This is a genomic window from Actinomycetota bacterium (genome assembly GCA_040754375.1).
Lineage (GTDB): Bacteria > Actinomycetota > Acidimicrobiia > Acidimicrobiales > AC-14 > JBFMCT01.
In genome coordinates this window covers 1-56,753 of the sequence record JBFMCT010000011.1, presented here as the reverse complement: position 1 = coordinate 56,753, position 56,753 = coordinate 1, and the positions used below count along the sequence as shown (strand labels likewise).

At 72.9% G+C, this 56,753-nt stretch carries 55 protein-coding genes and 2 tRNA genes (1 of these 57 running past the window's edge); 34 read left to right on the top strand and 23 right to left on the bottom strand.

Annotated features, from left to right (window positions below; genetic code table 11):
* Positions 1–1,074, bottom strand: the 5' portion of a protein-coding gene (gene leuC, locus AB1673_07040) for a 3-isopropylmalate dehydratase large subunit (protein MEW6153728.1). The gene continues 351 nt to the left of window position 1, outside the view; 1,074 of the gene's 1,425 nt are visible here — the first part of the coding sequence; it begins with the start codon at positions 1,072–1,074; its stop codon lies beyond the left edge, outside the window.
* Positions 1,075–1,103: 29 nt separating this feature from the next.
* On the opposite strand from leuC, the gene AB1673_07035 reads away from it, so the two are divergent.
* A complete protein-coding gene (locus tag AB1673_07035; GenBank protein ID MEW6153727.1) occupies positions 1,104–1,739 on the top strand; it encodes an IclR family transcriptional regulator in 636 nt (211 codons plus the stop codon).
* A gap of 127 nt (positions 1,740–1,866) precedes the next feature.
* On the top strand, positions 1,867–2,841 hold the full coding sequence (locus tag AB1673_07030; GenBank protein MEW6153726.1) for a galactose oxidase: 975 nt from the start codon (positions 1,867–1,869) through the stop codon (positions 2,839–2,841).
* Between the two features lie 90 nt (positions 2,842–2,931).
* Here AB1673_07030 and greA read toward each other — a convergent pair whose 3' ends face one another.
* Positions 2,932–3,408 (bottom strand): transcription elongation factor GreA, encoded by a 477-nt coding sequence (gene greA / locus AB1673_07025; GenBank protein ID MEW6153725.1) that lies wholly within the window; start codon positions 3,406–3,408, stop codon positions 2,932–2,934.
* Between the two features lie 187 nt (positions 3,409–3,595).
* Here greA and AB1673_07020 point away from each other — a divergent pair, with 187 nt between their 5' ends.
* Genes AB1673_07020 through AB1673_07010 form a run of 3 tightly spaced genes read left to right on the top strand, consistent with a single transcriptional unit; the run spans position 3,596 to position 6,094 of the window.
* On the top strand, positions 3,596–4,597 hold the full coding sequence (locus AB1673_07020) for a 3-isopropylmalate dehydrogenase (protein MEW6153724.1): 1,002 nt from the start codon (positions 3,596–3,598) through the stop codon (positions 4,595–4,597).
* A 3-nt stretch (positions 4,598–4,600) separates the two neighbouring features.
* Positions 4,601–5,521: a branched-chain amino acid transaminase gene (locus AB1673_07015; protein ID MEW6153723.1), complete on the top strand. Its 921-nt coding sequence runs from the start codon at positions 4,601–4,603 to the stop codon at positions 5,519–5,521.
* A 51-nt stretch (positions 5,522–5,572) separates the two neighbouring features.
* The gene (locus AB1673_07010) at positions 5,573–6,094 is read left to right on the top strand and encodes a hypothetical protein (protein MEW6153722.1); all 522 of its coding nucleotides are present in this window, start codon (positions 5,573–5,575) and stop codon (positions 6,092–6,094) included.
* On the opposite strand, the gene AB1673_07005 is transcribed toward AB1673_07010, so the two are convergent.
* The gene (locus AB1673_07005) at positions 6,030–6,644 is read right to left on the bottom strand and encodes a DUF5317 family protein (GenBank protein MEW6153721.1); all 615 of its coding nucleotides are present in this window, start codon (positions 6,642–6,644) and stop codon (positions 6,030–6,032) included. The genes AB1673_07010 and AB1673_07005 overlap by 65 nt on opposite strands.
* Before the next feature lie 330 nt (positions 6,645–6,974).
* Between AB1673_07005 and AB1673_07000 the strand changes: the two genes are divergently transcribed.
* The 3 genes from AB1673_07000 to AB1673_06990 all read left to right on the top strand — a co-directional run bounded on the left by AB1673_07000 (position 6,975) and on the right by AB1673_06990 (position 10,904).
* Positions 6,975–7,580: a sigma-70 family RNA polymerase sigma factor gene (locus AB1673_07000; GenBank protein ID MEW6153720.1), complete on the top strand. Its 606-nt coding sequence runs from the start codon at positions 6,975–6,977 to the stop codon at positions 7,578–7,580.
* Complete coding sequence (locus AB1673_06995; protein ID MEW6153719.1) at positions 7,577–8,038, top strand: hypothetical protein; 462 nt, start codon at positions 7,577–7,579, stop codon at positions 8,036–8,038. Before AB1673_07000 ends, AB1673_06995 begins: the two co-directional genes overlap by 4 nt.
* 169 nt (positions 8,039–8,207) lie before the next feature.
* On the top strand, positions 8,208–10,904 hold the full coding sequence (locus tag AB1673_06990) for a CHAT domain-containing protein (protein MEW6153718.1): 2,697 nt from the start codon (positions 8,208–8,210) through the stop codon (positions 10,902–10,904).
* A 33-nt stretch (positions 10,905–10,937) separates the two neighbouring features.
* Here the strand turns inward: AB1673_06990 and proS are convergent, their stop codons facing one another.
* Complete coding sequence (gene proS / locus AB1673_06985) at positions 10,938–12,344, bottom strand: proline--tRNA ligase (GenBank protein ID MEW6153717.1); 1,407 nt, start codon at positions 12,342–12,344, stop codon at positions 10,938–10,940.
* A 21-nt stretch (positions 12,345–12,365) separates the two neighbouring features.
* On the opposite strand from proS, the gene gltX reads away from it, so the two are divergent.
* Together gltX and AB1673_06975 are read left to right on the top strand one after the other, a co-directional pair.
* On the top strand, positions 12,366–13,778 hold the full coding sequence (gene gltX, locus AB1673_06980; GenBank protein ID MEW6153716.1) for a glutamate--tRNA ligase: 1,413 nt from the start codon (positions 12,366–12,368) through the stop codon (positions 13,776–13,778).
* The gene (locus tag AB1673_06975; protein MEW6153715.1) at positions 13,775–14,416 is read left to right on the top strand and encodes a YdcF family protein; all 642 of its coding nucleotides are present in this window, start codon (positions 13,775–13,777) and stop codon (positions 14,414–14,416) included. The genes gltX and AB1673_06975 overlap by 4 nt, the downstream gene beginning before the upstream one ends.
* A 31-nt stretch (positions 14,417–14,447) precedes the next feature.
* On the opposite strand, the gene AB1673_06970 is transcribed toward AB1673_06975, so the two are convergent.
* On the bottom strand, positions 14,448–15,896 hold the full coding sequence (locus AB1673_06970; GenBank protein ID MEW6153714.1) for an NADH-ubiquinone oxidoreductase-F iron-sulfur binding region domain-containing protein: 1,449 nt from the start codon (positions 15,894–15,896) through the stop codon (positions 14,448–14,450).
* Positions 15,897–15,964: 68 nt separating this feature from the next.
* Between AB1673_06970 and AB1673_06965 the strand changes: the two genes are divergently transcribed.
* The 3 genes from AB1673_06965 to AB1673_06955 all read left to right on the top strand — a co-directional run bounded on the left by AB1673_06965 (position 15,965) and on the right by AB1673_06955 (position 19,494).
* Positions 15,965–16,039, top strand: a tRNA-Gln gene (locus tag AB1673_06965).
* Positions 16,040–16,063: 24 nt separating this feature from the next.
* A tRNA-Glu gene (locus tag AB1673_06960) sits at positions 16,064–16,139 on the top strand.
* A 166-nt stretch (positions 16,140–16,305) separates the two neighbouring features.
* Positions 16,306–19,494, top strand: coding sequence for an AAA family ATPase (locus AB1673_06955; GenBank protein MEW6153713.1), 3,189 nt, complete (start codon positions 16,306–16,308; stop codon positions 19,492–19,494).
* Here AB1673_06955 and AB1673_06950 read toward each other — a convergent pair.
* Together AB1673_06950 and AB1673_06945 are read right to left on the bottom strand one after the other, a co-directional pair.
* On the bottom strand, positions 19,474–20,442 hold the full coding sequence (locus AB1673_06950; protein ID MEW6153712.1) for an LnmK family bifunctional acyltransferase/decarboxylase: 969 nt from the start codon (positions 20,440–20,442) through the stop codon (positions 19,474–19,476). The genes AB1673_06955 and AB1673_06950 overlap by 21 nt on opposite strands.
* A gap of 3 nt (positions 20,443–20,445) precedes the next feature.
* Entirely contained in the window at positions 20,446–21,090 is a 645-nt protein-coding gene (locus AB1673_06945; GenBank protein ID MEW6153711.1) for a cupin domain-containing protein, read from the bottom strand.
* Positions 21,091–21,175: 85 nt separating this feature from the next.
* On the opposite strand from AB1673_06945, the gene AB1673_06940 reads away from it, so the two are divergent.
* The 7 genes from AB1673_06940 to AB1673_06910 all read left to right on the top strand — a co-directional run bounded on the left by AB1673_06940 (position 21,176) and on the right by AB1673_06910 (position 25,475).
* A complete protein-coding gene (locus AB1673_06940) occupies positions 21,176–22,513 on the top strand; it encodes an FAD-dependent oxidoreductase (GenBank protein ID MEW6153710.1) in 1,338 nt (445 codons plus the stop codon).
* A gap of 2 nt (positions 22,514–22,515) precedes the next feature.
* The gene (locus AB1673_06935) at positions 22,516–22,830 is read left to right on the top strand and encodes a hypothetical protein (protein ID MEW6153709.1); all 315 of its coding nucleotides are present in this window, start codon (positions 22,516–22,518) and stop codon (positions 22,828–22,830) included.
* Positions 22,831–23,319 carry an MSMEG_0572/Sll0783 family nitrogen starvation response protein gene (locus AB1673_06930; protein MEW6153708.1) on the top strand — a complete coding sequence of 163 codons (489 nt, stop codon included), beginning with the start codon at positions 22,831–22,833 and terminating at the stop codon, positions 23,317–23,319. It begins immediately after the preceding gene.
* 84 nt (positions 23,320–23,403) lie between these two features.
* Positions 23,404–24,069, top strand: a complete 666-nt coding sequence (gene nthB / locus AB1673_06925; protein MEW6153707.1) for a nitrile hydratase subunit beta — start codon at positions 23,404–23,406, stop codon at positions 24,067–24,069.
* Complete coding sequence (gene nthA / locus AB1673_06920) at positions 24,066–24,665, top strand: nitrile hydratase subunit alpha (protein ID MEW6153706.1); 600 nt, start codon at positions 24,066–24,068, stop codon at positions 24,663–24,665. The genes nthB and nthA overlap by 4 nt, the downstream gene beginning before the upstream one ends.
* Positions 24,662–25,066, top strand: a complete 405-nt coding sequence (locus AB1673_06915; GenBank protein ID MEW6153705.1) for a nitrile hydratase accessory protein — start codon at positions 24,662–24,664, stop codon at positions 25,064–25,066. The genes nthA and AB1673_06915 overlap by 4 nt, the downstream gene beginning before the upstream one ends.
* Positions 25,029–25,475, top strand: a complete 447-nt coding sequence (locus AB1673_06910) for an OsmC family protein (GenBank protein MEW6153704.1) — start codon at positions 25,029–25,031, stop codon at positions 25,473–25,475. The genes AB1673_06915 and AB1673_06910 overlap by 38 nt, the downstream gene beginning before the upstream one ends.
* Here the strand turns inward: AB1673_06910 and AB1673_06905 are convergent.
* The 8 genes from AB1673_06905 to AB1673_06870 are packed head-to-tail and all read right to left on the bottom strand — an operon-like array spanning position 25,459 to position 33,373.
* A complete protein-coding gene (locus tag AB1673_06905) occupies positions 25,459–25,656 on the bottom strand; it encodes a hypothetical protein (GenBank protein ID MEW6153703.1) in 198 nt (65 codons plus the stop codon). The two genes, AB1673_06910 and AB1673_06905, sit on opposite strands and share 17 nt — an antisense overlap.
* Positions 25,653–26,465: a DUF2877 domain-containing protein gene (locus AB1673_06900; protein ID MEW6153702.1), complete on the bottom strand. Its 813-nt coding sequence runs from the start codon at positions 26,463–26,465 to the stop codon at positions 25,653–25,655. Before AB1673_06900 ends, AB1673_06905 begins: the two co-directional genes overlap by 4 nt.
* A gap of 10 nt (positions 26,466–26,475) precedes the next feature.
* Complete coding sequence (locus AB1673_06895; protein MEW6153701.1) at positions 26,476–27,879, bottom strand: DUF1116 domain-containing protein; 1,404 nt, start codon at positions 27,877–27,879, stop codon at positions 26,476–26,478.
* Positions 27,876–29,378: an argininosuccinate lyase gene (locus tag AB1673_06890; protein MEW6153700.1), complete on the bottom strand. Its 1,503-nt coding sequence runs from the start codon at positions 29,376–29,378 to the stop codon at positions 27,876–27,878. Before AB1673_06890 ends, AB1673_06895 begins: the two co-directional genes overlap by 4 nt.
* Positions 29,375–30,370: a pyridoxal-phosphate dependent enzyme gene (locus tag AB1673_06885; GenBank protein ID MEW6153699.1), complete on the bottom strand. Its 996-nt coding sequence runs from the start codon at positions 30,368–30,370 to the stop codon at positions 29,375–29,377. The genes AB1673_06890 and AB1673_06885 overlap by 4 nt, the downstream gene beginning before the upstream one ends.
* On the bottom strand, positions 30,367–31,716 hold the full coding sequence (locus AB1673_06880) for an adenylosuccinate lyase family protein (protein MEW6153698.1): 1,350 nt from the start codon (positions 31,714–31,716) through the stop codon (positions 30,367–30,369). Before AB1673_06880 ends, AB1673_06885 begins: the two co-directional genes overlap by 4 nt.
* On the bottom strand, positions 31,701–32,591 hold the full coding sequence (locus AB1673_06875) for a hypothetical protein (GenBank protein ID MEW6153697.1): 891 nt from the start codon (positions 32,589–32,591) through the stop codon (positions 31,701–31,703). The genes AB1673_06880 and AB1673_06875 overlap by 16 nt, the downstream gene beginning before the upstream one ends.
* On the bottom strand, positions 32,588–33,373 hold the full coding sequence (locus AB1673_06870; protein MEW6153696.1) for a phosphosulfolactate synthase: 786 nt from the start codon (positions 33,371–33,373) through the stop codon (positions 32,588–32,590). Before AB1673_06870 ends, AB1673_06875 begins: the two co-directional genes overlap by 4 nt.
* A gap of 47 nt (positions 33,374–33,420) precedes the next feature.
* On the opposite strand from AB1673_06870, the gene AB1673_06865 reads away from it, so the two are divergent.
* Entirely contained in the window at positions 33,421–34,395 is a 975-nt protein-coding gene (locus AB1673_06865; GenBank protein MEW6153695.1) for an AIR synthase related protein, read from the top strand.
* Here the strand turns inward: AB1673_06865 and AB1673_06860 are convergent.
* The 3 genes from AB1673_06860 to AB1673_06850 are packed head-to-tail and all read right to left on the bottom strand — an operon-like array spanning position 34,379 to position 36,306.
* Positions 34,379–34,858 carry an MSMEG_0567/Sll0786 family nitrogen starvation N-acetyltransferase gene (locus AB1673_06860; protein ID MEW6153694.1) on the bottom strand — a complete coding sequence of 160 codons (480 nt, stop codon included), beginning with the start codon at positions 34,856–34,858 and terminating at the stop codon, positions 34,379–34,381. The genes AB1673_06865 and AB1673_06860 overlap by 17 nt on opposite strands.
* On the bottom strand, positions 34,855–35,949 hold the full coding sequence (locus AB1673_06855; GenBank protein MEW6153693.1) for an MSMEG_0568 family radical SAM protein: 1,095 nt from the start codon (positions 35,947–35,949) through the stop codon (positions 34,855–34,857). The genes AB1673_06860 and AB1673_06855 overlap by 4 nt, the downstream gene beginning before the upstream one ends.
* A 3-nt stretch (positions 35,950–35,952) precedes the next feature.
* Entirely contained in the window at positions 35,953–36,306 is a 354-nt protein-coding gene (locus AB1673_06850) for a hypothetical protein (protein ID MEW6153692.1), read from the bottom strand.
* Positions 36,307–36,382: 76 nt separating this feature from the next.
* Here AB1673_06850 and AB1673_06845 point away from each other — a divergent pair, with 76 nt between their 5' ends.
* The 3 genes from AB1673_06845 to AB1673_06835 are packed head-to-tail and all read left to right on the top strand — an operon-like array spanning position 36,383 to position 40,076.
* The gene (locus AB1673_06845; GenBank protein ID MEW6153691.1) at positions 36,383–37,363 is read left to right on the top strand and encodes a carbamate kinase; all 981 of its coding nucleotides are present in this window, start codon (positions 36,383–36,385) and stop codon (positions 37,361–37,363) included.
* Positions 37,360–38,907, top strand: a complete 1,548-nt coding sequence (locus tag AB1673_06840; protein MEW6153690.1) for a protein FdrA — start codon at positions 37,360–37,362, stop codon at positions 38,905–38,907. Before AB1673_06845 ends, AB1673_06840 begins: the two co-directional genes overlap by 4 nt.
* On the top strand, positions 38,904–40,076 hold the full coding sequence (locus tag AB1673_06835; GenBank protein MEW6153689.1) for an MSMEG_0565 family glycosyltransferase: 1,173 nt from the start codon (positions 38,904–38,906) through the stop codon (positions 40,074–40,076). The genes AB1673_06840 and AB1673_06835 overlap by 4 nt, the downstream gene beginning before the upstream one ends.
* A 32-nt stretch (positions 40,077–40,108) precedes the next feature.
* Here AB1673_06835 and AB1673_06830 read toward each other — a convergent pair whose 3' ends face one another.
* Together AB1673_06830 and AB1673_06825 are read right to left on the bottom strand one after the other, a co-directional pair.
* Positions 40,109–41,707: a sialidase family protein gene (locus AB1673_06830; GenBank protein MEW6153688.1), complete on the bottom strand. Its 1,599-nt coding sequence runs from the start codon at positions 41,705–41,707 to the stop codon at positions 40,109–40,111.
* 90 nt (positions 41,708–41,797) lie between these two features.
* Positions 41,798–42,526, bottom strand: a complete 729-nt coding sequence (locus AB1673_06825; GenBank protein MEW6153687.1) for a class I SAM-dependent methyltransferase — start codon at positions 42,524–42,526, stop codon at positions 41,798–41,800.
* A gap of 90 nt (positions 42,527–42,616) precedes the next feature.
* On the opposite strand from AB1673_06825, the gene AB1673_06820 reads away from it, so the two are divergent.
* Together AB1673_06820 and AB1673_06815 are read left to right on the top strand one after the other, a co-directional pair.
* Positions 42,617–42,781 carry a hypothetical protein gene (locus tag AB1673_06820; protein MEW6153686.1) on the top strand — a complete coding sequence of 55 codons (165 nt, stop codon included), beginning with the start codon at positions 42,617–42,619 and terminating at the stop codon, positions 42,779–42,781.
* Between the two features lie 54 nt (positions 42,782–42,835).
* The gene (locus AB1673_06815) at positions 42,836–43,033 is read left to right on the top strand and encodes a hypothetical protein (GenBank protein ID MEW6153685.1); all 198 of its coding nucleotides are present in this window, start codon (positions 42,836–42,838) and stop codon (positions 43,031–43,033) included.
* A 20-nt stretch (positions 43,034–43,053) separates the two neighbouring features.
* Here AB1673_06815 and AB1673_06810 read toward each other — a convergent pair whose 3' ends face one another.
* Positions 43,054–43,323: a hypothetical protein gene (locus AB1673_06810; protein ID MEW6153684.1), complete on the bottom strand. Its 270-nt coding sequence runs from the start codon at positions 43,321–43,323 to the stop codon at positions 43,054–43,056.
* Positions 43,324–43,421: 98 nt separating this feature from the next.
* On the opposite strand from AB1673_06810, the gene AB1673_06805 reads away from it, so the two are divergent.
* The 6 genes from AB1673_06805 to ugpC all read left to right on the top strand — a co-directional run bounded on the left by AB1673_06805 (position 43,422) and on the right by ugpC (position 50,781).
* On the top strand, positions 43,422–45,524 hold the full coding sequence (locus AB1673_06805; GenBank protein MEW6153683.1) for an ATP-dependent DNA helicase: 2,103 nt from the start codon (positions 43,422–43,424) through the stop codon (positions 45,522–45,524).
* Positions 45,525–45,707: 183 nt separating this feature from the next.
* On the top strand, positions 45,708–46,292 hold the full coding sequence (locus AB1673_06800) for a hypothetical protein (protein MEW6153682.1): 585 nt from the start codon (positions 45,708–45,710) through the stop codon (positions 46,290–46,292).
* 273 nt (positions 46,293–46,565) lie between these two features.
* On the top strand, positions 46,566–47,783 hold the full coding sequence (locus tag AB1673_06795) for an ABC transporter substrate-binding protein (GenBank protein ID MEW6153681.1): 1,218 nt from the start codon (positions 46,566–46,568) through the stop codon (positions 47,781–47,783).
* Positions 47,784–47,925: 142 nt separating this feature from the next.
* Positions 47,926–48,765, top strand: coding sequence for a sugar ABC transporter permease (locus AB1673_06790; GenBank protein MEW6153680.1), 840 nt, complete (start codon positions 47,926–47,928; stop codon positions 48,763–48,765).
* Complete coding sequence (locus AB1673_06785; protein ID MEW6153679.1) at positions 48,762–49,592, top strand: carbohydrate ABC transporter permease; 831 nt, start codon at positions 48,762–48,764, stop codon at positions 49,590–49,592. Before AB1673_06790 ends, AB1673_06785 begins: the two co-directional genes overlap by 4 nt.
* 19 nt (positions 49,593–49,611) lie before the next feature.
* Complete coding sequence (ugpC, locus tag AB1673_06780; GenBank protein ID MEW6153678.1) at positions 49,612–50,781, top strand: sn-glycerol-3-phosphate ABC transporter ATP-binding protein UgpC; 1,170 nt, start codon at positions 49,612–49,614, stop codon at positions 50,779–50,781.
* 27 nt (positions 50,782–50,808) lie between these two features.
* Here ugpC and AB1673_06775 read toward each other — a convergent pair whose 3' ends face one another.
* Complete coding sequence (locus AB1673_06775; GenBank protein ID MEW6153677.1) at positions 50,809–51,657, bottom strand: chromosome partitioning protein ParB; 849 nt, start codon at positions 51,655–51,657, stop codon at positions 50,809–50,811.
* Positions 51,658–51,715: 58 nt separating this feature from the next.
* A complete protein-coding gene (locus tag AB1673_06770; protein MEW6153676.1) occupies positions 51,716–52,522 on the bottom strand; it encodes a hypothetical protein in 807 nt (268 codons plus the stop codon).
* 342 nt (positions 52,523–52,864) lie between these two features.
* Between AB1673_06770 and AB1673_06765 the strand changes: the two genes are divergently transcribed.
* Entirely contained in the window at positions 52,865–56,164 is a 3,300-nt protein-coding gene (locus tag AB1673_06765; protein ID MEW6153675.1) for a hypothetical protein, read from the top strand.
* Positions 56,164–56,753, top strand: a 590-nt coding sequence (locus AB1673_06760) for a hypothetical protein (protein MEW6153674.1), incomplete at its 3' end; no start/stop codon positions are given. The genes AB1673_06765 and AB1673_06760, both read left to right, overlap by 1 nt.

Here is a 56,753-nt window from a genome sequence, read left to right as displayed (position 1 = left end):
GGAGTTGGTGCACGAGCCGATGAACACCGTGTCGACGGCTATGTCGCGAACGGGGGTGCCGGCCGTCAGGCCCATGTAGGCCAGGGCCCGCCGGGCCGACTCGGCCTCGGCCGGGTCGGCGAGGGCGTCGGGGTCGGGCACGGTGGCATCGATGGGCACGACCTGGGCCGGGTTGGTGCCCCATGACACGTGCGGGCTCAGGGTGGTGGCGTCGATCGTGACCTGGCGGTCGAAGCGGGCGCCGGCGTCGGTGGCCAGGGACCGCCAGTCGTCGAGGGCCCGCTCCCAGGCCGCCCCCCGGGGCGCGTGGGGGCGGCCCTCGAGGTAGGCGAAGGTGGTGTCGTCGGGCTCGACCATGCCGGCCCGGGCGCCGCCCTCGATCGACATGTTGCAGATCGTCATCCGTCCTTCCATCGACAGGGCGCGGATGGCCGCCCCCCGGTACTCGATGACGTGGCCGATGCCGCCTCCGGTGCCGATCCGCCCGATGATGGCCAACACGACGTCCTTGGCCGTGACCCCGGCGGGCAGGTCGCCCTCGAGGTCGACCGCCATGGTCGCGGGCCGGGGCTGGGGCAGGGTCTGGGTGGCGAGCACGTGCTCGACCTCGCTGGTGCCGATGCCGAAGGCCAGCGCCCCGAAGGCCCCGTGGGTCGACGTGTGGCTGTCGCCGCACACGATGGTCATGCCCGGCTGGGTCAGGCCCAGGTCGGGGCCGATGACGTGGACGATGCCCTGGCGGGAGTGGCCCATGGGGTAGAGGCGGACCCCGAACTCCTCGCAGTTGCGGGCCAGGGCCTCGATCTGGCGAGCCGAGACAGGGTCGGTGACCGGGCCGACCAGGCCGCCCGCGCCCGTGGTGGTGGGCACGTTGTGGTCCATGGTGGCCACCGTCAGGTCGGGGCGGCGCACCGTCCGCCCGGCCAGACGCAGCCCGTCGAAGGCCTGGGGTGAGGTGACCTCGTGGACGAGGTGGAGGTCGACGTAGAGCAGGTCGGGCTCGCCCGGGGCCGACCTCACCACGTGGCGGTCCCAAACCTTCTCGCTCAAGGTCCGGGGCGGGGTAGGGGTCATCTCATTATCCGAGACGCTAGTCTTGCCATGTGAGAACTGTAAGCGGTGTGGGCGTGCTCGACAAGGCCGTTTGGGTGCTCGACGCCCTCGACGGCGGGCCCATGTCCCTCGCCGAACTGGTGAACGCCACCGGCCTGAGCCGCCCCACGGCCCACCGCCTGGCCCAGGCCCTCGAGGTCCACGGGTTCGTGGGCCGGGACGGCGGGGGCCGCTTCTGCCTCGGGCCTCGGCTGGCCACCGCCGGACTGGCCGCCCTGGCCCGGCCGGCCATGGAGCGCCTCCGGGAGGCCACCGGGGAGAGCGTGCAGCTCTACGTCCGCCGCGGCGAGCACCGGGTGTGCGTGGCCGCCCTTGAATCTCCCCACGGGCTCCGTACCATCGTGGAGGTGGGCGCCTCGTTACCGTTGGACCGCGGTTCGGCCGGCCGGGCCCTCGCCGCCGGTCCTCGCCGGCCCGGTCATCCCGGTTGGGCCGAGAGCGTCGAGGAACGCCAGCGGGGTGTGGCTTCGGTCAGCGCGCCGGTCACCGACGCCCAGGGCCGCACCGTGGCCGCCGTGTCCGTCTCCGGCCCCCTCGAACGCACCACCCGCCGGCCCGGGGCGCGCTACGGGGCCGCGGTGGTGGAGGCTGCGGGTGCCATCTCGGAGGCCCTGGCCCGTGGTTGAGCGCCGTCCTCGGTCGCTGTTGGTGCGGGCCGGCTCGGGTGGCCGATGGCCATGGGGCAGGCCCGTCGCCTCCCTGTGCCCCACCCGACGCGAGCCACAGTCACCGCGGGCGTGGGCCGCGGCTGCGATGGCCGTGGTGGTCCTGGCCGGGCCGGCCTGCTCGTCGTCGACGGAGACGCCGGGCCCGGGGACGGGCGCCAGTAGCCCCGAGCCGGCGGGCACCCCGACGACGGCCGTGGTCGGGGAGCTGGCCCCCTTGCCCCTGGCCCGCACCGAGGTGGCCGGAGCCTTCTGGGACGGCAAGGTCGTGGTCGCCGGGGGGCTCACCCTCGATGGCGGGGCCAGCGACCGGGTCGACCTGTACCTGCCCGGGGCCGACCGCTGGGAGCCGGGCGTGGCCCTGCCCGTGGCCCTCCACCACCTGGGGCTGGCCGTGCTGGGCGAGCGGCTCTATGCGGTAGGCGGTTACACCAACCCACCGGGGCGGGACTGGCAGGTCCGGGCCGACGTCTGGAGCCTGGGCCCGGGCGAGCGGGCCTGGCGGGCCGAGGTGGCCATGAGCAGGCCCCGGGGCGCCCAGGGGACGGCGGTGGCTGGTGGTCGCCTGGTGGTGGCCGGGGGAGTCACCGGCGGCCTGACCGGGACCAGCGAGTCGTGGGCCCCGGGGGAACCGGCGTGGCGCCCCGGGCCCGACCTGGCCCAGGCCCGCGAGCACCTGGGCATGGCCTCTCTCGGGGGCCGGGCCTACGCCATCGGCGGCCGCCTGGGCGGTTTCGACTCCAACCTGCGCACCGTCGAGTCATGGGCGCCCGGGGAGGCCGCCTGGCGGGCCGAGCCCATGCTGGCCGACACCCGGGGCGGGACGGCGGCCACCGAGGTCGCCGGCCGGCTGTGCGTGGCCGGCGGTGAGGAGACCCAGGGCACGATCGCCTCGGTGGAGTGCCTGGTCCCGGCCCAGGGCCGGTGGGAACGCCTGGCGCCGCTGGCCCAGCCCCGCCACGGGTTGGCCGTCGTGGGCGTGGGCCCCAACGTCCACTTCATCGGTGGCGGCCCCCAGCCCGGCCTGTTCGTCAGCACGGCCCACGAGGTCCAGGCCGGCTGAACCCCCGCGACCCCCCGCGACCGGCAAACCCGCGCGGGAATCGTGGGCGAAACGCCCACGATTCCCGCGCGGGTTTCGTGGGGTTGGGCCTCAGCCGATGGCGACGATGTCCACACGCATGGTGCCGCTGGGGGCCTCGTAGGCGACGGTGGTGCCCGTCGACTTGCCGAGCAGGGCTTGGCCGAGGGGCGATGCCGGGGAGATGACCCCCACGTCGTCGCGGCGCTCCTCGATGGAGCCGATGAGGTAGCGCTCAGTCTCGTCGTCACCCTCGTAGCGCAGGGTCACCACCGCCCCCGGGACGACCGTGCTGGCGTCGGCCGCGGCCTCGTCGTCGAGGACTACGGCCTTGTCCAAGATGGACTGGAGCTGGCGGATGCGGGCCTCCATGCGGCCCTGGTCCTCCTTGGCCGCGTGGTAGTCGGCGTTCTCGGACAGGTCGCCGAGCTCGCGGGCGCGCTCGATGATGCGGGCGATGTCGACCCGGCCCCGGGTCTCGAGGTCGGTCAGCTCGGTGCGCAGCCGGTCGTAGGCCGTGCGGGAAAGGCTGGTCTGTTGATTGGCCATGGGTGAACGCTTCCCCCATCTGGTGGCAAGTGGGTTGACGGAGCAGGGGCCGGTCACGGACACTGGAGGTCGCTGTGAGGCCTTTCGGCACCATCGTAATTCCGTAGCGCACCCGCCGGCACCCGCCGGGCGAGTGCGTCCACGACCGTCCACCGATGGTGGGCGGTTTCGCATTTGAGAGGACGTGTTGGGGCACAGGATCGGGGTCATCGGGGGCGACGGGATCGGCCCCGAGGTCGTGGCCGAGGCGCTCAAGGTCGTGCGCGCCGCTGGAGTAGACCTCGTCATGGAGGACTACGACCTGGGCGGGGCCCGCTACCTGCGCACCGGGGACATCCTGCCCGACGCCGTGCTCGACGAGCTACGGGGCCTCGATGCCATCCTGCTGGGGGCGGTGGGGACGCCCGAGGTAGCGCCCGGCGTCATCGAGCGGGGCCTGCTGCTGAGGCTGCGGTTCGAGCTCGACCTCTACGTCAACCTGCGCCCGTTCCACGGCGGCGGCCTCGACTTCACCGTCGTGCGGGAGAACACCGAGGGGAGCTACGCGGGCGAAGGCGGCGTCCTGCGCCGGGGCACCCCGCACGAGGTGGCCACCCAGGGCTCGGTGAACACCCGGATGGGCGTCGAGCGGTGCATGCGGTTCGCCTTCGAGCTGGCCGGGTCGCGGCCCCGGCGCCACCTCACGCTGGTCCACAAGACCAACGTGCTGGCCTTCGCCGGGGACCTGTGGCAGCGCACGTTCGACGAGGTGGCGGCCGAGCACCCCGAGGTCACCACCGCCTACAACCACGTCGACGCCGCCTGCGTCCATCTCGTGGAAGACCCAGCCCGCTACGACGTGATCGTGACCGACAACCTGTTCGGCGACATCCTCACCGACTTGGCCGGGGCCGTGACCGGAGGGATCGGCCAGGCGGCGTCGGCCAACCTCAACCCTCGCCGGACGGGCCCGTCGATGTTCGAGCCCGTCCACGGGTCGGCCCCCGATATCGTGGGCACGGGCAAGGCCAACCCCGTCGCCGCCGTACGTTCGGCGGCGATGATGCTGGACTTCCTGGGTGAGACGGGCGCAGCCGCCCGGGTCGCCGCTGCTTGTTCGGAGGCGCTGCCGTCGCCCGGCGCCACCACCACCGAGATCGGCGATGCCCTCGCAGAGCGCGTCGCAGACATGAACACGAAGGAGCCCTAGGCCATGCCGATCCAGACCGTCGACAAGATCTGGATGGACGGGGAGATGGTGCCGTGGGAGGAGGCCCGCGTCCACATCCTCACCCACTCGCTCCACTACGGCAGCGGCGTGTTCGAGGGCATCCGGGCCTACGCCACCAGCCAGGGCCCGGCCGTGTTCCGCCTCACCGACCACGTCAACCGGCTGTTCAACAGCGCCAAGGTCTACCTGATCGACATCCCGTTCACGCCCGAGCGGATCATCGAGGGCGTCAAAGAGACCGTGCGGGTCAACGGGCTCGACGCCTGTTACATCCGCCCGATCGTCTACTTGGGCTACGGCGAGATGGGCCTCAACCCCATGCCCTGCCCCGTCAATGTGTCGATCGCGGTGTGGCCGTGGGGTACCTACCTGGGCGAGGAGGGCATCCGCCGGGGCGTGCGCACCAAGATCTCCACCTGGACCCGCCACGACCCCAACGCCATGCCGGTGGCGGCCAAGGGCACGGGTATGTACGTGAACTCGTCCATGGCCAAGGTCGAGGCCCTCAAGGGGGGCTACGACGAGGCCATCCTGCTGTCGCCCCAGGGGTACGTGAGCGAGTGCACCGGCGAGAACCTTCTCATCGTGAAGAACGGGAGGCTGGTGAAGACGCCCTCGGCCGCGGGCGCCCTCGAGGGCATCACCCAGGCCTCGGTGGTCACGATCGCCCAGGACCTGGGCTACGAGGTCGTGGAGGCCAACCTGCTGCGGACCGACCTCTATCTCGCCGAGGAGGCCTTCCTCACCGGGACGGCGGCCGAGGTGGTGCCCATCCGGTCGGTCGACGACCGCGAGATCGGCGACCCCGGCCCCATCACCCGGGCCATCCAGGAGGTCTACTTCTCCACCGTGCGGGGCGAGGTCGACCGCTACAAGGACTGGCTGGAGCTCGTCCGGGCCTGACGCCGGTCGGCGGCCCTGGCGCCCGGCCGTCCCAGGGGCTACAAAGAGGCGATGTCGGCGCCTGACTACGTCCCGCCCACCACGGCCGACAAGCCGCGCTCGTCGCTGGCCCTGCCGCCCCCCGGGCGGTGGACGGCCAGCCGCCCCGCCGACCTGGTGGGGGGCCAGCCCACCGGTCAGCGTCTGGGCCGGCCCGGGCCCGATCAGGGTTACGTGCTCGTGCTGGTGTCGCAGTTCGAGGACAGGCTGCGCCTGGCCCCCGGGGAGCACCGGTCCGACGTGGTGGACGGGGTGATGGCCGTGGCCCTGCGGCGGGCCTCGATGTTCGGGCGGGCACCGGTGAACCACGACCTCGAGCTGGCCTTCGGCATGTTCGGCTTCCTCGACGACCCCGACAGCCTGCCCCCCGACCTGGTGGACTGGCGGGCCAAGGCCTTCCGGGGGGCGTCCCACGACTACTGGGAGCGGCGGGCCATCGCCGACCGGGTGCCGGCCGGCACCCTGCGGGTCACCCCGGCCGAGGCGCGTGCCCGGCTGGGGGACTGGCGCTCGTTGGTGGGTGCCGGCCAGTAGGGCCCGGGTGGCCCACCGGCGGGCGCCGGCCCATGGCCCCGGCGATCACGGTGGCGATCCCCGCGGCCAGCACGATGTCGCCACTGCTGATCACGGCCCGCAACGGGGGGACGGGGACCGAGTCGCCGAGGGCCCGAGCGAGGACGTCGCCGTCGTCGGCCACTACATGCTTGTAGAGGTGACCGCCGGTCACGTCATGGTCAGCGTCGAAGCCCGCGGCCCTCAGCGCCGACACCGACACAGGCATGCCCCCATAAGGGGCCATGGCGGCCAGGTTCATGGCCCAGCCGAGGGCGACGAGCCCCAGTCCGGCCCTCACGGCCGCCGACCGTCCCCGCACGTTGAGGCCGACCCACAGGCCGACCGCCGCGTAGGTGCCGAGCACGACCGGCCAGCGCCACGTCGCCGGAAGGCGGCCCAGCGCCAGCTGGGCACCCACGGCCGCGAACACGAGCAAGGGGGCCCGCAACCTGAGCGACCCGAGACCGCCGAGCCGGCCCCGGCGCGCCCAGCCGATGACCACCCCCAGGAGTACCGGCGCGACTATCATCACTGGAATGGGGGAGGGCGGCCAGGCATGCGACCAGGGGTGGGACCTGGGGTGGGAGTCGTAGTCGACGTGGCCGCGATGATACGGCCGGTCTTACCGCCGCCCGCGGCCCGCCTACCCGTGCCTACCGGAGTGTCAGAAGCCCTGGTAGATGGGGGCTCCCGCTGCCACCCACACACCCGCGAGCACACCGATGCTCGTCACCATACCAATGGCCCGCCGGCGGATCTTCCGAAGAGGCTGCATGTGCTCCGTTCCTTCATCTGAGGCCCAGCCCGGTTGTACTAGTCCGACATCAGAGACCGGAGCCCGTTCCCTGATACGTGCCAGTTGCTCGACCAACGGGGCCACATCGTGACCGTCACGGCCCTCGTCAAGGCGGCCGCCGATGGGGACACCGCGGCATGGGACGAGCTGGTGGAGAAATACGCCCGGCTCATCTGGGCCATCGCCCGCAGCCATGGGCTGTCGGTGGCTGACGCCGACGACGTCATGCAGACGACGTGGCTGCGCCTGGCCGAGCACCTGGTGAAGCTCCGTGACCCCGAGCGCATCGGGGCGTGGTTGGCGGTCACGGCCCGCAACGAGTCGCTGCGCCTGGCCCGCCGGGCCCGCCGTGACGTTCCCTTCGACCCCATGGTCGACATCCGGCGCCCGTCCGAGGGCGGCGAGGTGGACCGGGCCCTGCTCACCGAGGAGCGTGATCAGGCCCTGTGGCAGGCGTTCCAGTCGCTGCCCTACAACTGCCGGGTCCTCCTGCTGATGCTCACGACCGAACCCGGGTTCAGCTACGAGCAGATCGGCGAGAGCCTCGGGGTACCGATCGGCAGCATCGGGCCGACGAGGGGGCGCTGCCTGGATAAGCTGCGGGCCGAACCGGTGCTGAAGCGGTACCTGGAAGATCGGGCTGGGTCTATGAGAGGGGCGAGCTCGTGAACCTGGCTGCTGACGACCAGTGGATGCCCGACAACCTGGTGCGGGTCGTCACGGCGGCTGACCCGGTGCCCTATGACGTGCTCCAGTCGCTGCGGTCCTGCCTCGGGCGGCGCACCTTCGACGCCGAGCTGGCCGAGCTGGTCTACGACTCGGTGCTCGACGAGCAGGTCGGCGTGCGCAGTGCCCAGGGCGCCCGTCACCTGAGCTTCGAGGGTGGGAGCGTGGCCGTCGAGATGGCCGTCGTGGACGACCTCACGAACCGCCGGGTGGTGGGCCAGCTCGTGCCGCCCGTGCCCGGATCGGTCGAGGTCCGCCACCGCGACGGGTCGTTCCGGTTGGACGTCGACGCGCACGGCCGCTTCTTCGCCGAATCCGTCCCGCGCGGCCCGGTGAGCCTCCGGTGCCGCCCGCTCGGCAGCGACGAGGTCCTGGCCGTCACCGACTGGGTAGCCCTGTAGCGGCCCAATGCTTATGCCCTGCCTGGCGGTCGTCCGCCCGCGGGTACGGGCCCCGCACTGATGTCGCCTCTCCTCGGGCGAACCGAGCCCCGGGGCGCGGCCGGCACCATAGGCCGCGCCGGCCGGGCCGGGGATCGGGCCACGGGTGAGCTCGCCACCTGAACCGGGCGTGAGCGAAGAGGCGGGCACTACCGGTGGAGCCAGCCACCGCCGGCGTCCGCCCGGCCCTCATGGCACAGGTCTGCGCGGGGAGGCCGAACGGGCCCTGTCACGGGCCGCGACCGAGCCGGCATCAGTTCTGTCGCTGGTGTGCCCCCTGCGTGAGGAACCGTGGGCGCCCCTCGAAGGGGACGCCGAGACGGCCGTGATCGCCCACCTGGCCGTGGGGCGGGCGTCGGTCGAAGGCCAGGACCTGGTGGCCGCCGAACGGTGGCTACGGGAGGCGCGTGAGCTGGCCAGTACCGCCGATCTGGCCGCTCGGGCGGGCGACGTCACCATCGACTTGGCCCTCGTCCTGGCCCGCTCGGGCCGCCTCGAGGAGGCATTGGCCGAGCTCGAGCGGGTCGAGACGGCGTCCTCGGGCACGCGCCTGGCCCGGGCCGAGTGCCAGCGGGCGCTGGTCCTGCAGCGCCTGGGCCGGGCGGACGATGCCCTCGATGCTTACCGGCGGGGCCTGGCCGCCATGCGGCGCGACGGCAACCGCCCGGGGGAGGCCCGGGTGCTCAACAACCGAGGGCTGCTGCACGCCTACGCCCGGCGGTTCGAGGCGGCCACCACCGACCTCACGCAGGCGGCCCGCTTGTGGCGCGAGCTGGGCGAGCCTGTCCAGGCGGCCGAGGTGGACCACAACCTCGGCTTCGTGGCCGCCCGCCAGGGCGACATCCCGGCCGCACTGAGGGCCTTCGAGGGCGCGTCCCGATCGCTGGCCCGCCAGGGGGTCTCCCACCCCGGGGCGCTGCGCGACTACTGCGAGACCTTGTTGCGGGCCCATCTGATCGTCGAGGCCCGCCAGGTGGGCCGCCAGGCCATGGCCCAGCTCGAGGTGGCGGGCATGGAGACCGACCTGGCCGAGGTCCGCCTGTTGCTGGCCGAGGTGGAGATCGCGGCGGGCGACCTCGACCAGGCGGAAGCGCTGGCCGAGATGGCTCGGGCCGCCTTCGCCCACCAGAACCGTCCAGCCTGGGAGGTCCTGGCCCGGTACGCCTGGTTGCGGGTGCGATGGGCCAAGAGCGACTGCACCGAGGCCACCATGGTGGCCGCCCAGTCCATCGCCGCCGACCTGAGGCGGGCGCGGTGGACGGCAGCGGCCTCGCACGCTCGGGTCCTGGCCGCCCGTACCGCGCTGGAGCGGGGCGATCTCCCGGTAGCGGAGTGCCAGTTGCGGGAGGAGGCCCGCCACCGGCGCCGGGCTCCCGCCGAGGTGCGGGCGCAGGCGTGGCACGCCGAAGCTCTGCTGCGCTGGGGCAAGGGTGACGGGCCGGGCGCCGAGAGCGCCCTGCGGGCCGGGCTGCGGGCTGTCGACGCCTACCGGGCCACCCTCGGGGCCACCGAGCTGCGGGTGAACGCCGGGGCCATGGCGTCGGACCTGGCGGGGCTGGGCGTGAGGATCGCTCTGGCCGGGCATGAGGCCACCCGAGTCCTGGCCTGGGCCGAACGGGGGCGGGCGGCCACCGTGCAACTGACCCCCGTGCGGCCACCGGCGGACGTGGAACTGGCGTCCCGACTGGCCGAGCTGCGGGCCATCAACGCCAACGTCGAGAAGTCGCTGTTCGACGGGGAGGGACCGGGCGACCTGCTGCACGAGAAGGCGGCTCTCGAAACGGCCGTGCGCCGCTCGACGTGGCAAACGGGTGGCTTCCAGGCCCCCGGTCCGCGCCTGGTGCCGGCCGGCCGGCTGGCGGCCGCTCTGGGCCCGGCCGTCCTGGTGGAGTACGTCGAGGGCGACGGCCTCCTGCACGCCGTCACAGTCCGCGACGGTGCCTGCCGCCTGTGGTCCGTGGGGCCGGTGACCTTGATCGGCCGGGAGGTGGATTCCCTGCGGTTCAGCCTCGACCGGCTGGTGTCGGCTCGGGGCGCCAGGGGCTCGGGGGCAGTCATGGAGCAGGCGTTCTCCCGGAGCGCGGCCCAGCTCGACGACATCCTGCTCGGGCCGGTGCGGGCCGTCATCGGCGACCGCGCCCTGGTGGTGGTGCCGACCGGCCCCCTCCACCTGCTGCCCTGGCGGGCGCTGCCGTCCTGCCGGGACCGGCCGGTGTCCGTGGCCCCGTCGGCTGCCGTCTGGCTGCGGGCGGCCACCTCCCCGTACCGCACCGGGGGCACGACGGTCGTCGTGGCCGGTCCCAACGTGGCCCATGCCGGCGAGGAGATCGAGGAGCTCAACCGGGTCTACCCAGGCGCCACTGTTCTGTCGGGCCCCCGGGCCACCGCTCGGGCCGTGGCCTCGGCCCTCGACGGCGCCGAGCTGGCCCACGTGATCGCCCACGGGTCCTTCCGCGACGACAACCCGCTCTTCTCGTCGCTCCGCCTGGCCGACGGCCCGCTGACGGTGTACGAGCTGGAGCGGTTGGAGGCCGCGCCCCGCCGGGTCGTCCTCTCGTCGTGCAACGCGGGCATGGCCGCCGTACGGCCCGGCAACGAGCTCCTGGGCCTGTCGTCGGCCCTGTTCGCCCTGGGCACGTCCACCGTGGTGGCCAGCGTCCTGCTGGTCGGCGACGACGAGACCCGCCGTCTCATGGTCGACTTCCACCGGCTGCTGGCCTCGGGCATGGCCCCTGCCGAGGCGCTGGCCCAGGCCCAGTCGCTCACCGATCCCTCCGACATCAGGGCCAGGGCGTCGGCGTCGTCGTTCGTCTGCTACGGCGCCTGAACCATCGTGGGCCGGCGGGCGGTGCCGGCTGGTTCAGTAGGCCTTGGCCACGGTGGCCACCAAGCCGTCCTCGGCCGACGAACCGGGCAGGCTCCCGTCGGGCCGTTGCAGGCAGCGGACCGACACGGCGGCCGCATTGAGCTCGCCTTCGGCGGCCCGGGCGGTGTCCCACGGCAGGCGGGCGAACCCGCTCTGGGAGGCCTCCACGGCTTCGGCCACGGTGGCCACGTCGGCCGTGGCGGCCTGGCGCCGGGCCAGGGCCTGGTCGTGGAGGGCGGCCTGCACCTCGCCGAGGGTGGACGAGACCAGCGCGGCCAGCCCGTCGAGGCCGACCTGCTGCTTGGACTGGCTGTCGCGACGGACCACGGTCACGTGGCCGGTGGCCAGGTCTCGGGGGCCGACCTCGACGCGCACGGGGACGCCCTTCAGCTCCCAGTCGACGGCCCGCCGCCCGAACGAGGTGCCCAGCCGGTCGTCGAGCTCGACCCGCAGGCCGGCGGCCGACAGTTCGGCGGCCAGGGCGGCCGCCTTCTCGCCCGCCCCGTCCTCGCCCCGCACCAGCAGGACGACGACCTGGACGGGGGCCAGCCGGGGGGGTAGGCGCAGGCCGGCGTCGTCGCCGTGGGCCATGATCAGCGCCCCCACCAGCCGGGTGGAGACCCCCCACGAGGTCTGCCAGGCGAACTCGCTGTGGCCGCTCTCGTCCTGGAAGTCGATGCCGAAGGCCCGGGAGAAGTTCTGCCCCAGCTCGTGGCTCGTGCCCATCTGCAGGGCCTTGCCGTCGCCCATCATGCCCTCGATGGTGTACGTGGCGTCGGCCCCCGCGAACCGCTCCTGCTCGGTCTTGCGGCCCACGACCACGGGGATGCCGAGCACGTTGACCGCGAAGTCCTCGTAGACCTCCCCCAGGATGCGCACCGCGTAGCGGCGGGCGTCGTCCTGGGTGGCGTGGGCCGTGTGGCCCTCCTGCCACAGGAACTCGGTGGTGCGCAGGAAGACCCGGGGCCGCAGCTCCCAGCGCACCACGTTGGCCCACTGGTTGATCAGCAGGGGCAGGTCGCGGTGGCTCTGGACCCACTTGGCGAAGAACACGTTGATGATCGTCTCGCTGGTGGGCCGGACCACGACGGGCTCCTCCAGCTCCCGGCCCCCCCCGTGGGTGACCACGGCCAGCTCGGGGCTGAACCCCTCGACGTGCTGGGCCTCCTTGCGCAGGTAGGACTCGGGGATGAACAGCGGGAAGTAGGCGTTGCGGGCGCCTGCGGCCTTGATGCGGTCGTCGAGCTCGCGCTGCATGCGCTCCCAGATGGCGTAGCCGTAGGGCCGGATGACCATCGTGCCGCGCACCGGCCCGTTGTCGGCCAGCTCGGCCTTGGCCACGACATCCTGGTACCACTGGGGGAAGCTCTCGGACTGGGGGGTCAAAACGCTCTGGGGCATGGGCCCCCGAGGCTACCGTCGCTGGCAGTGAGCGCCCCTCGAGTCCGTTACGCCCCGGCCCCGTCCGGGTACCTCCATGTCGGGACGGCCCGACTGGCCTTGTACAACTGGATGTACGCCCGCCACACGGGGGGGACGCTGCTGCTGCGCATCGAGGACACCGACGCGTCACGTTCGACCGAGGAGTCGGTGCGGGCCATCGAGGCCGGCCTGCACTGGCTGGGGATCGACTGGGACGAGGGGCCTGTGCACCAGTCCCACCGCCTCGACCGCTACCGGGAGGTGGCCGCCACCCTGGTGGCCGAGGGCCGGGCCTACTACTGCGGGTGCACGGCCGACGACGTACGCGCCCGCTCGGGGGCGACCTCGGGCCCGGCCGGCTACGACGGCTTCTGCCGCGAGTTGGGCCTGGGGGCCGGGCCGGGCCGGGCGCTGCGCTTGCGCACGCCCGACGAGGGCGAGACGGTGGTCGACGACGTCGTGCGGGGCCAGGTCCGCTTCGCCCACTCCACGATCGAGGACTTCGTGATCGTGCGCTCCGACGGTTCGCCCTCGTTCTACCTGCCAAACGCCGTGGACGACCTCGACATGGGCATCACCCACGTCATTCGGGGGGAGGACCTGCTGTCGTCGACCCCCCGCGTGCTCATGCTGCGCCGGGCGTTGACCACCGCGCCCGAGCCCGTCTACGCCCACCTGCCGCTGATCGTCGACGCCCAGCGGCGCAAGCTGTCCAAGCGCCAGCACGCGGTGGCCGTCGAGGAGTACCGCGAGCGGGGGTACCTGCCCGAGGCCATGCGCAACTACCTGGCCCTGCTGGGGTGGGCTCCCCGCCAGGGGGGCGAGATCGCTCCCATCGAGGACATGGTGGCCCAGTTCCGCCTGGAGGACGTGACCCCTTCGCCCGCCTTCTTCGACACCCAGAAGCTCGACCACATGAACGCCGCTTACATACGGGCCTTGCCGGTCGAGGTCTTCGTGTCCGAGTCGCTCCCGTGGCTGGAGACCGACACGCCGTGGCCGCCCGAGCGCTTCGACCTGTCCAAGTTCGTGGCCATGGCGCCCCTCGTGCAGGAACGGGTGCGTACCCTCGGTGAGGTGGCGGCCACCGTCGACTTCCTGTTCCTCGAAGAGCCCGCCGTGGACCAGGCCGCCTGGGACAAGGTGATGGGCGCGCCGGTGGCGGCCGCCGTGCTCGACGGGGTGCTCGAGGCCTACGCCGGGGCGGAGTGGACGGCCGCCGCCCTGCACGCAGCCACGGCCGAGGTGGGGGAGCGCCACGGCCTCAAGCTGGGCAAGGCCCAGGCCCCCGTCCGGGTGGCGGTGACCGGCCGTCCGGTCGGCCCGCCCCTGTTCGAGTCCCTGGAGGTCCTGGGCCGCGACGAGGTGCTGGCCCGGGTGAGGCGGGCGAGGGAGCTTCTCGAGGGCTCGTGATCCGGCTCCTCAAGCTCGCGATCGTGGCGGGGCTGGTGGTGGCCGGCTACCTCGTGTTCACGTTCGCCCAGGTCTGGTGGGCGTCGCGCCAGGACCGGGCCCGGCCCGCCCAGGCCATCGTCGTGCTGGGCGCGGCCCAGTTCAACGGGGTGCCCTCGTCCATCCTCCAGGCCCGCCTTGACCACGCCTTCGACCTATACCAGCGCGACCTGGCCCCGGTGATCGTGGTGACCGGGGGAAAGCAGCCGGGGGACGAGTTCACCGAGGCGGCCGCCTCGGCCGACTACCTGATGGGCCGGGGCGTGCCCGACGAGGACATCCTGCGGGAGGTCAGCGGCACCAACTCGTGGGAGTCGCTGGCCGCCGCCTCTGTGTTCCTGCAAGAGCGCGACATCCACTCCGTGCTGCTGGTCTCGGACGGCTTCCACTCCTACCGGGTCACGGCCATCGCCGGCGAGCTGGGACTCGAGGCCCACGCCTCGCCCACCCGCACCAGCCCTATCACCGGGGCCAGCGCCACCCGCCACATGTTCCGCGAGACGGCGGCGGTGGCCGTGGGCCGCATCATCGGCTACCGCCGCGAGGCCGGCATCCAACGCCGCATCGCCGCCCCACCGGTGGTGTTACTGGGGCGCTGAGCCCGGCGCCGGGCCCGGCGGGCGGCCGGGGTCAGCTGCGGTGCTCGGCATGGCGGTCGGCGGGGGCCTGGCCCGAGTCGGTGCGGCCGTGGTCCCAGTCGGGCTGCTTGTGGCGGAAGTCCTCGTCGATGGCGGCGTGGCCGTCGCCCAGGTCGACCAGTTCGGCCACCAGGGCGCGGTCGGTGGGGGGCGCTTCGTGGGTGGCGTGGGCCTCGACATGGTCTGGGAACCGGTCGAGCAGGCTGGTCACTACGGCCTGGTGCTGGAGGGCGAGGTAACACCGGGCGCGGTCGCCGACGGTGGCCGCCCTGGTCTTCAGGACGTCGACGTCGCCCGGCTCGGGCTCGCCCCGGCACAGGCGTTCGAGGATGGTGGCCAGGGTGAGGCCGTCCTGCTTGCAGGGCACGCACTGCCCGCACGACTCCACGGCCAGGAACCGCGACGCCCCAGCGGTGACCGCCACAACGTCGTCACCGTCGTCGAGGGCCCGGAAGCTGGCCGAGCCCAGGCCGCTCCCGTTGGCGGCCATGGCCTCGTAGGTCAGGGGGGTGGCCAGCAGGTCGGCGGGCACGTACCCGTTGGCCACCCCGGGCAGCACGGCGACCAGGCGACGCCCGTCGAGCGGTCCGCCGGCGATGGCGGCGATGGCCTCGGCCAGGGGCGTGCCCATGGGGACCTCGCCCACGCCCGGGCGGCGCACCGAACCGGTGACGGTGCATACGATCGTCCCCGGCGACTCGTCGGTGCCGTACCGGCGGAACCAAGCAGCGCCCTCGCTTACCGTCCGGGGCACGTTGGCCAGGGTCTCGACGTTGTCGACCAGGGTAGGCGGGGCCACGTCGCCGTCGCTGGGCCCGGCCATGTCGACCGGGGCGGCCAGCCCGCTCTCGTCGTCGGCGTCGAGCTCGACCACCTCGGTGACCCCCCGGCGGAACGGCGGGGCGATGCGGGGGAAAGGCGGGCGCCCGGCGATCGACTCCAGCAGGGCCGTCTCCTCGCCGTAGAGGTACTCGCTCGGGCCCTCGTGCAGGCTCAGCTCGAAGTCCTCCGCCAGCCAACCCGCCCGCCGAACCTCGGCCATCGCCCTTCGCAGCCGGGCCACCTCCGGGCTGAACGTGGCCTTGGTGGCCACCACCACGATGGCCGCGCCGACGGCGTGGGCCGCCACCAGGGCGCCCTCGAGCACGGAGTACGGGTCGAGGCGCATGATCGTGCGGTCCTTGAACGTCCCCGGTTCACCCTCGGCCGCGTTGACCACCACCGACGTGGGCAGCAGGTCCGAACGGTGGTCGCGCACGGTCCGCCACTTGGTGCCCGTCGGGAACCCGGCCCCGCCCCGGCCCCGCAGCCCCGACGCCTCGATCTCGGCGATCACCACCTCGGGGGCCACGGCCCGGGCCGCCTCCAGGCCTCGCCCGCCGCCCGCGGCCACGTAGTCGTCCAGGGTCTCGTATGCTCGTTCGGGCAGCACCCGGTTCACTGTCGGCATGCTGTGGGTTTTCCCCCGGCAGGGCATGCGTTAGGCACTGCTAGGCTGGTCGAGCCCGATCGGGGGTGGTGTAATCGGCAACACGACAGGTTCTGGCCCTGTTATTGGGGGTTCGAGTCCTCCCCCCCGAGCCAGCCGTCGCGCGCGGCGGCGACACTGGTCCCATCGTCTAGTGGCCTAGGACACAACCCTCTCAAGGTTGAGACACGGGTTCGAACCCCGTTGGGACTGCCAGCCAGCCAGCCAGAGCTAGCCAGCCAGGTGAAGGCGCCGGGTGCTTCGCGGTCCGCCCGCCGCTCCTAGGGCTGGATGGTAGGAGCGGGGCCTTCGTACGCCGGTAAGGCGCGACGAAGGGTAGTTTGAGGGTCGTCCCGGTAGGCCGGGGAAGGGGGCGCACCCGATGCCGGAGGTTGAGCTCCGGGTCCGACTGATGGGGCGGTTCGAGGTCTTCGGCGTGCCCGGCGGGCCGTTGGCTTTGCCCGGAGGGAAGGCGACCTCGCTGGCCCGGCTGCTGGTGGTCCGGCGCGGGGCATACGTGCCGACCGATGCGATCGTGGACGCGCTGTGGGGGGACCGGGCCCCGCCGGGTACGGCGCAGAACGTCGCGTCCCTGGTCAGCCGGCTGCGGCGGGTGGTGGGGGCGGAACGGATCAGCGGTGGGCGGGGTGGTTACCGGTGGGAGCTGGCCGGTTGCTGGGTGGACGAAGACGAGGCCCAGCAGCTGGTGGCCGAGGCCGAGAACCAGCTCCGCGACGGGCGGGTGGCGCTGGCCGCAGCGGCGGCCGTGCAGGCCCGCCACCTGCTCGAGCGGGGGACGTTCCTGGTCGACGAGCCCTATGCGCCATGGGCCGAGCCCGCCCGCCGCCAGGCCGAGAGGCTCGTGCGCCGGGCCCGCCACGCGGCGTGGGCGGCCGCGCTGGGGCTGGGCGAGCCGATCGCCGCCCTCGACGCCGCCACCGCGGCCATCGAAGCCGATCCCGTGGACGAGGAAGCCCACCGGGCCTGTATGCAGGCGTTCTACCTGGCCGGCGACGCCGCGGCCGCCCTCACCGCCTACCGGGAGTTGCGGGAGACGCTGGCGACCGAACTGGGCGCGGGCCCGGGTGCCGAGACCGAGAGGCTCTACCTCGCCATCGTCCGTTCGGAACCGGTCCCGGCCGCCGATCCGACGGCCCTCGACCGAAACCATGCGGGCTCGGGCGCCTCATCGTCTTTGGTCGGTCGGGAGGCCGAGCTGGCCGCTCTCCTCGAGCGCTGGTCGGCGGCCGTGCGGGGCCGGGCCGGCGTCCAGCTCGTCTCGGGTTCGGTCGGGTCGGGCAAGACCCGGCTCGCCTCCGAACTGGCGTCGGAGGCCCGGGCCACGGGCGCGCTCGTGATGTGGGCGACGTGTTACGAGGCCGAACGTTCGCTGTTCCTCCAGCCACTACTCGAAGCTCTGGCCGGCTGCCTCTCGTCGCTCGAGCCCCAGAAGGTCCAGCGCCTGGCCGGGCGGTGGGCCGGCACCCTGGCCGAGCTGATGCCCCAGCTCCGGCCCCTGCTCGGTGAGTCGCCCTACGAGCGCTCGACCCCCGAGATCGAGCGCCGGCATTCCCTGAGCGCGGTGACGAGCGTGCTCGAGGGGCTGTCCCGGGAGCAGCCCGTGCTCATCGTGTTGGACGATCTGCACCACGCCGGGCGCTCGACCGTCGAAGCGGCCTTCCTCCTCGCCGGGCGCCTCGAAACCAGGGCGATCCTGATCGTGGGCACCGTCGCCTCCGACGAGATGGACGGCATCCTGCCCCTTGCGGGCCACGCCGCCGAGGTCCTGGCGCTCGAGGAGTTGTCCCCCGCAGCCGTCGAACAGCTCCGCCAGCGCCTGGGCGCCACCTCGGTCGACTCGCTCGAACTGCACGAGCGCACCGGTGGTCACGCCCAGTTCGTCGTCGAGGCCCTGCGCCTGGCCGCGGCCGATCAGGGGGGACGCCAGCCGCCGTCGCTGCGGACGGCGGTGCTCGATCGGGTGGCCCGGGCCGGCAAGGACGTCGAGGAGCTCCTGCGGGGAGCGGCGATCGTCGGCGGTGGTTTCGAGCTGGACTTCGTGGCCGAGCTCATGGGCCTGGCCACCGAGGAAGCGGCCCAGCGGGCGGGGCACGCCCTACAGGCCGGGCTGCTGACCACCGACGGCAGCCGCTTCCTCTTCGCCGGCAGCATCATCCGCGACGTTCTCTACGACAGCACGCCGGCACCCATCCGGGCCAGCCGCCACCGCAGGGCCGCGGCCAAGCTGGCGGGCAAACCGGAGATGGCCGCCGTCCACCATGGCGCGGCCGGCGACTGGGCCCAGGCCCACGCCGCGTGGTCGGGGGCCGCGGAGCGGGCGGTCCGGTCGTTCGCTCTCCGAGACGCCGAGCGCCTCCTCACCGAGGCCATCGCCGCGGCCGGGCAGGCGGGCGACGACGGGGCCCGAGCCCGGGCGCTCATCCGTCGCGGGCAGATGCGCGAAGAGCTGGCCGACTACGCAGGAGCCAACGAGGACCACATGGCGGCGCTGGCGATCGCCCGCGGCATCGGGGACGAGGGCATCGAGGCCCAGGCCCTCGAGCGCCTGGGCTGGACGGCGTACTACGGCCGGGACCCGGCGGTCGCCTCCGAACTGGCGGCCCGGGCCGCCGAGCTGGCCGAGTCGGCAGCCGCCGCTCCCGCCGCGCTGCCCAGCGCGCTGGTCCTGGTGGGGCGCATCCGGCACTGGGCAGGCGACATCGACGGCGCCGCCTCAGCCTACGAAGAGGCCCTGTCGCGAGAGCCCGACGCGCCTACCACGGCGTCGGCGTTGAGCTGCCTGGGCGCCTTGCTGGAGCACGGTGACCGCTTCGCCGAGGCCCGTCGCACCCTCGACCAGGCGGCGGCCGAGTCGACGCGCAGCGGCTCCTTCCGACCGCTGCTGCGTGCCCTGTTCTTTGCCGCCCTGGCCCGGGCCAACCTCGGCGACTTCGGCGGTGCCCTGCGGGCGCTCGACCGCAAGCGGCGCCTGCTGGAGGAGTACGACGTCCACTTCTACCGCGCCCGCACCGACACATTGTTGTCGTGGGTGTGGCGGGAGGTCGGCCAGCAGGGCCGGGCCCGTGACCTGGCCGAGCGGGCGGTCGACGAGGCCCGCGACGTTGGCGCCGGGAGCCTTCAGATCGAGCAGGAGCTGCACGGGATCCTGGCCCGGGCGGAATGCGCGCTGCTGGCGGGCGACGACGGCACAGCCGGGCAACTGGTAGAGGAGGCGGGGCCGCTGTTGTCCAACTGGCTCCCGTTCCACTGGCGGGCCGAGCTCCGCTACCGGGAGCTGCGTTGCCGCTTGGCCGCCGACGAAGCCGACGGCCTCCTCGACACGGCCCGCCAGCGCCGCTCCCGCAAGTACGAGGCGCTGGCCTTGCACCACCTCGGCCGGTGCGAGGAGGCCGCGGCCGTGGCCGCTTCCACCGGCTCGGACCTGCTGCTGGCCGAGGTGGCACCTCCCGGCCAGGCCCGGGAGGCGTTCGACCGCCTCGCCGCCCTGCTCCCCGCCGAGTTGCGGGACGGCTTCGTGGCCCGGGGCCGGTTAGCGAGGGTTCGCCAGTAGCCGCAGGGTGCAAACGGCCAGTAGCCGCCCGTCGGCACGGTCTCGTAGCACCACGTCGACGACCTCGTGGCCGCGGTCACCGGTCACCGCTTCCCGCCGCTGGACGCTCACCCTCACAGCACTGTCGGCATCAGCGTTCCCGAGATAGCAGAGTTGCTGGTCCACCACCACTCGTTCGAGGAACGAGCGGCTATTGCGGCCCAGGCCCCGCCAGAGCTGGAGCAGGCCCCAGTCGACGATCGAGAAGTAGGCCGCGAAGTACAGCAGGCCCACGCCATTGAGGTCCCGGCTGGGGTCGACGCGGTACTCGAGCTCCACGGGCGGGCCAGCGGGCTCCAGCCGGTCGAGATCGTCGCCGTCGAGGAACGTCAGCCGGGTGCGAGCGCGGTGGCAGGCGTGGCGGGGCGAGTAGGCCTCGGGCAGCGGGGGCAGGTGGTGGTGGCGGAAGTCCGGCGGCGAGGCCGGGACCAGACGGCGGTTGGACCCGTCGTCGGGCCGGGAGATCCACCGGTTGAGGTTCTCGACATAGAGGCAGTCCTTGTCGGTGCCCGAGTAGAACTCGTCGGGCCCGAAGCCACCTACGCCGGCCAGGAGGCTGATGCGGTGCAGGGTCAGCACGGACTCGCTGCCGAAGTCGAAGAGCTGCGAGGTCACGTGCAGGCGGTCGCCGAACGTCGGCGTCCGCAGGTGGAACGACGGGCTGCTACGCACCCGGTAGTAATAGAACGACAGGTAGGCGGGCTCGCCGGTGCGGCTGGCGGCCCGCAGTACGTCGGTGCCGCACACCTGGGCGACGGCGTCCCAGGTCCAGTCGCCGATCTGGCCGACCAGCAACGAGTTGTGCCCGCACATGGCGGGACGCACGACTTCGGTACGCCGCACCGAGGTGTGGTCGAAGGGCTGGAACCCCTCGATCCACGGGGCGACCGGCACGGTCGTCAGCGCCATGGCCTACCTCACCGCCCCCGATCCGAACGGGCAGCCGTCGAACGGCTTGAGGGTGGTCCAGGCCGCCTGGGCCGGGCCGTCTCCCGGGTTCACCCAACGATGCGGGCCGTCGGTCCGCAGGTGCAGGGCGTCCCCTGGCTCGAGCAGGTACTCCCGGCCGTCGACCTCGAAGCGGAGAGTGCCCTCGAGCACCAGTACGAGCTCCTCCCGCTGGTCGACGGCGCGTGACGGGCCGCTGCCGGCACCGGGCTGGACGGTGACCACCGTCGAGGCCAGGAAGAACTTCGGGTACGAGCCGGAGATGGCGCGGACCTCGACGCCCGGGCGGGAGTTGAACACGGTCGGCCGCTCGTCGGCCGGGATGAACGCCACCGGCCCGGCCTCGGCCTTCTCGTCGTCGAGGAAGTAGGCCACCGGGCGGTCGAACGCGTCGGCCAGCTTCAGCAGCGTGGTGATCGTGGGGACCATGCCGTTGCGCTCGATCTTGTGGATGGCGGCGGCCGACACGCCCGCCCGTTCGGCCAACTGCTGGAGCGAGAGGCTGTGGTGGAGGCGCAACTCCCGCAGGCGCAACCCGATGCCGCTCACGATGCCGTCCACACCCGCCCGCCCGTCGGTACGGGGCGCCGGATCGCCGAGATCAGTCATAGGCCTCCTTGACGCCATTACCAACGACGTCCAGTATAGTAAACGTCAGAGCCGGATCGTCCATGCGGTAGGAGACGGGGGGCAGGTGGCCAGGATCGTCGTGATCGGTGGTGGGGCAGCGGGGATCGGTGCCGCGGGCGCCGCCAAGCAGACGGACCGTAGCGCCGAAGTCGTGGTGTACACCGAGTACGAGGACGCCGCGTACAGCCCGTGCGGCATCCCCTATGTCCACGGCAAGGAGATCCCCGACTTCGACCGGCTGTTCCTGGCCACCAAGCAGTCCTACCAGGAGGCGGGCATCGACATCCACTATGAGACGCGTGTCTCGTCGTTCGACGTCGACGCCCGGACCGTCACCATCGAGGGTGAGGGCACCCAGCAATGGGACCGGCTGATCCTCGGTACCGGCTTCGACTACGCCGACCCGGGTGTCCCCGGCACCGAGCTGGGGGGCCTCTACTACGTAAAGAACATCCGCAGCGCCATGGAGTGGGACAAGGTGCTCGACACCGTCAAGGTGGCGGTGGTGGTGGAGGCGTCGCCCCTCGGCTTGGAGATGGTCACGGCCCTGGCCCACCGCGGCATCGAGACCCACGTGATCGACCCTCACCCCTGGGCCCTGGCCGAGGCCGCCGACCCCGACATCGCCGCTCCGGTGGAGGAGTCCTGGGCGGAGATGGGCGTGAAGATGCACTGGAACACGGCCCTGCGCGAGTTCGTGGGCGACGGACAAGGGCACGTGCGGGCGGTGCGCACCGACGCCGGGGAACTGCCGGCCGACGTGGTCGTCGTGTGCACCAAGAAGCAGCCCAATGCCCGCATGGCGGCGGGAGCGGGCATCAAGGTCGGTTCCACCGGCGGGATCATCGTGGACGAGCGCATGACCACCTCGGCGCCCGACGTGTACGCGGCCGGCGATTGTGTCGAGCTGCCCCACGGCGTGAGCGACGTCCCCATCCAGGGCCTGTCCGGCAGCCACGCCTACGCCCAGGGCAAGGTGGCGGGCACCAACGCGGCCGGGGGCAAGCGGGCGTACCAGCCCGTGTACGTCCCCTGGGGGATGGTGGCCGGCAAGTGGATGATCGGTGGCGTGTCGTTCGGCGAGACGCTGGCTACGGCCCTGGGGATCCCGTTCGTCATGGGCGTGGCCCAGGGCATCTCCCGGGCCCGCTACTACCCGGACATGAAGAAGATCAAAGTCAAGCTGCTGGCCGAGCCGGGGACGCTCCGCCTCATCGGCGCCCAGCTCGTCGGGGGCGAGGGCATCAAGGAGCGGGCCGACTTCCTGGCCATGGCCGTCCGTACGGGGATCACCCTCGACGACCTCGCCACCATGGAGAACGTCTACTCCCCACCCATCGGGGCTCTCAACGAGCCCATCGCGCTGGCCGCCCAGAACGGCCTGGCCTCGCTGGGCAGGTAGCGGTGGCCTTCGCCCACTGGCTCCGCCAGAACTCCGAGCACTACCTGCTCGTCGACGCCCAACGGCGGATGGCCGACAAGTACGGGCGGGCCGGCCCGCCCCGGCCCAAGGGCGTGCGGGAGAAGTTCTGGCTACAGGTCTTCGCGCCCGTCTACCGCCGGCTGCCCTGGGGACTGCGGCACTTCACGATCCGGGCGATGCCGGGCAGCCATCGTCAGAACTGGGCGCATCCCCCGCTACGAGGAACCCCGGCCGTCAGCGCCGACGGCCGAGTCACCACCCCACCGCAGACCCTTACCGAGACACGAGGAGAGTAGATGCCGAAGACAGTCAACCAGGAACGCCCCGCCGACGGCGAGGTCCTTTTCGACACGGACGAGAAGCTGTTCGAAGACATCAAGGCCAACCCCGGCGAGCGGGCCTTCGTCTTCATACACACCGTCCCCTACGAGGGTTCGGTCGCGCTGGTGAACCTGCTGACCTCGACCCGGCTGGTGCGCAAGGGGTTCGAGGTCAACATCATCCTCTACGGGCCGGGCGTCCTGCTGGCGTCAGGCACCCGGGGCTTCCCGGCTGTCGGCCAGGAGGCCTTCCCCGGGCACATGGCCATCAACAACCAGATCAAGACCCTCCTCAAGGAGGGAGCGAACGTCTACGCCTGCCGCTTCGCCATGGGCGCGCTCTACGGCTTCCGGGAGGACGACCTCATCGATGGCGTGAAGGCCTTCCACCCGCTGGACGTGCTCGACTCGGCGCTGACCGCCTGGCGGGCCGGGGCGTTCCAGATCAACACCTGGACCGTCTGACCACTCGTCGCCGATCACCGGGAGCGCCCCCCGGCCGCCACGGTCGGGGGGCGTCTCTCCCTTTCGTTTGAAGGAGGTGCGACGTTGGACACCGTCGCCGACATGGGCGGGCTGCAGGGTTTCGGCCGCGTCAGCCTCGACCCGCCCGACGACCCGCCTTTCCATGAGGAGTGGGAGAAGCGGGCGTTCGCCATGGCGCTGCTGTCGATGCGGATCTCGGGCACCAACCTCGACACGTTCCGCCACGGCCTGAACCGCCAGCACCCCATCGACTACCTGGCCTACGGCTACTACGGCCGCTGGCTCAAGATGACCGAGAACCTGCTGGTGGGATCGTCGATCATCGCCCCCGGGGCGGTCGACGCCCGGGCCCGCAAGCTGCGGGGCGAGGACGTGGAGGAGCCGCCCGTCCCCGAGCCCGACAAGCCCGACTACCAGCCCACGGCGGCCGGGTCGATCCGCCAGATCGACGACCCGCCCAAGTTCGCGGTGGGGGACCGGGTGCGGGCGCGCGACATCCACCCGACGGGCCACACCCGGCTGGCCCGCTACGTGCGCGGGCGGGCGGGTGTCGTGCGCCTCGTCCTGCCCGCCCAGGTGCTGCCCGACACCAACGCCCACTTCCTGGGGGAGAACCCCCAGCACGTCTACAACGTCGAGTTCGGCTCGACTGAGCTGTGGGGCGAGGACGCCGAGAAGTTCACCCTGAGGTTCGACCTGTACGAGTCCTATCTGGAGGCCGCGCCGTGACCACGTCGGACACCACCGCCGAACGCCTGCCCATCGAGCTGCGGACGGAGGCTCTCGAATCGATCCTGGTGGAGCGGGGGATCGTCGACCCCTCCCTCATGGACAAGTTCATCAAGATGTACGAGCAGGACGTCGGCCCCATGAACGGCGCCAAGGTCGTGGCCCACGCCTGGGCCGACCCTGACTACAAGGCCCGCCTGCTGGAGGACGGCACGGGTTCGATCGCCGAACTGGGCTTCAAGGGCCCCCAGGGCGAGCACATCGTCGTACTGGAGAACACGCCGTCGGTGCACAACGTCGTCGTCTGCACGCTGTGCTCCTGTTACCCGTGGCCGGTGCTGGGCCTGCCCCCGGGCTGGTACAAGGACCCCGCCTACCGGTCGCGGATGGTGCGCGACCCCCGGGCCCTGCTGGCCGAGATGGGGCTGGAGTTGGGCGACGACATCGAGCTGCGGGTATGGGACAGCAGTTCGGAGGTGCGCTACATGGTGCTGCCCGAACGGCCGGCGGGCACCGAGGGGATGAGCGAGGAAGACCTGGCCTCGCTGGTGACGCGCGACGCCATGGTCGGGGTGGCCAAGGTGGCGGCTCCATGACTGTCCCGTCGCCGGGCGCGGTGCTGGACATCGAGGGGCCGGGGGCGCCCCCCCGGAGCAACGGCGAGCTGGTCTTCGCGGCCCCGTGGGAGAGCCGGGCGTTCGGGCTGGCCATGGCCCTCCACGACGCCGGGACCATCGACTGGGAGGACTTCCGTCGTGAGCTCATCGCCGCCGTCGGCGGTTGGGAGCGCGAGGGCGACGAGTGCTGGAGCTACTACCGCTGCTGGCTCACCGCCCTGGAGCGGGTGTTGGCCGGCAGGGGCGTCGTGGGCGCCGGTGAGCTGGAGGCCCGGGCCGGTGAGCTGGCCGAGCGCCCGGCCGGTCACGATCATGCCGGCGGGCACGGTCACGATCATGCCAGTGGGCACGAGCACGGGCACGGCCACGAGCACGGCTGAGCGTCCGCCCTCGAGCTCGCGCTCGGTATACGCCGTATGGGAGGGCGGCTACCGCTGCCGGGTCACGGCCGGTGAGTTCGAGGTACGGGTGGACGAGCCGGAGCACGCCGGAGGGGAGGGCACCGGGCCGCAGCCGACCGACCTCTTCCTGGCCTCGCTGGGGTCGTGCTTCGCCCTCGCCGTGGCCCACGTCGGGCGCAAGCGCGGCATCGAGCTGGCCGACCTGGCCGTGCTGGTCGTGGGCGCCTACGACGGCCCCAAGTTCTCCCATCTCCGGGTCGAGGTCACCTCCAGCCACGAGCGGGAGGAGCTGGACCGCCTGGTTGAGCGGGCCAAGGCCGTGTGTTACGTGTCCAACACCCTTCGTACGCTGAACGAGGTCGAGGTCGTCGTCAACCCGCCCGCCTGAGGGCGATCTCGGCGGCCGCGCTGAAGAGCCGTTCGGCCACGTCGGGGTCTTCCCACTCGTGCTCGGCCGCGAACTCCAGCCAGCGCCGGGGCGGGATGACGTCCTCGTGGCTGTAGTCGAGCTCGGCCCAGGTGACGGCCATCTCCACCAGGTCCAGGGTCGCGGTCAGGTCGGTCGTCACCCGGACCAGCCGGTCGTGGTGGGCTGGGGCGGCGGTGGCGAACCAGCACGGGCAGACAGTGGTGGGGCGGAGAGTGAGAATCGTCCGGGCCACGCGGGACCTCCTCGGGGTTCGGCTGGTACCCCGCAGCCTGCGACGTCCTGTTGCACGGGCCTTGCAAAAGCGTGCAATGCGTACATGAGGCCGTCAGCCAAGGCCGCTCCGGAGGTGTGCCCCATGGCCCGCACGGTGCCCAGGTGGTGGGGGTCGCCGGTCAGGAGGAACTGGTGGACGGGCTCGGTGCTCTGGCCCCGGGCCGCCCAAACGAGGAAGGCCCGGGAGATGTCGTTGGTGGGGACGGCGGCCGCGATCCCCACGAGGCCCTCCTCGGCCGGCTGACCACCGTGGAGCCGGGCCACGAGGAGGACCCCGGCCAGGGCGTCGTCACCCGCGGGTGTGAGCCCGGGACCGGCCCCGCCCAGGCGGCGGGCCAGGCCCGGGACGTCGACTCCGCGGCCGGCGGTGCCGGCGTGGCCCGGGGGGCCGACCTGGGGGAGGCGGCCCCGCCAGACGGTGGCCGCCCGGAGGTCGAACAGGAGCGGCCCGGCCTGGAGCAGCCTCGGCGTGACCACAACCCGGTCGCCCACGCCGAGGCGCGCGACGGGCAGGTCGGTGCGGGCGTGCAGGGGACCGGAGGCCACGTCGCGTGTGGTGAGGGCGAACAGCCCGCCCGGCACCCGGACGTAGGCGGCCTTGGTGTAGGCCCCGATCACGGTGCCCGTGCCGGGCACCGAGAGCGCCTCTCGGGCGCCCAGGCCCAGTTCGAGCACTAGCGCCTCATCAGGACGAGGACAGGCGGCGGTCGAGGTCCAGCAACGCCTCGCGGAAGCAGGCGATGGGGGCCTCGGCCACACCCGCGCCGACCTGTCCGGAGCCGTCGTGGGCGTGGAGGATGCCGGTGTTGACCTTGGGTGTGATGCCCAGTTCGACCACCTTGCGGACGTCGACGGCCACCGGTGAGCCGCGGAAGTCGAGCAACGGCAGCTTGAACCGGGTGCTGCGGGCCACGCACACGTGGTCCATGGCCTCGGTCGAGGCGATGGCGTCGGCCATGGTGCCGCCGACGAAGGCGGCCACCGCGGGCGAGGCGGCGGCCGCCGAACCGCCCAGGCCGACCAGCTCCAGCACGGCGCTGTCGCCGATGTCGGGGGCGCCGTGCTCGGGACCGTAACCGGGGTAGTAGAGGGCCTGGCCGATGGGCGGCGAGGCGGTGACGAACCAACGCTGCGAGCCTGGCAGGCGGACCCCGTAGGTCGTGCCGTTGCGGGCCATGGTGGTGACCACGCTCGATCCCTGTACCTGTTCGGCCCACAGGGTGAGCGACTTGGCCCCGGCCATGGCCACGTTCAGGAAGAACAGGTGGTCGGTGGAGAGGAAGCGGCCCAGGTCGGCCCGTCGCCGGTCTTCGAGCCCCATCAGGTGGGGCAGCAGGGCCCGCACGAACAGGTTGGTCGTGGCCTGGGTGCGCATGTGCAGGTCGTCGCCCATCTGCAGTCCCTGGGCCGCCAGGGTGAACACGTCGAGCGGCCCCGAGTGGCGCAGGCACTCGGCCAGCAGCGGACCGGCCACCTCCCGTAGGAAGACCAGCCGGTCCACGGCCGCGGGAGTCTCCCGCCCGAACCAGGCCACTTCACCCGGGCCCTGGTTGAGGGCCGAGAAGGCGCGGGTACCGCCGGCCTCGTTCTCCACGACGAGCATCGGCGCGGTAGGGCCGATGGCGCTGGCCATGGGCACGACGGCCCCGTGGTGGTTGGCCGGCTCCAGCCGTACCCCGTGGCGCGCCATCAGCCCGTCCACCTCGGCGGGCGTCGCCGCCCACCCCTCGGCCATTACCGCGGCCCGGACCGACCGGCGCAGGGGGTCGCACATGTCGGTCCAGCCGATGGCCGGGCCGCAGTGGATGACCGTTCGGTCGTCGACACCGGGCAGGACGTCGAGTGCCCGCTCGAGGCCCACCAACTTGGGCGAACCCTGGTCCAACCGCCGGGCGACCTCCGCATTGGCCTCGTCGATGGCCGCCCCGTGACGGCCGTAGAGCCGGCTCAGGGCGGCCACCAGTTCGAGGTCCCCGCCCGCGGGGATGCGCCAGTCGACCTGCACCACCGGCCGGCCCTGCTGGCGGACGGCGTCGGCGAACAGCGGGAGGCCGACGTTCACAACCTCGATGTCGGTGGGCAGCTTCACTGGGCAACCTCCTGCCGGCCGTGCGCCTCGGCCACGGCCCGTTCCACGAGCAGCTCCTCGGCGTGGTCGAAGTCCCCCTGGCGCCTCATGGCCTCGGCCAGGACCTCGGCCGCCTCGGCCCGGCACGTGCCCACCATGGCCTCGACGGCCGACGGCGCGGCCCCGCCCGGGGCGGACCGGGTGGCGACGATCTGGCGGGGGTCGAGCACGTCGGTGAGGTCGGCGCCCGCCAGCCCCAGCGGCTGGCCCCGCAGGTCCGTGGCCGCCCGGTCGAGCATCTCGCCCGTGATGTCCACCCCCCGCAGCCCGGCCGCGCTGGCCACCCGCACGGCCTGGCCCACGACCAGGTAGGCCGTGCGGTAGTCGATGCCGGTGGTCGTGACGATGTGTTCGGCCAGGTCGGTGGCCTGGGTGAACCCGTCGCGCAGGGCATCGGCCATGCGGTCGGTGTTGACCGCCAAGGTGCGGACGACCCCGCCCATCAGGCGGGTGACGCGGGCGGCCAGATCGAGGGACCGGGGGACCTCGCCGTAGGCGAAGATCAAGTTGTCGCTGCGGGCCGAGGGGCTCTTGACCACGGCCAGGAAGCCGGACAGCCGCCCGATGAGGATGCCGTGGGCACCCCGCACGATCGACAGCGAGTACGGGTTGCGCTTCTGGGGCATGAGCACGCTGGCCCGGGTGAAGCCAGGGTCGAGGTCCACGTAGTCGAACTCGCTGCTCGACCAGATCTCCAGGTCCTCGGCCAACTTGCTCTGGTTGGAGAGCATGCTGGCCGTGGTGCCCATGATGTGGATGAGCCCGTCGACCTGCCACATGGCGTCGCGGGTGTGTTCGATCACGCCGTCGAACCCGAGCAGGTCGGCCAGCAGTTCCCGGTCGGCCAACAGCCGGCTGCCGTTGACACACCCGGCCCCGCCCGGGCTGGCGTTCACCCAGGACACGGCGTCGAGCAGGCGCCGGCTGTCGCGCAGGGTCGGGTAGGCGAACGAGAGGATGTAATGGCCGAACGTGGACGGCTGGGCCTGCTGGAGGTAGGTCTGGTCGGGCATCACCGAGCCCACGTGGGCGGCCGCCTGATCGGCCATGCTGTCGGCCAGCCGGGCGGCGTCGGCGAGCACCTCGACCAACTGGCGGCGCAGCAGTAGCCGCAGGGCGATCCGGGTGGCCTCCCGCCGGGGCCGGCCGGCGTGCAGCCAGCCAGCCGTGTCGCCCAGACGGGAGACGAAGTACCGTTCCCGGGAGTTGTACGCCTCCCCGAACGACGGGTCGTAGGGGAACTCCTCGGCCGGCATCTCGTGGACCTCGAGGAGCAGCCCGAGGAGCTGGCGGGCGGCGTCGTCGGGGATGACTTGCTGGCTGCGCAGGTCCAGGACGTGGGCCATGTCGGCCAGGTTGAGGCCACGATGGAGAAGGGGGGCGTCGGCGTTCTCGAGGGCGAAACCCGACTCGACCAGTTCGGGGGCGGGACCCGACGTGGCCGGGCCAAAGGTCCTCATGCACCGGCTCCCACGGCGGCCGTACGCGCCAGGTGGTCGGCGGCCGAGAGCAGCCCGCCCGTGTGCCAGAAGACCAGCGGTCCCGGGCTCGGGTGGCCGTCATCGGCCTCGGCCAGCCGGAGCAGGAGGGCGAACGCCTTAGCCGTGTACGTCGGGTCGAGCAGCAGCCCCTCGGTGTGGAGGGCGACGGTGGCGGCCGCCTCGCCCTCGTCGGAGGCGACGCCGAAGCCCGGCCCCCGCACGTCGAACAGCTCCGGCGGGGTGGGCGCCGGGAGGCCGAGCAGGGACGCCGAGGCCTGGGCCAGCCGCCCGACCTGGGCGGCGGCCTCGTCGAGGGGACGGCTGACCGAGGCGCCGACGACCGGGAAGCGCCCGGCCGCGGCCAGCCCGGCGCAGGCCCCGCCCGACCCGGTGGCCACCACGACGGCCGTGGCCTCGAGGTCGCCGAGCTGGACGGCTAGTTCGTAGGCCGCCGCGACCATGCCCACGGCCCCGAGGGGGCTGGCACCACCCCGGGGCACGGCGAACGGGCGCCGGCCGGCAGCCCGCAGGTCGTCGGCGGCCGCCACGATGGCCGCCTCCAAGTTGTCGCGGTCGGGATCGCCCGTGAACCGGACCTCGGCCCCGCTGGCCAGCGAGGCGGCCAGGTTGGGATGGGTGCGCTCGGGCCGGGTGCCGAACGAGACCAGCTGGCATTCGAGGCCGGCCACCCGGGCCGCCACGGCGGCTGCCGGGCACCAGTTCGAGCTCGGCCCCCCGCCCGTGACCAGGACGTCGCACCCCTCGGCCAGCGCCGCGCCCACCAGGTACTCGAGCTGGCGGGCCTTGTGGCCGGCGGCCGCGAAGCCGCTGAGGTCGTCGCGCTTGACGAGGACGATCGGGCCCCGCCGGCCGCGGGCGACCCGGGCCTCCAGATGCCGGGCCCGCACCAGGGGGGTAGGGAGCGCGGCCAGGGGGAACCGGGGCAACCGACCCCAGGGAGGTCCGTTCACGCCCATATCTCAGGCTCGCCCCGGCGGGCGGCCCGGGCGCGCGCCACCACCTCGTCCACCATCGCCCGCGCGCCGTCAAGGGCGGGGGCGGCCAGGGATCCCAGTTCGTCGTCGGTCAGGAGCCCGGCCTGGGCCAGGTCGGGCGGGTGGAGGGCACCCGGTTGCAGCGCCTGGTGAAGGGCGTCCTGGGCCTCGTTTCGCCCCAGCCGCCGGGTGAGGATGGACAGGGCCCGTTCCGAACCGGCCCGCGACTCCGCAGCCGACGCCCGGGTGGCCATGGCCTCGGCGTCCACCTCCAGCCCCGACAGCAGCCCGATGGCGACCGCGAGGGCCGAGCCGGTGAGCAGGCAAACCTCCGGAAAGGCCACCCACTCGGCCTTCCACGCCCGTCCGTCTCGCTCGTGGGCGCCGACCATGCCGTCGAGCAGCACGCCGGCGTTGGCCCGCACCAGTCGGGAGAGGGTGTCGAGGTGCTCGCTGGCCTCGGGGTTGCGCTTGTGGGGCATGGTGATGCTGCCCACCGCCGAGGCTGTCGTGGGCTCGCGCAGCTCGCCGATCTCGGGCCGCTGGAGCTCGTAGACCTCGGTGCCGATGCGGGCCAGGGTCGAGCTCACCATCGCCAGCACAGTGCCGAACTCGGCTACCCGGTCGCGGGCGGTCAACCACGAGATGGCCGGTTCACCGAGGCCGAGCTCGGCGCAGAAGGCGGCCCGCAGCGCCGGCCCGTCGGCCCCGAAGAACCCGAGGGCGCCCACTGCGCCGCCGAGCTGGCCCACCAGCCACCGGGGCCTGGCGTCGGCCAGGCGGGCCAGGTGGCGGCGGACCTCGTCGGCCCATGAGGCCGCCTTGAAGCCGAAGGTGATGGGCGCCCCGGGCTGGCCGTGCGTGCGCCCCACCATCAGGGTGCCCCGGTGGGCCACCGCCAGGTCGATGAGCAGGTCCTCGATGGCCCGCAGGTCCCGCCACACGGTCTGTCCTACGGCCGCCATCGTCAGCGCCGTCCACGTATCGGTGACGTCCTGCACGGTCGTGCCGACGTAGACGTGGTCGCGGGCGGGCGAGGGCAGCACCCGCTGGAGGCCGTGGATGAGCCCCAGGGTGGAGTGCGAGGTGCGGCGGGTCTCCTCGGCCACGAGGTCCAGGTCGAGGCGCTCCACCCTGGCCGAGCGGGTGATCTCCTCGGCCGACGCCGCGGGGATGATCCCGAGCTTGGCCTGGGCCCGGGCCAGGGCGGCGACGATGTCGAGCCAGCGCTGGAGCCGGGCCTCCTCGTCGAACAGCCCTCGCAGCTCGTCGGTGCCCCACAGGTGGCTGTACAGGCGGGAGTCGCTCAGGCGGGCGCCCACGCCGGCTCCCCGGTCCTAGACAGGTCGGTGACGGCCTGGCGCACCAGGTCGAGCGAGGCGCCCCAGGGCACCACCACGGTGTCGCCGTCGGTGCAGTTCTCGTTCTCCAGCAGGCAGCACTTGGTCAGCAGGGGGCCGGGACCGGTGAAGAGCTTGCGGGGGCAGGTCTCGATGGGACCGGCGGGCAGGTCGCCGTAGAACCACTGATGGATGGAACGGGACCGTTCACAGCCGATGAGCGTCCAGTCGGCCCGGGGCGGCCGCTCGTCGAGGAACGAGACCTGGGCGCCGTCGAGCTCGAACCCCGAGGCCCGGCACGGCAGCAGGTAGTGGTCGGCCCGGCCCTGACCGCCGGCCCGGGCCAGGTCGGCCATGTCCACCACCTCGGGCACCAGCTCCACAGGGGCCAGGTCCTCGGCCAGGTCGAGGACCCGCCGGGCCTGGTCGACCAGCTTGGCCGGCATCGGCGGCACGACGTCGCCCACCCGCACCCGCACCGGGGCGGGGTCGAGGATGAAGCTCACGTGGTCGTAGCGGCCCTCGACCACTACGCAGCGAGCGCCGTTGCCCTGGTCGCGGGCCACCGCCGCCAGCGCACTGGGGACGCCGGTGTCGGCGTCGGGGGCGACCACGTACACGCAGTCGGCGGGCAGAGCCCGCACGGTCACCGACGTCACCGGAGAGAACAGGTCGCCGCGGGCCGGCTTGTCCACCTCGACCAGCGCGGTCGCGCCGTGGCCGTCGCGCACCACGACGAACCGGGTGTGGCGGTACACCTCCCGTCCCAGGAAGTGGCCGGTGAGGCCGTCCACGGTGAGGGCAACGTCGACCCGGGCGACCGAGACCTTCCGGTACTGGCCGGGGACGGTGTTCATCGCCGGCGCACCGCCGGGGGCCGCGACAGCCCGATGGTGTCCGCCCGCAGGCCCAGGCGCAGGGTCTCCAGGCCGAGGATCTCGGCAGGGGCGACGTTGGCCAGGTTGACGTCCGAGCCGAAGCAGCGGATGAACCACGCCTGCTGGTCCTTGGCGGGCGCCTCGAACACGACCCTTCCCACCCCGCCCGCGTCCACCACGGCGTCGACGACGTCCTCTCGTACCCGCCCGGCGTGGTCGTAGATGCCGACCGTCCCGCTCTCGCGCCCCTCGGCCAGGACCCAGGTGGCCCCGGCGTCGAGGTCGCGCTCCACCTCCTTGCCCCACTGGTCGGGCAAAGGCTGGGAGGAGGCGCTCTTGCTGCCCACCTCCGACAGGACGACGAACCCGGCTTCGACCGCGGAGCGGATCAGCCGGTCCTTGTCGTCCTCGCCCATAGGCACGGCCCCGCGGGAGACCTCCACGCTCGGGACGCCCAACTCCCGGGCCCAGGCCAGGTACTCGTCGGCCCGCCCTTGTGCCCAGGCCACCTCCAAGAGCGTGCCCCCCAGGCAGCCGAGGACGTCGTGGGCCCGCAGGAGGGCGAGCTTGCCGGCGAGCAGCGGGTCGACGTAGGCCGTGCCCCAGCCGAACTTCCACACGTCCACGAACGCCCCGCACGACTCCAGGACGCCGGCCAGCTGGGTCGCCGGCATACCCTTGTCGAGCACGTGGGTGAGCCCCGTCCGGCGGGGTCGGGGCGCTCGTGGAGGCAGGTCCAGGCGGAACGGCGGTGGGCCCATTCTCCTCTTATGGTAGAGAGACGTTTACTTTAGTGCAAGGATGAGGGATGCCCGGTCGATGGGACGTGGAGGCGGTGGCCGCCCGCCTGCGGGCCCATCCGGGCCTGCGGGACAAGGCCGGCATCGGCCTCGTCACCGAGGTCCTGGGTGCCACCGACTGGGCCCACGGGCCGGGCGACGACGGCGCGGTGGTGGAGGTCGGCGGCCTGGTCCTCACCGTGGGCGGCGAGGCCATGGCGCCTGCATTCGTGGCGCGCGACCCGTTCGGCGCGGGCGCCGCCGCCGTGCTGGCCAACGTCAACGACCTGGCGGCCATGGGCGCCGTCCCGCTGGCCATCGTGGACACGGTGGTGGCCCCCGAGCCCGTGGCCCGCTCCGTGCTGGAGGGCATGCGCCACGCCTCGGTGCTCTACGACGTCCCCGTGGTGGGCGGGCACCTCACGGTCCGCGACGGGCCGGCCTCCGTGTCGGCTTTCGGGTTGGGCCGGGTACGGGAGGCCAACCGCGTCCTCTCGGTCCGCAACGCGGCCGCCGGCCAACGCCTGATGCTGGCGTGCGTTACCGAGGGCCGCATGCGCGAAGACTTCCCCTTCTTCGCCTCCTTCGCCGAGCGGGGCGACCGGCTGGCGGCCGACGTCCGGCTCCTGGCCGACGTGGCCGACCGAGGGGCGTGCGTGGCCGCCAAGGACGTGAGCATGGCCGGCATCGTCGGCTCCACGGCCATGCTGGTCGAGTGCCAGGGCCTGGGAGTCACCATCGACCTCGAGGCCGTCCCGCGGCCGCCCGGGGCCGACCTGGTCACATGGCTCCTGGCGTTCCCCTGCTACGGCTTCCTGCTGTGCGTCCCACCCGGGCGGGAGGAGGAATGCGCCCGGCCGTTCCGCGACCGGGCCATAGAGGTGGCCGTCATCGGGACGCTCGACGACACGGGCGTGGTGGCTGTGACCGCGGCCGGGGCCCGTCCGGCCGTCGTGGTCGACCTCGCGGCCGAGCCGGTGACGGGCCTCAGCGGTACGGGCTGAGGTCGATGGCCATGGGCTGGTGCTCGACCCCGACGTAGGTCTCGACCGCGCCGTAGGTGTGCCAGCCGATGCGCTCGAAGAAGGCGACGTTCGGTAGCTGGACGTGGGCCACCATCTCCCGCCCACCCCGGGCCGCGGCGGTGGCCACCGCGAACTTGACCAGGGGCATCCCCAGGTTGCGGACCCGGTACCTGGCCAGCACGGCCAGGCGGTCGCCCTGCCACAAGTCGGTGGACGGGTCGAGAGGGAACAGGCGCACGGCGCCGACGGGCTCGTCGTCCCACAGGCCGAGGACGTGGACGGCGCCCGCCACCGCGTCCCAACTGTCGATGTCGGAGCCGTCGAACAGGCCCTGTTCTTCCACGAACACGCGGTGGCGGATCCCGTAGTGGACGGCCAGTTCGTCGGGCCGGGTGGCGATCCGGCACGAACGGCGGCTGCGGACGTCGGCGGCGGTGCTCAAGACCGCGACGGGCTGATCGTGAGGAGCTTCTCGACGGTGGCCATGGCCGAGCACGCCTGGCAGCGGGCGCACCCGGCAGCCACGCCTTTGGTGTCCAGGCCCCGCTCCCGCAGGTAGGGCACCACCCGCCGGTAGATGCTCTCGGTGTACTCGGCCGAGGGGGGCATGAAGTCCCCCATCAGGCTGCCGGCGATGGGCCGCAACGGGACCACGAAGGGGTAGACGCCCGCGTCGATGGCCCGCCGGCACCCCTCCACGGTGAGCTGGGCGTCCTCCCCCATGCCGAGGATCACATAGGTCGACACCTGGCCCTCGCCGAACAGGCTGACCGCCCGCTCCCAGGCCGCGAAGTACCCCTCGATGCCGGTGCGGGCCTTGGCCGGGGCCACCCGGGCCAGCACCACGGGGTCGAACGACTCGACGTGGATGCCCACCGAGTCGATCCCCAGGTCGTGGACGCGGTCGATCACGTCGAGGTCGTCGGGCGGCTCGAACTGCACCTCGACCGGTAGCCCGGCCGCCTCCTTGACGGCCGCGCCGCAGGTGGCCACGTACAGCGCTCCCTTGTCGGCCCCCGCGGTGCTGCCGGTGGTCAGGGTGGCGTCGACCGCGCCGTCGAGCTCCTTGGCCGCCACCGCCACCTCGGCCAGCTGCTCGGGGCGCTTCTTGGCGATGGTGCGCCGGCCGTCCAACGACAGGCCGATACCGCAGAACTGGCACTGGTCGGAGTTCCCCCAGTAGGCGCAGGTCTGCAAGACGGTGCTGGCCAGCGAGTCGAGGTGAAGCAGGGCGATCTTCCAGTACGGGGTCCCGTCGGCCGTCGAGAGGTCGTAGTAGCGGGGCCGGGGCGTGGCCGTGGCGGCGGCCAGCCGTTCACCGTCGCGGTAGATGCCGTAGCCCTCGTCCTCGGGGCGCAGGACATAAGGCGAGGCGTGGGCGAGGGCGTTGTCGGTCGGGACGGTCACGGCCACGCCTTCGATCCACAGCATCCCCGAGTCGCTGGGCCCGGCGCCGCCGTGACGGGCCTCCATCTGCGCCTCCACACGGAGGCCCCGGCTCTGCAGGTCGGTGATGAGGTGGCCCAGGTCCACGGTTCAGCCCCGGCGCTGAGCGGCCAGCTCCCGGTAGCGGATCGAGCATGCCGCGCCGGCCACCAGGGACAGGTCGAGGTCCTCGGCCATGGCCGGGTCGTGGGAGGCGAGCCGTTGCGCTGCGTCCCGGGCCTCGGCATCGGCCGTGACGAGGCTGGGGATGTCAGGGCAGGACGCCCGGAGCTGCTCGGCCAGCCGCCCGACCAGGCGCACGGCCTCCTGGTAACGCTCGGGCATCACCATGGCCACAGGGTAGAGGCGCTCCTCGGCCTGGAACCACCGGTAGAGGACCTCGCCCGGCACCTCGGGGTCAGAGAACGGGCTGGGTGGGACCGGCGGGGCCGGCGGGCCGCTCATCGGCGCCTACCCTACACTATAATGGACGACAATTTCTCATCCTCTACACCCGCTCTCGTCCATCAGAGGAGGGCCGATGCCGAAGACGGCCGTGGTGGCGCTGGGCGGCAACGCCCTCACCCGGGAGAGCCAGCAGGGAACGCACCAGGAGCTGGAGGCCAACGCCACGGCCATGGCCAAGGCCGTGTCCTCGCTCATGCGCAGCGGGTGGCGCGTGGTCCTCGTCCACGGCAACGGCCCCCAGGTCGGCAACCTCGCCATCCAGCAGGAGGAGGGCCAGAAGCTGGTGCCGGCCCAGCCCCTGTTCTCTCTGGGGGCCATGACCGAAGGCCAGCTGGGCAGCCTCATCTGCCTGGCACTTCGCCGGGTGGCCGACGCGTCGTGGATGCGGGGGGCGGTAGCCATCGTCACCCACGTGGCCGTGAACCCCGACGACCCGGCCTTCGAGAACCCGACGAAGTTCATCGGCCCCTTCCTGACCAAGGAGCAGGCCGAGACGATGGCCGCCGAACGGGGATGGGTGGTCAACAAGGACGCCGACCGTGGTTACCGGCGCGTAGTCCCCTCGCCCGAGCCCGTCGCCATCCTCGAGACCGACGCCATCCGAGCCCTGCTCAACCAGGGCCAGGTGGTGGTGGCGGCCGGCGGGGGAGGGGTGCCGGTGGTGCGCTACCACGACGGCTACGGCGGCATCGACGCCGTGATCGACAAGGACTACGCGGCCCAGCGCCTGGCCACCTCCCTGGCCGCCGAGGCGCTGGTGCTGGTCACGGGGGTGGAGACGGTGCTGCTCCACTACGGCCAGCCCGACCAGAGGGCCATCCACGAGATGGCGGTGGACGAGGCCGAGCAGTGGCTGGAGAGGGGCGAGTTCCCCGAGGGCAGCATGGCCCCCAAGGTCCGGGCCGCCGTGCGGTTCCTGCGCCGGGGCGGTGAGGAAGCCGTCATCACCACCCCCCAACTGGTGTACGCCTCGCTCCAAGGAACGGTCTCGGACATCGAGGGGCCGCGCGGTACCCACATCGTCCGGGTCAAGCCGCTGGTGGCGTCGACATGACGGCCAGCCGGTTGGTCAAGGTCTTCGGGGGCACCTACCTCGACTCCGTGCTCCAGATGGCCGGCACCCGGGCCATGCTCGACGTCGAGGGGGTCGACTGGGCGGCCGCGGCCATGGGCACCCCGGCCAACGTCGCCACCCTGGTCGAGCGGGGCTTCTCGCCCGGTGGCCTCGACGGCGTCTCGGCCGACGATCTGTTCGTGGCCGTCGAGGCGACCGACGATGACAGTGCCGGCGCGGCCGTGGCGGCCGCCGAGGAAAGGCTGTTCGCCGAGCCCCGGGGTGCGGAGCACGACCGGGAAGCCGAGCGCCGGCCCCGTACCCTCGGCGAGGCGCTGGCCGCCCAGGCCGCGACGAACGTCGCCGTGGTGTCCGTTCCCGGAGACTACGCCGCCCTCGAAGCCCACAAGGCCCTCTCTGCCGGCCTCCACGTGCTGCTGTTCAGCGACAACGTGCCGGTGGCCGACGAGGTGGCGCTCAAGGACCGGGCCACCGACCTGGGACTGTTGGTGATGGGCCCCGGGGCGGGCACCGCCTTGCTCGGGGGCGTAGGGCTGGGCTTTGCCAACGTGGTCAAGCCGGGCCGGGTCGGTGTGGTCGCGGCCGCGGGCACCGGCGCCCAGGAGGCCATGAGCCTGCTGGACCGCTGGGGCGCGGGGGTGTCCTCGGTAGTCGGGCTCGGCGGCCGCGACCTCACCGATGCCGTGGGCGGGCGCATGGCCAAGCTGGCCGTGTCGGCCATGGCCAAGGACCCGGGCACCGATGCCATCCTCCTGGTGTCGAAGCCGCCCTCCGAGCACGTCGCCCGCGACGTCGTGGCCCTGGCCGGGGGCACGCCGCTGGTGGCCTCGCTCATCGGTTTGGGACCGGCGTTCGGGCAACCCGAGGGCGTCGCCGTCGTAGGCACGCTGGAGGAGGGGGTGGTGCGGGCCCTGACCCTGTTGGGCATCGACGTGCCCGACCTGATCTCCGGTCTGGCTGAGGCGGTCGAGAGGTCCGCCGCCCGCCTCGGCCCGGGCCGGTCCCTCGTGCGGGGCCTGTTCTCGGGCGGGACGCTCTGCTACGAGTCGCTGGCGGTCCTGTCGCGGTACATCGGCCCGGTTTGGTCCAACACACCGCTGGACAAGGCCTACCGGGTGCCCGCGCCAACCGGCAGCCACGTCTGTCTCGACCTGGGCGAGGAGGAGTACACCAAGGGCCGCCCCCATCCCATGATCGACCCCGCGGCCCGCCTCGAGCTCATCAGGGAGGCGGGCCAGGACGAGGAGGTGGCCGTGGTCCTGATCGACGTCGTGCTGGGGTACGGGTCCCACCCCGACCCGGCGGGCGAACTGGCCCCTGCGTGCGCGGAGATCATGGCCGGCGGCGGGCCGAGCGTGGTGGCCTACGTGCTGGGGACCGACGGCGACCCTCAGGGCTTCGAGCGCCAGCGGGCCCAACTTACCGAGGCGGGCTGCACGGTCACGCCCACCGCCGCCCGGGCCTCCTTGGCCGCGGCCGCCATCGCCACCCGCCAGCCTCAGCTCGTCACCGCTGCATTGTGACCGGGCCGCGGATCGGCCTCGTCACGTACTCGGTGAAGCCCCGCGGCGGTGTGGCCCACACCCTGTGGCTGGCTGAGGCCCTCCACCGCCTGGGGGCCGACGTGACCGTCCTCGCCCTGGGCGACAGTGCGGGGTTCTTCAGGCCCGTCGCTGTCCCGGTCAAGATCGTGGGCCCGCCCGCCGAGGGGGCCAGCCTGGAGGAACGGGTCTTCGCGTCGGTGGCCTCCCTGGCTGCCGGCCTCTCGGTCGTCGCCGACGACTTCGACCTCTTCCACGCCCAGGACTGCATCTCGGCGCGGGCCGCCGCCCGGGTACGCGACGGCGGTGCCGGGGTGCCGGTGGTGCGTACCGTCCATCACGTCGACGACTTCACCACCCAGGCGCTGATCGACTGCCAGCACCAGGCCATCCTCGAGCCCGACCGGGCCTTGGTGGTGAGCGAGCACTGGCGCACGCTCCTGCGCGACGGCTACGGCGTGGACGCCGAGGTCGTCTACAACGGGGCCGACGGCCGGCCGTTCCCGCCCGTCCCTGCCGGTCGACGGGCCGCCCTGCGCCACCGGATCGGGGCGGGCGACGGCCGGTTCGTGTTCCTCACCGTGGGCGGCATCGAGCCCCGCAAGGGCAGTGCCCACCTGCTGGCCGCCCTGGCCGCCCTCGACGCCCTCGACCCGAGGCCGGTCCTGGCCATCGTCGGCGGGCACTCCTTCCAGGACTACCGGGCCTACCGCGAGGCGGCCCTCGCCAGCCTCGGGCCCCTCGGCCTCGAGCTCGGCCGAGACGTGGTGCTCCTGGGCACCGTGGACGACGACGAGCTGGGCGACTGGTACGGCGTGGCCGACGCTTTCGTGTTCCCCTCGCTGAACGAGGGATGGGGCCTGGTCGTGCTCGAAGCATTGAGCGCGGGCCTGCCCGTCGTGGCCACCGACATAGCGGTCTTCCGGGAGTACCTGACCGACGGGAAGGACGCCCTGCTGGTCCCCCCGGCCGACCCGAGCGCCCTGGCCCGAGCCATGCGGGCCGTCGCCACCGACGCCCAGCTACGCCACCGCCTCGTCCGAGCCGGCCACCGCGTGGCCTCCCGCTTCACCTGGGAGGCCACCGCCCGCCGCCACCTCGAGATCTACGGCTCCGTCACATCCCACCCCGCCGGCCACCGGCGGAGATGACGGCCTGTCGGGGCGAGCCGACTCGGGTCATCCTAGGTGGCCACCGGCGAGCCCCTGCCTGGTGTGGCCACGGCCCGGCGGGCGAGGGCCCAGGCGCCGACGGCAGCCGCCCCCAGGCCCAAGGCGAGGCCGGCCGCCAGCAGGAGCCAGCCGGGCGTACCCGCCGTTGCGCCGGTCGTCACGGCCTGGGCGCCGTCCAGCCATACGGCGGCCGCGTAGACGTCTTCGGAGTGGGTCTCGCCGACGGCGTTGCGGCTGTCCTGCCATGCCAGGTGAACGGCCTGGTCCGACGACGCGATGCCGATGTTGAACTTGCTGTTGATGTCGTTGCCCCACACGCCCACCGAGCGGTCGATGCTGCGATCGGTGACCCGGACGTTGGGGGCGAAGGTCCGGCCGCCGTCGGTGGAGTAGCTGTAATAGACGTCCGACGTCCCCTTGTCGCCGTTGTGGCCGGGGCTCACCAGCGGCGGTGTCGGGCTGTGCCGGAAGTCGTACCAGGCGATGTCGACCCGCCCGCTGGGGGCTACGGAGACCCCCGGCTCGTACTGGTTGGCGTTCACGGTGTCGTCGTTGACGAGGACGCGTTCTCCCCAGGTGTCGCCGCCGTCGGTCGACGTCCGGACGAAGATCTCGAGGTCGCCGTCGAACTGCGGGCCGGTGTTGTTGGGCTCGGCGTGGCCATGCCAGACGAGGTAGAGGTTGCCCGAGGACGGGTCGGCGGCCAGCATCGCCGGTCGCGACGCGGACTGGTTGCCGGGGTCGATCTCGGTGGCCGGCGTGAAGGTGGCGCCTCCGTCGGTCGAGCGGGAGTACATGATCGGCCGCAGGGGTGCCTGCTGGCCCGACGGCGTCGGGGGGACGCCGAACGTGCGCGCCCAGTAGACGGCGTGCACCGTGCCGCGGCCGTCGACCGCGATGGCGGGGTAGTCACCGCCGGGGGTGCCGGATATCTCCACGGGTGGGCGGAACGTGCGCCCACCGTCGTGTGAGGCTGCGATGTTGGTCTTGAGCTTCTCGGTGGTGGTGGCCGTGAAGACGCCCTGGCGCCAGCCCACGTACACCTTGGCCGGGTCGCGGGGGTCGACGGCCACCATGGGGCCCTTGTTGAGGCCCCGGTTCTGGTCGCCGTCCGGGGCGTCGAAGACCCGGGTCGTCTGGAACGTACGCCCACTGTCGGTGGAGCGGGCCAGGAACACGTGGCGGGGGACGTCGTTGCGGCTCCGGGCGAGGAGCTCGCTGGCCACGAACGCGATGTACAGCGTCCCGTCGCGGCCGAAAGCGGCCGTCGCGTACGGCCCGTACTCGGCATAGAAGCTGCAATCGTCGAACGGCGACGACATCGGGTTGCCGCCGGGTCGCCAGGTCCTACCGTGGTCGAGCGACAGGTGGACGCGACAGGCGCGGTCGGTGCGCACGTCGGCCTCGACGACCACGAGCTCGCCGGTGCGGGGGTTCATGGCGATCTGGGGCGAGGAATGGGCGCGTACGGGCAGTGGGTTGGCGGTGACCTGGACGGCCCCCGTGGGCGCGGGCGTACGGTCCCCCGTCTGTGCGCCCGCGGATGTGTTCACGAACAGCAACGCCAGCAGTGTGACTGCTCCGGTCGCGCCCCGAACAGCGTTCTTCATTCTCGTCCCCCGCCTTCCTCGAACCAGGTTTCCCGCAAAGCCCAGCCGAGGCCAACCTAGCGGAGCACCACGGACCGTGCTCGCAGCCCTCTACTGCACTCCCGGGTCGGCGGGCTGGGCCCAGCCGTACAGGAACCACTCAGTGGCGTCTATGGAGGGCTGCCAGCCGTCCGCCTGGAGCAGGGCGGCGAGCTCGTCGGGCCCGTAGGTGACCTTGACCACGTGGAACTCGCGGCCGTCCTCCAGCCGGCGGCGGTGGAGGTCGGGCAGGTACTCGACCACGTAGGGGTCGCCGCCGGAGACGCCCGGCGTGGGTTGGTGGCGGTTGTCGACCAGGAAGGCCCGGCCACCGGGGCGCAGGCTGCGCCGCACGAGGGCCCAGAAGTCGGCGAACCGGGCGCGGGGAACGTGGGACAGCCAGAACGAGAAGAAGACGACGTCGAACTGCCGGGCCGGTTCCCAGGAGAACAAGTCGGCCACCACGTAGTCGACCTCGGTGGTGGTCGTCGCCCCCTCGGCCGCGGAGACGCGCCGGCGGTTGAGCTCGAGGGCCTCGGGGGACGAATCGACGACGGTCAGCGTGCCGGCGGTGCGGGCCAGTTGGAGTGTCCACCAGCCCGTGCCGCCCGCCAGCTCGAGCACGTCGCCCCGGGGCCCGAACTCGGCCAGCGCCCGCTCTATGGTCACGACCTGCTCGTGCCACCGCCGGGCCCGGTCTTCGCCGCGCTGGTAGTTGCCCCGGCCCAGCCACCAGTCGTCGTAGTGCGGTGCCCTGGCCCGGTAGAACGCTTGCTGCTCGTCGAGCACCCCGTCGTCCACCCCGCCAGCATGGCACCCGGCGCGACCGGCCCGGGCGGGCGTCCGGCGCCGCGCTCGACAGGCGGGCCGCCACGGCGTAGACCGTTCGACGTGGACAAGGGGACGCGGGTCACGGTGAGCCTCGGTGAGGACGGTGTCATCGCCGAGCTGAACATCGAGGGCGAGGTCGACAAGGAAAAGCTCGTCGAGGAGGTGCGGCCCGCCCCGCCGTTGTCCGACGGTCCCGAGAGCGGCTCCGTCCCGGCGATCGGTTGAGGCGGGACCTTGGCCGGAGGACAGAACCCCCGTCTACCCCCGTGGCTCTACCTGGTGATCGTCTCCGCGCTGGCGATCTACTTCGTCGTGGGCGGGATCACGTGGGCCATCATGGCCTATGAGGGCCGTGACGCGCCCGAGTCGTTCACCACGCTGCTGGCCACCCTGGCGGGGGGCCTGTTCGCCCTGCTGACCCAGGCCGGCTCGGGCGGGGGATCGGGCGGAGGGGGCGGCGAGGGCGGCGACGGCTGACTCCGGGCTGGGCCCGCGGGTCAGGCCGTCCACCCCAGGAGGGCGTCGCCCAGGGAGAGCACGACCACCCACAGGGCGAAGGAGACCACGGGGGTGGCCGCCACCCGCCACCGGTGGCGGCGGTTGACAATGGCGTAGGCCACGGCCGCCACTCCCAAGGCCCATACGGCGACCAGCCACGGCATCGGCACGACGAGCCCACTGGCCAGGTAGAACAGCGAGACGGGGACGAGCAGCACCACGCCGAGAGCCCGGGCCACCTCGGCGCTCCTTCCCGACGGCAGGTTCACAGGCGGTTGTCCACGGCCGGCACCCACAGATCGTGCCAGGTGGGCCGCTCGTGGGTCGGGTACCGGTCCCGGCGGCGGCCGTGGGCGATGCTGGGTGGGTGAACAAGGGCCCAGGTGGCGAGGCGGTGGCGGCACTGGCTGCCCTCGTGGCCGGCCTGCCCGGCGGCGAGGAACGGCCCGAGCAGGCCGAGATGTGCCGGGCCGTGGCCGAGGCCCTGGCCGCCGGCCACCACCTGGCCGTGGAGGCGGGCACCGGTGTGGGCAAGTCGCTGGCCTACCTGGTGGCGGCCGTCCTGTCGGGCCGGCGGGTGGTGGTCGCCACCGCCCGCAAGCCCCTGCAGGACCAGCTCATCAACAAGGACATCCCGGTGGTGGCCGCCGCCCTGGGCGGGGTGGACGCGGCCGTGCTCAAGGGACGGTCGAACTACCTGTGCCTGGCCAAGCTGGCCGAGGCCACCGGTGGCGACCAGGGCCAGCTCATCGCCGACCGCCGCCGGCCCGTCCTCGACCAACTGGCCGACTGGGCCCTCACCCCGGGGGCGGGCGACATGGGGGCCGCGCCCGTCGAGGTGGGCCCCGGCCTCATGGGCCTCGTGACGGTGGGCCCCCGCGAGTGCCCGGGGGCGGCGTCCTGCGACCGCGGGGAGGAGTGCCTGGCCGAGAAGGCCCTGGCCCGGGCGCGTGAGGCCCAGCTCGTCGTCACCAACATCGACCTCTACTGCCTGGACACGGCCATCGGCGGGGCTCTTCTCGGTGATCACGACGCCGTCGTGTTCGACGAGGCCCACGAACTGGAGAACGTGGCCAGCCGGACGTTCGGCCTCGAACTCGGACGCCGCCGCTTCGCCTGGCTGGCCGGCCAGCTCCGGGGCCTGATGGTGGCGGGTTCGGAGGAACCGGCCCGCCTCGAACGGGTGGGCGACAGCGTGGCTGCGGCGCTGGCTCCCGCGACCGGCCAGCGCCTCGACGTGACTGAGCCGTCGGTCGCCGGGGCCCTGGCCGCGGCCGACGAGGTGCTCTCGGCGGTGACCTCGCTCCTGCGCAAGCTACCGTCGGGCGCGGGCTCGGGCTCGGGCGGGGGCGGCCCGTCGGGCGGGGGCGGGGAGCCGGGCGCCGGGGGGCGGCGGGACGGGCGGAGGGACCGGTGCCTGCAGGCGGCCTCCAGCCTGCTGGAGGACCTACGCCGGGCTCGTGCCCCCCAAGCCGGTGACGTCGTCTACGTCCCCGAGGGGCCCGAACCCGTCCTTACCGTGGCCCCCGTCGACGTCGGCCCGGTGCTGGCCCAGCGCGTGTACCGGCGCCGGACCGCCATCCTCACCAGTGCCACCCTGAGCGTCGGGGGCGATGTCGACCCCGTCGCCCATCGCCTCGGCCTACGCCCCGCCCTCCTGGCCGGCGAACGCGTAGGCGGGGACGAGAGCGGCGAGGGCCCCGATGACCCTGACGGCCCCGGCGACCGTGGGGCCGACGACCCCGACGGCGAGCTCGACGGCGGTGGCGGCGGGCCGGGGGAGGGGGGCCGGGCGGTGGTGGGGCTGCGGTTGGGGAGCCCGTTCGACTACCGGGCCAACGCCTTGCTCTACTGCCCCGTGCACCTGCCCGATCCCCGCCAGATGCCCAGGTCTTTCGACGCCGCCGCCCTCGACGAGCTGGCCTCATTGATGGAGGCGGCCGGCGGGCGGACGCTCGGTCTGTTCACCAGCCACCGCATGCTGCGCCTGGCCAGCGAGAGCTTCAAGGACAGGTTCCCGTGGGCTGTGCATGTGCAGGACGGGCCACCCAGCCCGGGGCTGATTGAACGGTTCCGAGACGACGAGACATCCTGCCTGCTGGCCACGATGGGCTACTGGCAGGGCATGGACGTACCCGGCCGGTCGCTGACCCTGGTGGTCATCGACCGCCTCCCGTTCCCATCCCCCCGGGACCCCCTTCTCGAGGCCCGCCGCCAAGCCGCCCAGAACGAGCAACGGGTGCCGTTCGAGGCCGTCGACCTCCCTCTAGCCGCCACCTTGTTGGCCCAAGGAGCCGGAAGGCTGGTGCGCACGGCCACCGACCGAGGTGTCGTGGCGGTGCTCGACCGCCGGTTGGCCAAGGCGCGCTACAAGGCGGCCCTGCTCCGGTCACTGCCCCCCATGCGTCGCTCGATCGACGGCGCCGAAGTCCGGGCCTACCTCGCCCAACTGGCAGCCGGGGAGATATAGGACGCCATCCGATACTGGCACCGGCAGTATATGCCGACTGCCAGTATTGTGCACCGAGCGCCGTATTGGCATACTGGAGGGTGCCGGGACGCCGTCGGGCTGGGGCCTCCCTGGGCCTCGTTCGTACCCGACTGGTGGTCGGCGCGTCATTAGAGCTGTGCGTACGAAAGAGAGGTGGTAGTAGTGAACCTTAGGAAGAAAGTAGCCGTCGCCTTCGGCGCCGCTGCCACCGCGACCGTCCTGACGGGAGCGGCCGTGTTCGCGTGCACCAACCTGGCGACCCTCAACCTGTCGAGCGCGGCCGGCAAGCCGGGTGACACGGTGACCGTCACGGGCTCGTCGTTCCGGGTCAACGCCCAGGACGTGGCCTCGTCCTTCCCCGTGCAACTGCGGTGGAACGGGGTCGACGGGGCCATGCTGGCCGAGGTCCAGCCCGACCGGGTGGGCAACATCTCGGCCACGTTCACCGTGCCCGACGGCCAGCCCGGCTACTACGTGCTGGTAGCCACCCAGCGCGACGCCCAGGGGGTCGACACCTACGGCACCCCGGCCCGGGCCAGCTACCAGATCCTCGGGCCCAACGGCCAGTCGGTGGTGACCCCGGCCTCCGCGCCGGTGGCCACGGTGGGCAGTGAAGGCAGTTCGGCCGGCATCATCGCCCTGACGGTGGGCCTGGGCGTCCTCGGCCTCGGCCTGTTCGCGGCCGGCTTCATCGCCTTCGTGCGCCAGTCCCGCCGGGCCCCGTCGGCCGCGGCTGTGCGCAAGTAGGGCGCCAACGCGCTCTCCGAGGCGGGTGTTACGGAGGCCGGGCCCCGGTCGGGTGCCCGGCCTCCGGCCGCGTCCGGATGGCCCGTGCTTTTCAAGGGGTGTAGAGGTAGCGTTCTGGCGGGTAGCAGTCCTGGTCGGAAGGAGTGCGCCACGGGCATAGCGATCGCGCAGTGGTGTCGGAGGGGGCGGACGAGGGCTACGCGCCGCCCCAGGTGGGGCCACGCCGCCAAGAGAGGCCGTGTCCTCGGAGCTGCCCTGGTACTGGCCGCCACCTTGGCCGCGTGCGGGCGGGGCGAGGGCGGGGGGGCCAACGTCGTCAACTGGTACGTGTTCAAGGAGCCCAGCGGGGCCTACGACGAGGCCGCGGCCGACTGCTCACGGCGGTCGGGCGGCCGCTACGAGATCCGCATCCAGGCCCTGCCCACCAGCGCCGACACCCAGCGCGAGCAACTGGTGCGGCGGCTGGCGGCCAAGGACCGTTCGGTCGACATCGTGGGCATGGACGTGATCTGGACCGGCGAGTTCGCGGAGGCGGGGTGGATCCAGCCTTTCCCCGCCGACCGGGCGGCGGAGATCTCCCGGGGCGTGCTGGCCGGCCCGCTGCAGACGGGGACCTACAAGGGCCGTCTCTACGCCGCCCCTTCGACCAGCAACACCCAACTGCTCTGGTACCGCACCGACCGGGTGAGCACGCCCCCCCGGACGTGGGACGAGATGATCGACACGGCCGTGTCCCTGGGCCGCCAGACGGGGGAGCCCAACTACGTCGCCGTCCAGGGCAACCGCTACGAGGGCTACACCGTGTGGTTCAACGCCTTGCTGGAATCGGCCGGTGGCACAGTGCTGGGTGAGGGCACGGGCCCCGTGCCGCCTGTCTCGCTCGAACAGGGCCCCACCTCGACGGCCCTGGGTGTGATCTCCAAGCTGGCCCGGTCCCCGGCTGCCGACCCGTCGTTGTCGACCAGCACCGAGGACACCACCCGGCTGGCGTTCCAGGCGGGGCGGGCCACGTTCATGGTGAACTACCCGTTCGTCTACCCCAGCGCCCAGCGCGACGCCCCCGAGGTGTTCGCCAACATGGGCTGGGCCCGTTACCCGGCGGTGGTGGCCGGCCAGCCCAGCCGGCCCCCGCTGGGGGGCATCAACCTGGGGGTGGGGGCGTTCTCCCGCAAGTCCGACCTGGCCTTCGACGCCGTGGAGTGCCTGATCAGCGAGCAACACCAGGTGAACGCGGCGGTCAAGGGCGGGCTGCCCCCCACCCTCGACGCCGCCTACGACCGGCCCGAGATGCGTGAGGCCTACCCGTTCGGCGACATGATCCGCGAGTCGCTGCGTGACGCCGCCCCCCGGCCCGTGGCCGCTGCCTACAACGACGTGTCCCTGGCCGTCCAGCGCACGCTCCACCCGCCTCGCAGCGTCGACCCCGAACGCACCGCCCGCGCCCTGCGAGACCTGGTCGACCGGGCCGTCAAGGGCGAGGCCCTCCTGTGACGGGCCGGCCTGCCCGCCGACGAACCGGTGTGCCGAACGCGCCGGGTCTGGAGCGCTCGGCACACCGGTCGGGGGGTGGAGGGGCGTGACCGCGCCCGTGGTCGTCACCGAGCGGGCCCGCGAGGAACGCAAGCTGGGGTGGATGCTGTGCGCTCCGGCGGTGGCGGTGATGCTGGCCGTCACGGCCTACCCGCTGGCCTACTCGGTGTGGCTGTCGATGCAGCGCTACGACCTGCGGGTGCCCGACGCCCGGGGGTTCGTGGGGCTACGCAACTACGTCACCGTCCTCAGCTCGGAGCTGTGGTGGCAGGACCTGCTGACCACGGTGATCATCACGGTCGTCACCGTCAGCCTCGAGCTGGTGGTGGGCATGGGACTGGCCCTGTTCATGCACCGGGCCATCTTCGGGCGCCGGACGGTACGCACCTCGATCCTCATCCCCTACGGGATCATCACCGTGGTCGCCGCCTTCGCCTGGCAGTACGCCTTCACCCCCGACCTCGGGTTCGTCAACACCTGGCTGAACACCGACCGGGCGTGGCTGACCGAGCGGGGGACGTCGTTCCTCGTCATCACCCTGACCGAGGTGTGGAAGACCACCCCGTTCATGTCGCTTCTCCTGCTGGCCGGGCTGGCCATCGTGCCCGAGGAGCTTCAGGAGGCGGCCAAGGTGGACGGGGCGTCGGCCTGGCAGCGGTTCTACAAGGTGACGCTGCCGACCATGAAGGGGGCCGTGCTGGTGGCCCTGCTGTTCCGCACGCTCGACGCCTTCCGCATCTTCGACACCGTGTTCATCCAGACCCGGGGGGCCAACGACACCGAGACCGTCTCGATGCTCGGCTTCAACCAGCTCATCAACCGGGTGAACCTGGGCGTGGGTTCGGCGGTGTCGGTGCTGCTGTTCCTGGCGGTGATCGCCATCGCCTTCCTGTTCGTCAAGGGGTTCAGAGCCGACCTCGGCCAGGTGAGAGGGGACAAGTGACGCGCGAGCAGCGGGACAAGGCTTTCTGGACGATCGGCACCGTGATCATCGTCGCCTACGCGCTGGCGCCGGTGGCGTGGATCGCCTCGCTCTCGCTCAAGAAGGGCGACGCCCTGACCGACGGCCGGTTCATCCCCCGGTCGGTCACCTTCGACAACTACCGGTCGATCCTCCAAGCCGGCGAGTTCACCCGGCCCCTGCGCAACTCCATCGGGGTGGCGCTGATCGCCACCCTGCTGGCCGTGGCCCTGGCCACCCTGGCGGCTTACGCCATCGCCCGCCTGCGCTTCCCGGGCAAGAAGGCGGTGCTCACCGGGGCGCTGGCCATCGCCATGTTCCCGCCCATCTCGATCATCGGCCCGCTGTTCGACATGTGGCGGTCCCTGGGCCTCTACGACACGTGGGCCGGCCTGGTCATCCCCTACATGACCTTCACGCTGCCGCTGGCCATCTGGACGCTGTCGGCCTTCTTCCGGGAGATCCCCTGGGAGCTCGAGCAAGCCGCCCAGGTCGACGGGGCCACCCCCTTCGAGGCCTTCCGCAAGGTGATCGTGCCCCTGGCCGCCCCGGGTGTGTTCACGGCCGCCATCTTGGTCTTCTTCTTCGCCTGGAACGACTTCCTGTTCGCCATCTCACTGACCTCGACGGACACGTCGCGCACGGTCCCCGCGGCCTTGGCCTTCTTCACGGGCGACTCCCAGTTCGAGCAGCCCACGGGCTCGATCGCGGCCGCGGCCGTGGTCGTCACCATACCCATCGTCGTCATGGTGCTGGTCTTCCAGCGCCGCATCGTGGCCGGCCTGACCGCCGGCGCGGTCAAGGGCTGAGAAAGGAGGGGCGCCGGCTGTGGCCCCCATCACCATCGAGCACGCCACCAAGCGCTACCCCGACGGCACCGAGGCGGTGAGCGACGTCAACCTCGAGATCGCCGATGGGGAGTTCGTGATCCTGGTAGGCCCCTCGGGGTGCGGCAAGTCGACCCTGCTGCGCATGATCGTCGGCCTCGAGGACATCTCCGACGGCGAGATCCGCATCGGCGACCGGGTGGTCAACGACCTGCCACCCCGGGCCCGAAACCTGGCCATGGTCTTCCAGAACTACGCCCTCTACCCCCACTTGACGGTGAGAGAGAACATGGCCTTCCCGTTGAGGTTGGCCAAGGTGCCCGAAGATGAGATCAGGCGCCGGGTGGAGGACGCCGCTCAGGTGTTGGAGCTGGTAGACCACCTCGACCGCAAGCCTGCCAACCTGTCCGGGGGCCAGCGCCAGCGGGTGGCCATGGGGCGGGCCATCGTCCGGGAACCGGCTGCCTTCTTGCTCGACGAGCCCCTCTCCAACCTCGATGCCAAGTTGAGGGTGCAGATGCGGACGGAGATCGCCCGCCTCCAGGGCCGGCTCAAGACGACCACCGTCTACGTGACCCATGACCAGACCGAGGCCATGACCCTGGGCGACCGGGTGGCCGTGCTGCGCAAGGGGGTGGTGCAGCAGGTGGCCTCACCCCGCGAGCTCTACCAGCACCCGGTGAACCTGTTCGTGGCCGGCTTCATCGGCTCGCCGGCCATGAACTTCCTGCCCGCCGAGGTGGCCGGGGGAGAGGTGAGGCTCCCGATGGTCTCGTTCCCGGCGCCCGGGGAGTGGCGCGACCGGCTGGGCGGGGACCGCTCCTTGATCGCCGGCATCCGTCCCGAGGACTTCCACGACGCCGCTCTGGGCGACCAGCCCGACGGCGTACCGTCGTTCACCACCAAGGTCGAGGTCATGGAGTGGCTGGGGGCCGAGCAGTACGCCTACTTCCCGGTGGCCCAGCAGCAACGGTCGAGCGAGCTGGCCGACCTGGCCCGGGAGCTGGAGACGGTGGAGTCACCCGGGTCGGGCTCGATGGTGGTGGCCCGCCTCGACGCGGCCAGCGACATCAGGGCGGGCCGGGAGTCGGTCCTGTGGTTCGACCCGGCCCGGCTGCACCTGTTCGACCCCTCCTCGGGTGACAACCTCACGGGCGCGGCGGCTGGATGAGCCGAGCGGCGACGCCGGCGCCGGGGGTCAGCGGCGACTTCCGGGGGGGAGCCGGCGTAGGCGCTCGATCACCTCGTCGGTCCAGGCGTGGGTACGCAGGAGGCGGAAGCGTTCCGCACCCAGGCGCAGGTAGGCCTCGGTCTCGGTGCGGCGGCCCACGAGGCCGGCGGCCCGGAGCGTGGTGACCACGGGTTCGTACTCCTCTTCGAACCAGCGCCGGGCCAACTCGGTCCGCCCCACCAACCCGCCGTCTTCGAGGCTGCGGCGGTAGCCCCACGCCTCGACGCCCTCGGCCAGCAGCGCGTAGTCCCACCCGTCGTGCAACTCGATACGGGCGAGGGCGGTGGGGGGCAACGGCACCCGCTCCCGGAACACCCGCCGGTGGTCGATCAGGGGAAGGTCGGCGGGCGACGCCTGGGCCGGAGGCGCCTCGGCGGTGAGGACCTCGGTGACGACTGCGTCGATCGTGTTCTGGCCCAGGGCGCGCGCCACCGAGACGCGGTGGTGGCCGTCGCGAACGAAGTGCAGTAGCCCCACCCGGTAGAGGTCGACCGCCGGCAAGGCCACGCCCCGGCGGGAGGCGGCCGCCAGGCGTTCCCATCGCTGGCGGGTGTGAAGGTTGGTCGGGCGGAACTGGCGGTCGAACCCTTTGGCCCGATCGACGGTGCCGACGATGGTCGTGATGTCGACCGTCTGGTGCCCGAGGTCCCGCTGGCCGACTCGGCCCAGTGCCCGGGTCACGTCCTCGAACACGAGCATGTCACCGGCCTCGGGTGGGCGGCGCCGGGCCCGGTCGCGCATGCGGTCGAGCCGGCCCTGGCGCTGCACGCGGTTGAAGTCGTCGCGGGCGTCGGCATCGGGAAAGCCCGTGCTCACCGTTCCTTGCTAGCACCGCCGGCGGTCGGTGGCCGACGCCTCACGTCAGACGCGGTGCTCAGACCAGGAGGGCGGCGACGGTCTCGACGGCCTCCGCCGGCAGGGCCCCGGCATCGACAGTGGCATCGGCTCCCGCGATGTCACGGCCCGCCGACGTGATGGCCACCACCGGGACGGCGGCCACCGCGCTGGCCCTGAGCCCGGCCACCAGCGCTCGCCCCGCGGTCCCAGTGGCGTCGACCAGGACCAGGGTGGGCAGTAGCTCCCAACACCCTTGCGGCTCCAGGCCCTCGAGGTCGACGAGGTGGACGCGGCAGTCCTCCAGCCCGGGCCCCAAGGCCGCCGCCAGCTCGGCGGTCACGCCCACGGCCAGCACGGTGCGGCTGGCCTCTCCGGCCAGGCGGCGGGCCCCCCGGGACGAGGCGTTGACGCCGTGGGTGATCGAGAACCCGGCGCCCGACGCCCCGCCGTCGCCTGACGCCCCACCATCGGCCAGGGAGAAGAAGCTCTCCTCGGTGGCCCGGGCGTTGAGGGCGGCCTCCCCGGTCTCGCGGTCGGTGGACCACAGGGCCCACGAGATCCCCGCCAGGTCCAAGTTGGTGTAGACGACGGTGGTCATGGCCGGCAGGTCGGACCCGACCCGGCTGAGGCCTCGGGCCGTGAGAGCCGCGGTCAGGCGGTCAGTTGCCCCGGGGCCCGAGGGTGGGTGTTCGTCACGGACGAGGATGGCCACGGGGGAGACCCGGTAGGCCAGGGCCCACCAGCCCTCCAGCTTTAGGGCGCCTTGCTCGACGTGGAGCGTCGGCCCGAAGACCGCTCCCGCCCCGGTTGCGATGAACGCATCGACCACCTCGTCATCGTCCATGGCAAAGACTAGTTGCGCGTCTGCCCTGCGCCCGCCCCTTCCTTGTTGGAACTCCTCTCCGACAGTGTTGGAAAGTCTGGCCAGCCTTTGCCGCTTCTGTTGGAACGAGGGCCGTCAGGGCCGGGCCGTCGGTGAGGAAAGTGGGGTCTCGACCGACGCCCGGAGACTTGGCCCGTGATCTCCAACACGCTACGAATTCCCAGGTCAGGAGTGGTCGAGGGTCGGGTTGAAGGCGGGGTCGGGCCGGGGCCGGGATGCTTGCCGGGGGGAGGGCCCGGTGGTAAACCTCCGCCTGTCCGAGGGGCGCGCCGCGCCTACCGGGGACTAAGGGGACAAATAGGTATGGGGACGACGGGCGAGGCCTGCGGGGAGGTGCGGACGCTGAGGCGTGCCGCTCTCGCGCTCGCGGCCGCCGCCACCATGGTCGTCCTGATGTGGTCAGGGACGTCGTCAGCCGAGGAGGTCCGCTCCTCGGGTGACGGCACGCCCACCGTCGAGGCACCGGTGGCCGGGCCCGACGCCCCCGCTCCGGTCCCCGACGCCCCCGTGCTGGCCGCTCCGCCCGAGGTCCCGCCCACGACCGTGGCCTCACCGCCGACGACCGTCGCCGGCGCGCCCACGGCCTCGACGGTGACGACCGTGGTGGTCGCCCGGGGCCAGACGGTGATCGAGATCCGGTCGGCAGCTCCCACCGCCGGTGGCGAGGGAGGTTCGTCCCAGGTCGTCATCCAGAGCTCGTCGGCTGGCACCGGCTCGCCATCGTCTTCGAACGTCTCGACCTCGACCAGCAACTCGGTCAACGCCTCCCCGCTCGGCGATGGCCCGCCCTCCTCGCCGTCCAACACCTCCGCCGCCCCGGCGGGCGCCGCCGCCCAGTCTGGTGCCGGGGGCGTACCGGGGTCGCCGGTCGCGGGGCCGGCCGAGACCGACTACGCCCGGGGCATCCTGGCTGCGGCCCGGGCCGAGGAGACAGCCAGCGACACCAACAAGGGCGCTCTTCGCAGCGACCTCACCTTCACTCGTTCGGCCCCCGGCTGCCGAGGGTTCTCCGGCTTGGCCGCCGTCCTCCCCGGCGCCACCGGCTGCGCTCCGGCGCCCGCCGCTCCGGCACCCGTCAGCGGGGGGGCCACCAGCGGGCTAGCCATCGCCCTCGGTTCGGCCGCCACCTGCGTGGCCGCCGGCACCTCGAAGCGGTCCTCGTGCGGCAGCGGCGCTTCGGCGGTCAGCGCCGGGGCCGTGGCCGCGGCGGCCGCTGACCGGGCCCGCCCGGCGGCGCCCGCGGCGACCGATCTCGTGCTCGCCTCCAACGGCATCGCCATCAACGGGGAAGGACGAGCAGGCACCTCCGGCAGCACCGGCAACAACCCGGGTGCTGCCCACGGCAACCAGATGTCCAACACCTTCTCCTCACTCTCGGGCGGCAACTCCAGTTCCAACAGCTCGGCCTCGGGTGGTCCCGGCGGCGGCTCCTCGCTCCTGGCGACCCAGTCCTCCCTTTCCGGGCCCACCGGCCACAGCGGTTCGTCGGCCGGTGCTTCCAACAGCGGTGCAACCGGCGGTGCCACTTCGGTGGCCGGCTCCAGCCCCAGCGCCCTCAGCGGCAGCTCGGGCAGCACGGGCGCTACCTCGCCCGCACTCTCCTCTCCCTCAGCCCAAGGCGCGGGCCTGCTGGGCAGCGCCGTCGCCACGTCCGGCGACGCCACCAGCGGCTCCTCGGGCGACAGCGGTCCCACCGGCGACGCCACTGCCGTGGGCAACGCCACCTCGTCGGCCAACACGGGCGCATCGTCGTCGGCCGACGCCACCTCGGGTGCCTCCGGCAACGCTTCCAACACGGTCGTGGCCACGGTCATCGGCGGCAACGGTGGGGCGGGCGGGACGTCGGTCGCCATCGCCGGTCCCGGCGGGGCGGCCGTCAACGTCGGCGGCGGCCCGTCGTCGGCCACCGGTGGTCCCTCGGTGGCCACCTCGTCGGCCGTCGGCGGGGGCGGGGGCCGGGCCGAGGCCGACATCACCATGGCGGCCACGTCCGGCTCCACCGGTGCGGCCACGTCACAGACCTCGGCCACCAACACCGGGGCCACGGGCAACGCCACTTCGTCGGCCGTGTCCAGCCCGGTGGCGACCTCGGGCGACAGCGGCCCCACGGGCAGGACGGGCGAGGCCACCTCCACGGCCACCGCCACCAACACCGCCCTGCTGGGCTCGGCCGTCGCCGCCGGCGGCGATGCCACCTCGGGCGACAGCGGCGACAGCGGTGCCACCGGTGACGCCACGGCCACCGGGGACGCGGCCTCTTCGGCCAACACGGGCGCGGCGGCCGTCGGGACGGCCGGCTCGGGTGCGTCGGGTGACGCACTCAACGCGGCGGACGTCTTCGCCGGGGCGGGCGACGGCGGCCCGGGCGGGGCGCTGGCCGTCGCCGCCTCGGGGCCGGGAGGGCCGGCCCTCAACGTCGTCGCCGCGGGCGCCGGTGCCACCTCGTCGGCCACCGGCGGGCCGTCGGTCGCGACCACGTCGGCCGGCGGTGGTCACGGCGGCCCCTCGTCCACCACGATCACTCCCGAGGCGGTCAGCGGGGCTTCGGGCGATGCCACCGCCCAGTCCTCGGCCACGAACACGGGCGACACCGGCCACGCCACGTCCGCGGCGGGCGCCGACCCCCGGGCCGCGAGCGGAGCCTCCGGGCCGACCGGGGACACGGGCGACGCCTCGACGTCGGCCACCGCCACCAACCACGCCATCTTGGGCACGGCGGTCGCAACCGCCGGAGAGGCGACCACGTCGTCCTCGGGTGACAGCGGCCCGACGGGGGACGCCTCGTCGTCGGCCTCGGCCGGTTCCGCGGCCAACTCGGGGGCCGAGGCGATCGCCGGCTCGGCCTCGGGGGGGACGGGTACCGCGCTGAACCTGACGGGCGCGGCCAGCTTCGGGGGGGCGGGCGCCGACGGCGGGGCGGCCGTGGCGCTCGCCGGCCCCGGAGGGACGGCCGTCAACGTGACGGCCACCGGTGCGGCTACTGACCAGTCGGCCTCCGGGGGCCCGGCCGTGGCCACCACCGCGGCCGGCGCGGGCGACGGCGGCGGTTCGTCCGTCGACGCCTCCCCGCTGTCGAGCTCGGGTGCCTCAGGTGCCTCGGACGCCCAGTCGTCGGCCACCAACTCGGGCGACACGGGCAACGCCAGCTCCACGGCCGCCTCCGCCCCGGTGTCGGCCTCTGGCCCCTCGGGGGCCACCGGCAGTACCGGCTCGCCCACCTCGTCGGGGGCGTCCGTACAGGCGGCCCTGGGCCTGTTGGCCATCGCCTCCCCGCGCCGCCGCCGCACCGTCGTGGCGACCGTGTTGCCCGTCGACGTCGACCTCCTGACCGTCCGGGCAGCCGCCGCTTCCGCCGGCGACCAGCCGCCCGCGGCTTGCCCGACGGACCATTCCGGCTATCGCGCCCACGCCGGGCCTAATGTGGGCCGTTCTTCTCATGCCGGGGAGGCGGTCACACCACCCGGAAGCAGCCCACCCCGGGCCGGACCACCCGGCCCACCCGGTGCGAACGGCCCTCCGGGGCCATGGCACCGAGCAGGGACCGCAGTCGCCAGCAGTACGCCAGTTACAAGTGCAGTGCCGAGCGAAGAGGACGAGATCTGATGAACGCAAGCAAGGGTGACGGGATGGGCATGAACCGCAAGCCGGGGATGGTGGGCGCCTTCCTGGCGACGATCCTGGCGTTCCTGGGCGCCGGGCCGGCCGTGGGCCAAGAGGCCACGGGCGACACCACGGCCCTGGTGCCCCCGGCACCCGACGGCACCACCCCGGGGGCCGAGGTCGGCCCCGCCCTGCTGGAGGCCCCGCCGGTGGTCACGACCGTGCCCGCCTCCGAGCCGGCCCCGACGCCCCAGCTCACCGGCAACACGCCGGCCGACAGCCACACCACGGGCGACACCGGGGCCTCGACCTCGGCGGGCAACGCCACGTCGCGGTCCAACTCGGGCGCCAGCTCGAGCGCCCAGAGCCAGTCCGGCCCCACGGGGGCGGCCCAGAACTCCACCAACGTGGCCGCCAGCGGGGGCGGCGGCGGGGGCGGGGGCACCTCGGGCCCGGTGGCCGCGGGCGGCGGGGCGGCGGTCAACGTCACCCCCGGCCCGGGCACGGCCAGCGCCACGGGCGGCGCCTCGGTGGCCACGGGCACGGCCGGCGGGGGCGCCGGCGGGGGGGCCACCGTGGCCCTGACCCCGGT

Bases quoted from the DNA above. Each gene is read 5' to 3' on its own strand.
- AB1673_07030 (MEW6153726.1), top strand. From the start codon at position 1,867: ATGGCCGTGGTGGTCCTGGCCGGGCCGGCCTGCTCGTCGTCGACGGAG.
- greA (MEW6153725.1), bottom strand. From the start codon at position 3,408: ATGGCCAATCAACAGACCAGCCTTTCCCGCACGGCCTACGACCGGCTG.
- AB1673_07015 (MEW6153723.1), top strand. From the start codon at position 4,601: ATGCCGATCCAGACCGTCGACAAGATCTGGATGGACGGGGAGATGGTG.
- AB1673_07010 (MEW6153722.1), top strand. From the start codon at position 5,573: ATGTCGGCGCCTGACTACGTCCCGCCCACCACGGCCGACAAGCCGCGC.
- AB1673_07005 (MEW6153721.1), bottom strand. From the start codon at position 6,644: ATGATAGTCGCGCCGGTACTCCTGGGGGTGGTCATCGGCTGGGCGCGC.
- proS (MEW6153717.1), bottom strand. From the start codon at position 12,344: ATGCCCCAGAGCGTTTTGACCCCCCAGTCCGAGAGCTTCCCCCAGTGG.
- AB1673_06955 (MEW6153713.1), top strand. From the start codon at position 16,306: ATGCCGGAGGTTGAGCTCCGGGTCCGACTGATGGGGCGGTTCGAGGTC.
- AB1673_06950 (MEW6153712.1), bottom strand. From the start codon at position 20,442: ATGGCGCTGACGACCGTGCCGGTCGCCCCGTGGATCGAGGGGTTCCAG.
- AB1673_06945 (MEW6153711.1), bottom strand. From the start codon at position 21,090: ATGACTGATCTCGGCGATCCGGCGCCCCGTACCGACGGGCGGGCGGGT.
- AB1673_06930 (MEW6153708.1), top strand. From the start codon at position 22,831: ATGCCGAAGACAGTCAACCAGGAACGCCCCGCCGACGGCGAGGTCCTT.
- AB1673_06915 (MEW6153705.1), top strand. From the start codon at position 24,662: ATGACTGTCCCGTCGCCGGGCGCGGTGCTGGACATCGAGGGGCCGGGG.
- AB1673_06890 (MEW6153700.1), bottom strand. From the start codon at position 29,378: ATGAGGACCTTTGGCCCGGCCACGTCGGGTCCCGCCCCCGAACTGGTC.
- AB1673_06875 (MEW6153697.1), bottom strand. From the start codon at position 32,591: ATGAACACCGTCCCCGGCCAGTACCGGAAGGTCTCGGTCGCCCGGGTC.
- AB1673_06870 (MEW6153696.1), bottom strand. From the start codon at position 33,373: ATGGGCCCACCGCCGTTCCGCCTGGACCTGCCTCCACGAGCGCCCCGA.
- AB1673_06865 (MEW6153695.1), top strand. From the start codon at position 33,421: ATGCCCGGTCGATGGGACGTGGAGGCGGTGGCCGCCCGCCTGCGGGCC.
- AB1673_06850 (MEW6153692.1), bottom strand. From the start codon at position 36,306: ATGAGCGGCCCGCCGGCCCCGCCGGTCCCACCCAGCCCGTTCTCTGAC.
- AB1673_06845 (MEW6153691.1), top strand. From the start codon at position 36,383: ATGCCGAAGACGGCCGTGGTGGCGCTGGGCGGCAACGCCCTCACCCGG.
- AB1673_06840 (MEW6153690.1), top strand. From the start codon at position 37,360: ATGACGGCCAGCCGGTTGGTCAAGGTCTTCGGGGGCACCTACCTCGAC.
- AB1673_06830 (MEW6153688.1), bottom strand. From the start codon at position 41,707: ATGAAGAACGCTGTTCGGGGCGCGACCGGAGCAGTCACACTGCTGGCG.
- AB1673_06790 (MEW6153680.1), top strand. From the start codon at position 47,926: ATGCTGTGCGCTCCGGCGGTGGCGGTGATGCTGGCCGTCACGGCCTAC.
- AB1673_06770 (MEW6153676.1), bottom strand. From the start codon at position 52,522: ATGGACGATGACGAGGTGGTCGATGCGTTCATCGCAACCGGGGCGGGA.
- AB1673_06765 (MEW6153675.1), top strand. From the start codon at position 52,865: ATGGGGACGACGGGCGAGGCCTGCGGGGAGGTGCGGACGCTGAGGCGT.